Annotated in this window: 27 protein-coding genes, 2 pseudogenes and 1 other annotated feature (1 of these 30 running past the window's edge); of the genes and pseudogenes, 9 read left to right on the top strand and 20 right to left on the bottom strand. The window is 60.5% G+C overall.

The features are described from left to right. Positions 1 to 279, top strand: a 279-nt coding sequence (locus PXJ20_RS30360; RefSeq protein WP_421057467.1) for a DUF302 domain-containing protein, incomplete at its 5' end; no start/stop codon positions are given. A gap of 27 nt (positions 280 to 306) precedes the next feature. Continuing rightward, positions 307 to 888: a TetR/AcrR family transcriptional regulator gene (locus tag PXJ20_RS30355; protein ID WP_413212402.1), complete on the top strand. Its 582-nt coding sequence runs from the start codon at positions 307 to 309 to the stop codon at positions 886 to 888. A 432-nt stretch (positions 889 to 1,320) separates the two neighbouring features. On the opposite strand, the gene PXJ20_RS30350 is transcribed toward PXJ20_RS30355, so the two are convergent. Beyond that, on the bottom strand, positions 1,321 to 1,683 hold the full coding sequence (locus PXJ20_RS30350; protein ID WP_421031562.1) for a hypothetical protein: 363 nt from the start codon (positions 1,681 to 1,683) through the stop codon (positions 1,321 to 1,323). Between the two features lie 98 nt (positions 1,684 to 1,781). Between PXJ20_RS30350 and tnpA the strand changes: the two genes are divergently transcribed. From tnpA to tnpC, 3 genes are all read left to right on the top strand, one after another. Beyond that, the gene (gene tnpA / locus PXJ20_RS30345) at positions 1,782 to 2,165 is read left to right on the top strand and encodes an IS66-like element accessory protein TnpA (RefSeq protein WP_152778060.1); all 384 of its coding nucleotides are present in this window, start codon (positions 1,782 to 1,784) and stop codon (positions 2,163 to 2,165) included. Beyond that, the gene (tnpB, locus tag PXJ20_RS30340; RefSeq protein ID WP_421031561.1) at positions 2,153 to 2,407 is read left to right on the top strand and encodes an IS66 family insertion sequence element accessory protein TnpB; all 255 of its coding nucleotides are present in this window, start codon (positions 2,153 to 2,155) and stop codon (positions 2,405 to 2,407) included. Before tnpA ends, tnpB begins: the two co-directional genes overlap by 13 nt. 156 nt (positions 2,408 to 2,563) lie before the next feature. Beyond that, the gene (gene tnpC / locus PXJ20_RS30335) at positions 2,564 to 4,138 is read left to right on the top strand and encodes an IS66 family transposase (protein ID WP_421031560.1); all 1,575 of its coding nucleotides are present in this window, start codon (positions 2,564 to 2,566) and stop codon (positions 4,136 to 4,138) included. Positions 4,139 to 4,667: 529 nt separating this feature from the next. Here tnpC and PXJ20_RS30330 read toward each other — a convergent pair. The 4 genes from PXJ20_RS30330 to PXJ20_RS30315 all read right to left on the bottom strand — a co-directional run bounded on the left by PXJ20_RS30330 (position 4,668) and on the right by PXJ20_RS30315 (position 7,037). After that, complete coding sequence (locus PXJ20_RS30330) at positions 4,668 to 5,018, bottom strand: VOC family protein (RefSeq protein ID WP_042271375.1); 351 nt, start codon at positions 5,016 to 5,018, stop codon at positions 4,668 to 4,670. Positions 5,019 to 5,264: 246 nt separating this feature from the next. Further along, entirely contained in the window at positions 5,265 to 5,654 is a 390-nt protein-coding gene (locus PXJ20_RS30325; protein ID WP_421031559.1) for a VOC family protein, read from the bottom strand. A 176-nt stretch (positions 5,655 to 5,830) separates the two neighbouring features. Further along, positions 5,831 to 6,352 (bottom strand): GNAT family N-acetyltransferase, encoded by a 522-nt coding sequence (locus tag PXJ20_RS30320; protein ID WP_421031558.1) that lies wholly within the window; start codon positions 6,350 to 6,352, stop codon positions 5,831 to 5,833. A 202-nt stretch (positions 6,353 to 6,554) separates the two neighbouring features. Beyond that, complete coding sequence (locus tag PXJ20_RS30315; RefSeq protein ID WP_421031557.1) at positions 6,555 to 7,037, bottom strand: GNAT family N-acetyltransferase; 483 nt, start codon at positions 7,035 to 7,037, stop codon at positions 6,555 to 6,557. Between the two features lie 355 nt (positions 7,038 to 7,392). Between PXJ20_RS30315 and PXJ20_RS30310 the strand changes: the two genes are divergently transcribed. Both PXJ20_RS30310 and PXJ20_RS30305 read left to right on the top strand, forming a co-directional pair. Next, on the top strand, positions 7,393 to 7,767 hold the full coding sequence (locus tag PXJ20_RS30310; RefSeq protein ID WP_421031556.1) for a BlaI/MecI/CopY family transcriptional regulator: 375 nt from the start codon (positions 7,393 to 7,395) through the stop codon (positions 7,765 to 7,767). A 23-nt stretch (positions 7,768 to 7,790) separates the two neighbouring features. Beyond that, positions 7,791 to 9,335 (top strand): M56 family metallopeptidase, encoded by a 1,545-nt coding sequence (locus PXJ20_RS30305; RefSeq protein WP_421031555.1) that lies wholly within the window; start codon positions 7,791 to 7,793, stop codon positions 9,333 to 9,335. 217 nt (positions 9,336 to 9,552) lie between these two features. Here PXJ20_RS30305 and PXJ20_RS30300 read toward each other — a convergent pair whose 3' ends face one another. The 10 genes from PXJ20_RS30300 to PXJ20_RS30255 all read right to left on the bottom strand — a co-directional run bounded on the left by PXJ20_RS30300 (position 9,553) and on the right by PXJ20_RS30255 (position 35,119). Next, the gene (locus PXJ20_RS30300; protein WP_421031554.1) at positions 9,553 to 10,104 is read right to left on the bottom strand and encodes a GNAT family N-acetyltransferase; all 552 of its coding nucleotides are present in this window, start codon (positions 10,102 to 10,104) and stop codon (positions 9,553 to 9,555) included. Positions 10,105 to 10,465: 361 nt separating this feature from the next. After that, positions 10,466 to 11,680 (bottom strand): MFS transporter, encoded by a 1,215-nt coding sequence (locus PXJ20_RS30295; protein ID WP_421031553.1) that lies wholly within the window; start codon positions 11,678 to 11,680, stop codon positions 10,466 to 10,468. A 65-nt stretch (positions 11,681 to 11,745) separates the two neighbouring features. Continuing rightward, the gene (locus tag PXJ20_RS30290) at positions 11,746 to 12,525 is read right to left on the bottom strand and encodes a thioesterase II family protein (protein WP_421031552.1); all 780 of its coding nucleotides are present in this window, start codon (positions 12,523 to 12,525) and stop codon (positions 11,746 to 11,748) included. A 76-nt stretch (positions 12,526 to 12,601) separates the two neighbouring features. Beyond that, positions 12,602 to 13,561, bottom strand: coding sequence for a TauD/TfdA family dioxygenase (locus PXJ20_RS30285; RefSeq protein ID WP_421031551.1), 960 nt, complete (start codon positions 13,559 to 13,561; stop codon positions 12,602 to 12,604). 24 nt (positions 13,562 to 13,585) lie between these two features. Beyond that, complete coding sequence (locus tag PXJ20_RS30280) at positions 13,586 to 17,119, bottom strand: thioester reductase domain-containing protein (protein WP_421031550.1); 3,534 nt, start codon at positions 17,117 to 17,119, stop codon at positions 13,586 to 13,588. A gap of 27 nt (positions 17,120 to 17,146) precedes the next feature. After that, positions 17,147 to 18,394, bottom strand: a complete 1,248-nt coding sequence (locus PXJ20_RS30275) for an ACP S-malonyltransferase (protein ID WP_421031549.1) — start codon at positions 18,392 to 18,394, stop codon at positions 17,147 to 17,149. 43 nt (positions 18,395 to 18,437) lie between these two features. Beyond that, positions 18,438 to 24,392 (bottom strand): amino acid adenylation domain-containing protein, encoded by a 5,955-nt coding sequence (locus tag PXJ20_RS30270; protein WP_421031548.1) that lies wholly within the window; start codon positions 24,390 to 24,392, stop codon positions 18,438 to 18,440. A 41-nt stretch (positions 24,393 to 24,433) separates the two neighbouring features. After that, entirely contained in the window at positions 24,434 to 27,535 is a 3,102-nt protein-coding gene (locus PXJ20_RS30265; protein WP_421031547.1) for a beta-ketoacyl synthase N-terminal-like domain-containing protein, read from the bottom strand. Further along, positions 27,532 to 34,287: an amino acid adenylation domain-containing protein gene (locus tag PXJ20_RS30260; protein WP_421031546.1), complete on the bottom strand. Its 6,756-nt coding sequence runs from the start codon at positions 34,285 to 34,287 to the stop codon at positions 27,532 to 27,534. The genes PXJ20_RS30265 and PXJ20_RS30260 overlap by 4 nt, the downstream gene beginning before the upstream one ends. 451 nt (positions 34,288 to 34,738) lie before the next feature. Further along, on the bottom strand, positions 34,739 to 35,119 hold the full coding sequence (locus tag PXJ20_RS30255) for an IS66 family transposase (protein WP_421032620.1): 381 nt from the start codon (positions 35,117 to 35,119) through the stop codon (positions 34,739 to 34,741). Between PXJ20_RS30255 and PXJ20_RS30250 the strand changes: the two genes are divergently transcribed. Then, a protein-coding gene (locus PXJ20_RS30250; RefSeq protein ID WP_421031545.1) for an IS3 family transposase occupies positions 35,030 to 36,270 on the top strand; the annotation gives its coding sequence in 2 pieces (ribosomal slippage) (positions 35,030 to 35,336 and positions 35,336 to 36,270; 1,242 coding nt in all). The two genes, PXJ20_RS30255 and PXJ20_RS30250, sit on opposite strands and share 90 nt — an antisense overlap. Beyond that, positions 35,332 to 35,448: a sequence feature (AL1L pseudoknot), on the top strand. (Overlaps the previous gene by 117 nt.) A 310-nt stretch (positions 36,271 to 36,580) precedes the next feature. On the opposite strand, the pseudogene PXJ20_RS30245 reads toward PXJ20_RS30250, so the two are convergent. Together PXJ20_RS30245 and PXJ20_RS30240 are read right to left on the bottom strand one after the other, a co-directional pair. After that, a pseudogene (locus PXJ20_RS30245) lies at positions 36,581 to 36,715 on the bottom strand (IS5/IS1182 family transposase); the annotation flags it as partial. A gap of 381 nt (positions 36,716 to 37,096) precedes the next feature. Further along, the gene (locus PXJ20_RS30240) at positions 37,097 to 37,876 is read right to left on the bottom strand and encodes a 4'-phosphopantetheinyl transferase family protein (protein WP_421031544.1); all 780 of its coding nucleotides are present in this window, start codon (positions 37,874 to 37,876) and stop codon (positions 37,097 to 37,099) included. Positions 37,877 to 38,010: 134 nt separating this feature from the next. On the opposite strand from PXJ20_RS30240, the pseudogene PXJ20_RS30235 reads away from it, so the two are divergent. Beyond that, a pseudogene (locus tag PXJ20_RS30235) lies at positions 38,011 to 38,746 on the top strand (IS6 family transposase). Between the two features lie 337 nt (positions 38,747 to 39,083). On the opposite strand, the gene PXJ20_RS30230 reads toward PXJ20_RS30235, so the two are convergent. The 3 genes from PXJ20_RS30230 to PXJ20_RS30220 form a co-directional block, all read right to left on the bottom strand. Continuing rightward, the gene (locus tag PXJ20_RS30230) at positions 39,084 to 39,530 is read right to left on the bottom strand and encodes a TIGR02594 family protein (RefSeq protein ID WP_421031543.1); all 447 of its coding nucleotides are present in this window, start codon (positions 39,528 to 39,530) and stop codon (positions 39,084 to 39,086) included. 12 nt (positions 39,531 to 39,542) lie between these two features. After that, on the bottom strand, positions 39,543 to 40,208 hold the full coding sequence (locus PXJ20_RS30225; RefSeq protein WP_421031542.1) for a M15 family metallopeptidase: 666 nt from the start codon (positions 40,206 to 40,208) through the stop codon (positions 39,543 to 39,545). A 614-nt stretch (positions 40,209 to 40,822) separates the two neighbouring features. Further along, positions 40,823 to 40,870, bottom strand: the 3' portion of a protein-coding gene (locus tag PXJ20_RS30220; RefSeq protein ID WP_421057466.1) for an immunity protein Imm33 domain-containing protein. The gene runs 366 nt beyond the window's last position; only the last 48 of its 414 coding nucleotides appear in the window; its start codon lies off the right edge, out of view; it ends in the stop codon at positions 40,823 to 40,825.

Raw genomic sequence — 40,870 nt, 5'->3', positions numbered from 1 at the left:
CACGGGGCGCTGCTGGCTATTGCTGGGCTGACGCGCCGATCCATCCAGTACGATATCGGCAATCCGCTCACCGCATCGAAGATGACCCGCCATCAACTGTCGGCGGGACTCTATGCACCCATCCGTGTGCTGCTGCGCGAGGATGGCGATGGTGGTGTCGGGTTCGAATATGATCGACCAGCCTCCGTTTTCGGCCAGTTCGGCAGCGACGAGGTCAATCCCGTGGCTCAGCAGCTTGATCGCGACCTCCAAACCTTGTTGGAGGCGGCTGCAAACTGACAGCTGCGGGACACTAGTGGAGAGAAAATGCGTTTCGAAAAAGGTCACAAAGCTGTGACTCGGCAGCATATCCTTGAGGTCGCCTCGAAATGCTTCCGTCGGGAAGGGGTCTCGGCAGCGGGCATCAGTGGGATCATGGGAGAGGCCGGCCTAACCAACGGCGCGTTTTATCTCCACTTTGAGTCCAAGGAGGCGCTTGTCCGAGAGGCGGTTGGGAGCGCGCTAGCGGAGCGGCAACAGAACCTCGAAGAGAAAGTTCAGGCAGGTGTTGACCTCGAGGGAGTAATTCGAAGCTATCTCAATCAGGCGCATCGCGAAGACCCAGCATGCGGATGTCCATCAGCGGCCTTGCTTCCGGAAATCGCTCGGCAATCTGTGCCAACACGGCAAACCTATGAGGATGGGCTGCAAAGCTTCGTTTCGACGTTAGCCGCATTGCTCCCAGATGCCGATTCCGCTGCAGCCGGTCGTCGGGCGACAGCCATCTTCGCTCTCATGGTGGGAACTCTTCAATTCGCGCGCGCCGTGCCAGACGTTGCACGCGCGGAGCAAATTCTGGAAGGCGGCGTCGAGGCGGCGCTCCTCCTTACCCGAGCGTCGCCCGTCTGAAGATTCCGTGGCGCGCACCCCAGCCTCCTCAGGCTGAGCCAGCTCAGTGCCGAGATCCAAGGTGACTGCGGATGGACCGCCGACTGCCACCGGCGTGAAGCAGCCGTTCGAGCATCCGCCCTGTGACTCCATTGATCGGCAGAAACTGGCCGATAGTGTTGAAAAACTCGTGGAGCGCCGTTTTCGGACCGCTCGCAAGAATTTCGGCCTCTCAGATCGGTCTACAAACCGCTTGCGTGCATCGGCTAAGGGTAAGACGACCCCTCAAAACATCGCGAGATCGCCCATCACCGAGTTTTTCGACACTATCGGCCGACCAGAGTCCGACGACCAAGCGCGACGATCGTCTCTGCCATGCACTCGATGCAAAAGGCATCAAGCGACCCGAAGCGGTCAGCTGATGCGTCCGATAACGGACATTCGGGATGTTGACTACTTCAACGCCCAATGCCAATTGCCCGCGTAGTCTCGCTCCACCGTCTCCTGTGACTGGAACGTGAATGTGAGACCCTGAACGATTTCATCAGTGCACTCACGCGCCCGAAACACAGCCTTGAATTCCTTCAGGAGCGCCTCGTTTCCTGCAAGCAGATCGCGCTCCGCATCTGTTTTTGTTTTGACCAAGAACCAAGACTGGGTTGGTTCAAGGGCGAGCGCCGTTACGGCGCAATCTGCTACGTAACGCCGGGTAAGCGATCGCATTTCGGCTTCGGCGTGTATCGCTATGAGATGAAAACTGGCTGTCATTGATATTTGGCTTTGTCGGTAGGCGGAGCCTGCTCTGGAGTATTCCATGCCGATGCGCCGAAGTTGTGTACGCGGCCGGGCAACCCGTCTTGAGTTGGGGTAAAGCTCTTGGGAGTATCGTGTCCACCTAACGAATAAGCGGACACGTGAACACTATCGAATCGGAAGCACTCCCCGAGCGTCGTCGCCGGCAACGGTACAGCGAGGAGTTCAAGGCGCAGGTGGTAGCTGCGTGCCAGGGAATCGGCGTATCGGTTGCTGCGGTCGCGCTGGAACACCGGCTCAACGCGAATCTGCTGCGGCGCTGGATCGATCAGGCGGAGGGGCGACTTCCCAAGAGACCGCTGGGTCGTCCACCGGCCACGCCACCGTCGCTGCCAGCCTTTGTGTCGGTGCCATTGGGAGCGCCGAGTCCGCACTCGGCAGAGATCCGCATCGAGGTGCGCCGGGGCGATCAGTCGATCACGGTCAGTTGGCCGGTGTCCGAAGCCGCCCAGTGTGCCGCCTGGCTGCGCGAGTGGATGCGGTGATCCGCGTCGACGAGATCTGGCTGGCGACCGATCCGCTGGACATGCGTGCCGGTTTCGACACGGCCTTGGCGCGCGTGGTCAAGGTATTCGGTGCCGCGCACCCGCACCATGCTTATCTGTTCGCCAATCGCCGCGCCAACCGCATGAAGGTCCTGATCCACGACGGGATCGGCATTTGGTTGGCAGCACGACGTCTGAATCAGGGGCAATTTGCCTGGCCGCACGCCGGCAGCGAACCGTAGCAGCATGGACTGACGCACGAACAACTGGCCGGCCTGGTGCTGGGCCTGCCGTGGCAACGCATTGGCGAGAGTGGCGTGATCCGTGTCGTCTGAGTCCGACGGAGGCGTAAACAGTTTAGCTTCCACCGCCTACAGCGTTCTGGCAGACTGGCCTGCATGAATCCCGCTGACCTCGACGCACTCACCCCGGAACAGTTGCGCGCCCTGACTGCGCAACTGATTGCAGAGGTCCAGTCGAAGGACCAGGCGATCCACGAGAAGGAGCGGGAAGCCAGTGAACGAGATCGGGAACTCCGCTACAAGCAGACCCGCATCGACCAGCTTACCCATGAGATCTCGATCCTCAAGCGCCAGCAGTTCGGCCGGCGTAGCGAACAGCTCAACAGCGAGCAGATGAACCTGCTCGACGAGGCGATCGATGGCGACTTGGTTGCCATCGAGATGGAGCTTGAGCAACTCGAGCCTACGCGAGCTGAACGGCAACGCGAGCAGCCGAAACGGGCACCACTGCCGCCGCAACTGCCACGCACCGACGTCCATCACGAACCGGACAGCACAACATGCCAGTGCGGTTGCGAACGCATACGGATCGGCGAGGACGTGAGCGAGAAGCTGGACTACACGCCGGGCGTGTTTACGGTGGAACGGCACATCCGCGGCAAGTGGGTGTGCAAAGCGTGCGAGACGCTGATCCAAGCGCCGGTTCCACCGCATGTGATCGACAAGGGCATGCCCACCGCCGGGTTGCTCGCGCAGGTGCTGGTCGCCAAGTACGGCGACCACCTGCCCCTGTATCGCCAGGAACAGATCTTTGGTCGTGCGGGACTGGCCATCCCGAGATCCACGCTGGGTGCCTGGGTGGGCCGGTGTGGCGTGCAGTTGCAGCCGTTGGTCGACACGCTCGGCCAGGCCATCCGGCAACAGGCGGTGTTGCACGCCGACGAGACGCCGGTGCAAATGCTCAGTCCCGGCAAGGGCAAAACGCACCGGGCATACCTGTGGGCGTATACGTCGACTCAGTTCAGCGAACTGCGCGCGGTGGTCTACGACTTCGCCGAGAGCCGCGCCGGTGCGCACGCTCGCACGTTCCTGACGGGCTGGCACGGCAAACTGGTATGCGACGACTACAGCGGGTACAAGGCCTCGTTCCAGCACGGCATCACCGAGATCGGATGCGCGGCCCATGCTCGACGCAAGTTCTTTGAATTGCATGCCAACCACAGCAGCCATGTTGCGGGGCAGGCCCTGCCGTTCTTTACCGCGCTCTACGACATCGAACGCGAGGCCGCAGCACTGGATGTCGACGAACGGCAGCGGCTTCGACAGCGTCGGGCCAAGCCGGTGTGCGACGCCCTCTATGAATGGTTGATGGCGCAGCGCAAACTCGTTGCGGACGGCTCGGCGATTGCGAAGGCGCTGGACTACAGCCTGAAACGATGGGAAGCACTCACGCGCTATCTCGATGACGGCAATGTGCCGATCGACAACAACTGGGTCGAAAACCAGATCCGACCGTGGGCAGTCGGCCGGTCCAATTGGTTGTTCGCCGGATCACTGCGTGCGGGTCAGCGCGCGGCCGCCATCATGAGCTTGATTCGATCGGCGCAACTGAACGGGCTCGATCCGCTCGCCTATCTGAAGGACGTCCTCACACGCTTGCCGACCCACAAGGCCAACGACATCGACGCGCTACTGCCGCATCGTTGGCAACCTCTCTCGACTGCCGCCTAGACTCGCTCGTCAAGACGGGTTGGCTGGTCGCTTACGGTTGAATCCGCAGCCGAGCAGCGCCTTTCAACATTGCACGCGCGCGTAGCCAACCATTTCTGCCACGATCCTCATCAGATCGCTGAGAAGCAGACTCGCAAGAGGGGCGCCGATCGAGCTTACGCGAGCCTTGATTTGCCGGATCACCGTCTTCCCCTGTTGAGTTCGATGATGCTACCTCACCATTTTTCTCGCCGTGCAGTTGCTCGTCTCCAGCGGCCAACGTTTTACCGGCGGACGCCACACGCGGCCGGTTTACGGCTGGTGACGCTTCGGGCAGCGACTTTCGGCAATTCACGGGGGTAAGTCGACTGGCCCTTCATGGCAGACCAGCGCACCACGATCGAGCGTAGCGATCTTCCTTGGGCATGCATCCAAGGCAAAAGGCATAGACCGAACCGGAAGTGCCATTCCACGTGACTCGTGAAACGACCTGTCGCCGACGCGAGGCAGTCGTTCGTAAGGAAATGCGAGAAGCAGCAGGGCCGCGAGTTTAGTTACGGCACGTGCAAAGCTCGAATTCGTGTCCGTCGGGGCTGCTCAGTACGATGCTTTTCATCGACTCGATTTTTAATCCGTCCATCACGACCGAAGCTCCGTTTTCTATTGCTCGCTTCAAAAATTCGTGAAGCGCATTTTCTTCGAACTCAAAGACAGGGACTGAACCGCTACCCTTTATCTCGTCTCCGAAGTCGTTTAGCAACAGGCCCAGCCGGTTAGTGCCGATCATGAACTCAGTCCACTTCCCGGACCGCTTAAGCGGTTCATATCCGAGGAGTCTCGCCCAAAACGAAGTGGATGTCTCCATCTCATTCACCTTCAAATACACGGTCCGAAGCTTCATGACGAGTCCCCCAATGGATACGAACCGAATGTATCAGACGCCAATATAGTCCGCTCACGACAGCGTCCGGCCAGGCGCCATCGAGCGATTGGAGCTTGAGACCCATGCAATGGGCATAAACGTTCCCCTCAGTGGACGTACGATTGATACGCCGGAACCTCTCTTCGTGGCCAGGGTTGCCTTTCGCGCGACCATACGAGTTGCTGCAAAGCGATCAGGCTTACGCCTAATGACATTACGTACGCGTCATGAGGGCCACGCCGAGTTTTGCAAAACGATGCGGTAGCCGTCGTGATCCTCAAATGTTCTGCCTGACACGTCCCAATAAGGATTAAGCGACGTCACGCGAACAAATCCGCTTTCGGCGACGCGCTCGCAAGTGGACTTCCACTCAACGTGATCCGGGACGTAAAACACCAGCAGATCCTCACGCGTTGGTGTTGGCATTACCGGATGTTCGCAGCACTGTGTGAACTCGAAGTGATAATCCATGCCGGGACGTCCCAGCATCACTCCGTCGAACCCCTGGTGGTCTTGGAAATTTGCCAGGACAACGAGGCCGAGTGCTGCGCAATACATGCTTTCTGCCCGCGAAAGGTCGCTGACAGGTCTGGCGATTCTAAGATGTGCTTGCATCGGATTTTGCTATCGGAATCGTGGCCAAGGGTGTCGGAAATCGATCGCTAAGGATACGCCGAACTAAATTGTCTCCAATTCTCGTTGTCTTGCCGAGTGACCGGTTGAATTCGCCGCAGAGTGATGTTGACGACAAACAGAGGCGACGTATGCAACCTGTTGGGGCAAGATCTGCCTTAGGCAGGTATTGCGGCCGCTAGAGCGCGCTCCATTACGATTGCCTGCCCGTCGAAATCCATCGCAGGCTTGCGAAGCAACTCAATGAAGCCTTCGCGTTTCCAGAATTCTAACGCTCTCGAATTTGTGTCGATGACGGCAATGCGTAATGCGCGACATTGCCACCCCATCCCGATCGCTTCGGCGAGGCGTAGAACCTGCGGACCCAAGCCCCGTCCCTGCGAGCTTTCCCGGAACAACAACAAGCCGATGAAAGCGATATCGACCTCAGGATAGCCCCGCACCATCTCGATACACCCAACCGCCTCGACATCGTGGGAGATTTCAAAGACGAACTTGTCCGAGTGGCTTTTGCCGGGCGGCAGCGCATCAAGTAACTCGATCGCGGCGTTCGGCGCGGGCAGCTTGCCTTCCACTGCAAGGCTATAACCCGGCGCGCCTTCGAGCACAGCTTGCAGACGTTCTATGTCATCCGATGATCGACGGTCGATTCGACGTAGCGTGGGTGTGTACAGGGTCATAGCGATTCAGGCGGCAATGTGCGATGCCGATTGTGAACGATCTGGCCGTCGAAGTCGGAGGACCGCTTTTGGCCGACCGCTGCCCAATGCCAGCGGGGTAAGCCGACCCTGAACGCTCAATCAACCGTCCCGAAAGCGGCCGCTCGGGCGCGCGAGTGCGCCCCTTCTTGCGACCATCAAGCGTACGACTAGTAACTGCGAACTACTCGGGCCGGGATGCGGTGGCAGCAGCGCGTCGAGCAGCTGGCTTCGCGATTAATTCATCCACTGTAATGAAGAACTCGAAGCCCTTGTCGTTCTCACGCGTCACCTGGAATCCAAGCTTGCGGTGGAAAGCGACAGACAATCGGTTGGTCCTGTAGACATGGCTTCGGAACTCACCAATCCCTCGTTCGTTCGCAAGAGCAGCTATCTTTGCGAGCAGCTCGCTTATAACGCCGTACGTTCGGTACGAAGGATGCGTACCAAATGCGCCAACGAACCAGCACGCTTCTACGTCAGGTCGAAGCATCGCATAGGCTACGAGTCTGCCTTCCCGCCGCACCGAGCACACTTCATTGACTCTCAAGGCTTTTTGCAAATTCACCCGGTGTTCGTCTATGTCGAAGGCGTCGCCAGCCTCTTCTGTGTGGGCTCGTAACGTGAGCGAGTCAAGCGCGAGGAGTTCGTCAACAGACGGCAGCATATCAGGGGGCTGAGACGATAAAGAGTCATTCCGCAAGCGTACTTCGAATCAAATTTGTCGCGAAAGTATTTCTGCTCGTTGGCTGTCCTCTCATGGCCGGTCGGATTCGTATGCAATTGGCATGCACCGCTTGCGTTTCGCAGTGTCACAACCGGCAGCACGCGGACCCGATGCGTTCTCTCGTCTTCTTCGATAACGGACGATCGGTGCAACCAATTTCCGTGTTCGGACAGAATGGGTGGGCATTTGGCCTGATCCATAACATAACAACCCGACCTAATTACTATAATTATAGTTGACATTGCGGATACGTCTGCTAGAGTTATCTACTAGATAACTAGTAGATGGGGGGCTCGTGCAAATCACGTTAACGGACCGAGAGGCGGACGTCATGCAGATCCTATGGGCACGGGGTCCCTCTATTGTGTCTGAGGTTCGCGCTGGCCTCAGCGATGACCTTGCTTATACGACTGTACTGACGATCCTGAGAACGCTCGAGACGAAAGGCTACGTCTCACACGTTGAAGAGGGTCGTGTGCACCGATATGTAGCCAAAGTCCAGCAACAGGCCGCGCGTAAGAGCGCGTTGCGTCATTTGACTAGCAAGCTATTTCAGGGATCGGCCGAATTACTGTTTGCGCAACTTGTGTCCGACCGCAACCTCACACCTGAGCAGATTCGCCGTATGCGCGAATTGTTGGAGCATACGTCCGGCGGGGGAAAGTCCTGATGGTCACATGGATAATCTATGCGATGTCAGTTTCCTTGGCCTTGGGCGTCGCAGCGCTACTCGCAGAGCGCGCCGCGCGGCAGCGACGTGTGGCAACTCGATGGTTTTGGATTTCCGCAATCGTCGCCTCTCTGGTCATCCCGATCGCGATGGCATCGGTATCTATCCAGATACCTGAGTTCGTCAGTCCATCAGTCACGCAAAAGGTGGTCGCATTGCGCGAGGTGACGGCATCACAGCTTTCCCCGGCGAACTGGATTCCAGGTCAGGAAATACCTTCCTCGGAGCTTGTCAACGTAGATTCGCTGATTAAACGCGGGTGGCAGGCCATGTCGTTCGTAATGGCGATTCTGATATTCGCGAGTGGCGTGCACCTGCATTTGCGCAAGCGTCAATGGGGCCGCGGCTCGCTCGCTGGCGAGTCCGTTTATATCTCAGAGAACATCGGCCCTGCAGTAGTTGGATTAATCCGCCCTAGCATTGTCGTGCCGATATGGTTGACACGCGCACCAGTCGGACATCAGGAAGCCGCAATCTCTCATGAGAAATCACACATTGACGCGCGCGATCCTCAATTGTTAACGATCGCGCTTTGCTTGCTAATTTTCATGCCGTGGAATGCCCCGCTTTGGTGGCACCTGCGCCGCCTCAGATATGCGATCGAAGTTGATTGCGATGCGCGCGTCCTCGATGCCGGGCAGGACGTTGTCCTATACGGCGAAACACTAATTACTGTTGGAGAGAGGCAATCGAGATACATCGGGTCGGTCGCTGGGATGTCGGAATCGAGATCATTTCTCGAAAAAAGACTGCGCATTATGCTAGCGAGGCCGGCTAAACGGAGACTTCTCAACGTTGCACTTCTTGGATGCATGTCAACCGCGCTCATTGCTTTTGCGGCGCAACTGAGGCCACCTACCATGAACGAACCTTCAAAAGAACACCAGCAAGTGCATGTCGAATCCAGCGTAATGGATAAGTACGTTGGCGCGTACCGCACAAATGAATACGTCATTATGACGGTGAAACGCGATGGCGATCATCTTGTCATGCAAATGACCGGACAGGGGCCGGTGCCGCATTTTCCGCAAAGCGATACGGAGTACTTTGCAAAAATCATCGATGCGACGATCTCTTTCGTATTGAACGCCCAAGGCCATACAACTGCGCTTGTCTTGCACCAAGGTGGGCGAGATCGGACAATGCCGCGAATCGACGCGTCCACGGCAGAAAAAATAGAAGCGATGACAGAAGCGAAGGTGCGCAACCAGACGCCGACCCCAGGTAGCGATGCAGCGCTCAAGCGCCTGATTGCTGGCCTAGAATCCGGTAATCCGAACTACTCAGAAATGAGCCCTGAATTGGCCGAGGCCACACGGGACCAACTTCCGCGATTGCATGCAGGATTGACACGTATGGGTGGCGTGCAGTCGTTGCAGTTCCTTGGGGTCGGAAATCAGGGTTGGGATACATATAGTGTGCGGTACGAGCGCGGATCGTCAATCTGGAGAATTTCATTGACCAGCGACGGTCAGATCTACGGTGCCCTCGTTACCTCTGGGCCATAAGTAATTTCGCTTCAAACGGCGTACCCCCGCATATTGTCAACGATCCAAGAGCTGGTGGCGAATGACCGAAACTGGCCGGCCACCGCCCCATGCCCGAGTGCGGCGATCCGCACGGGCGCCGCCCCTCATGCAAAAGGCATAATTCGACCCGTTACGGTCATCCGATTTGCTCCAAAGCGGCCGCTCACTGTCGGACTTGCGGCCAGTGAGCGGTTCGCTAGATGCCACGCCGGAATTCTTCACGTAACAATGAGAACTGTAGGAGATCGTGATACGAGCCACGCCAGTACCCGGCCTGACGCTGGTATCCTTCACGGAGGAAGCCCAGCGTCTCCAGCGTGTGTATCGAGGATGCGTTTTGAGCGTGAACCTGGGCTTCGACGCGGTTTATCTGCATAGTTTCAAAACCGTAATCGATCGCAGCAGAAAGCGCTTCCTTCATATATCCGTTGCCACGCGCAAACGGGGCCAGTTCATAGCCGACGACGCAGCTTCGCCAACTTCGATTCCATCGGAAGAGACCGCACGTCCCGAGGAAAAGACCATCTGTAAGCCTCTCGATGGCCCAGCGGACGCCGGAGTTACTGTGCCGCCAGTCTGCGAATACCTGAATCAGTTTTTCGGCCTCCCCGATATCGGTCATTGGATCGGTACCGAACCAGCGCATGCCTTCGGCATCGCCATGGACAGCAAACACCGATGGCGCGTCGCTGGGCAAAAGCTCCCGCAATGACAGCCGCGAAGTTGACAGGGTTGGAAACGTGGTCATGGGACTTGGATTAGGGGTGGGGAGCTAATGATCGCATGCCATAAATCAGCAACTGTGCCGATGGGCACCGCAGCGGAACGGGCTCGCCTTGTTTCATGGCCTGCGGCCGATTACGGACGTTGTCCCCGGCTTGAGCGATCTGCAAGCCACTTTCGCGATTGACCAGAACGGGCCGCGCCCGATGCGGCCGCCCGAAGCCCGACATTGTAATGCTCGCATCAGGGTGTCCACGCCGCATTTTGCAAAACAACTCGGTAGCCGTCAGCTGGGACTGGCAGACATGGTTTTTACGGCGCGCTTTGCGCGGCTAGCCGACGTTGTGTCGAAGCATCGCCACGATGCACGCGCCGTATATGCTGTTTCATTCGGCGGCAGGATGGTTGTCCTCGGCTAACGCATGCCTTGTACCCTGCGCGGCACGCCGGCTCCAAATGTGCAAGGCGATGGCAAAAGCACCCGATGCTATCGTCGCACTCCACAGGACCCCGTTCCCGCCGATTCGCGGCGCGCCTACAGAGACTAATAGTCCGGACAGTGGCAGCGGGAGCGACAGGAGAGCAATCATTACCCCCAAGACTTTGCCGAAATCAGTGGCGTTGATAATCCTCGCTCGTTCGGTTCGCATATGAATGACAAATACGGACCGCAGTACGATGAAGGTCAGGTAGAGCGCGCAGTAAGCGAGGAAAGCGCCGGCCACAGGCAATACCAGTGCAATTGCGGCCATTCCAGAGAGCAGCATAACGCCGATCCAGTGCGACAAATGCACCTGCTTACGGCTGGACAACAACAAAAGTACACCGATCGATACGGCGGCTGTCACGCTGAAGAAGGCGCCTATCGCGCCTTCGCCGCGATGATACTGTGTGAGGAAGATCATGGGCGCAAGCGCAAGAATGATGCCTTCGACAAGATTGCTTGCCATCGATACCCCGATCAGCCATGCTAATTGAGGGCGCCCTACGATAATCTTTACAGCTTGAAGCACATCGCGATGCGGCCGCTGATGGCCCTTTTCGCTTGGACGGTCTTCGGGACGAAAGCACAGGGTGACGAGCGTGCAACTGATTGCGAACGCGACCATCGACGCCGCCGCAATGCCGCGCAGCCCGCTCCATTGCAGCACCACGCCGGCGCATGCTGGGCCCAGCACACGAGCAAGCTGCTCCAACATTTGCAGACGCGCTTGCAGCCTGCCGCGGTCGGCATCGGTTGAGATCGCGGCTACCGTCTTTTCGAGAACGACGAAAGCGTGACCGTTCAGTAGCGTAAGCATACCCGCGAGCGCTATCACGATGCCGGGCGTGCGGGGGAGCAGAAAGATCAACGCAGCGACGAAGATGCGGCTCAGGTCGACGCTCATGTACTGAGGGCGCAGCCTAAATCGATCCGCCAGCGAAGCAACGAGCGGCATGAACACGATCCGCGTGAGCGTCAGACCGACCAGCGATAGACCCGACCAGCGGATTTCGCCCGTGGCGGCGTACAGTGCGACGGGTAGCGCGAAAATGAACATTTCATCCGCAACGAGCCCTAGTGCGCGCCCCGCCAGGAATGACTTGAAGCCACGATGCATGGCTGTCCTCGATAGATGTATTGAAGGTGTCAGAAGTGAAGTGGCTGCGGACGGGACTGATCGGGTCAATAGGCCTGAACGATCAGGTAGCGCATCGCCACTTGCGTCAGACATGCGGCGATGGCCTGCGCGTGCGAATCGAAGTAGTAGTGGCTGCCTGGCAAAATCCTATGTGAGATCTCGCCGGTGACATAGCTTGACCAACCGCTCATTGTGTCCGCGGGAACGACGTCGTCATCCTCTCCGCACAGCGTCGTCAGTGGCAGCGGAAGTGGGGGGGCCGCAACTGGCACGTAGTCACGAAGTATCGCGAACTCGGCTCGCATGGAAGGCATCAGCGGCAGAAAGGCATCCCGATGGGCGATCAGATCGGCGGGTACCCCGCCGCGCTCCGCCATGTAGTCAAATAACTCGCCGTCGCTGCTCGATGCCTGTTGAATCCACTGTTCACGACGCGCCGAGACCGCTTCGGGCGGGAAACTGCCGGATATCGTGAGATGACACGGCAGCGGTAGCCCTCGCTGGTGGAGCCGGCGTGCGGCTTCGAACGCCAACATGCCGCCGAAACTGTGCCCCAGAAAAATGCAAGGGGCGGCAGTTGCCGACACTAGCGGCGCCTCGAGTTCGTCAAGCATCGCTGTGAGCGATGCCGCCGGCGGCTCTCCGAACCGGCAACCGCGCGCGGGTGCTTGGTATGCCACGACGTGCACATCCGAGGGCAGATGCTTCGCCAACGCGTGGTAGGTTGCCGGGTTGCCGCCTGCGTGCGGGAAGCAAACCAACGTAAGCGCCGTCGTTTTGCTAGGGTTGCCCGCACTGGGGGCCGCCGGAAGGATTCTGGACATTGCGAGTACCGAGTGAGTAAACAGGGCAAGGGATTCAGACTATCGTGCGATCAGGGGCGGTTGGTATATCGCGCATTCACACCATCGAGACCAAGACACGCCGGGGGCCAACGAAGGGTTGTCGGCCATGCATGACGAGCATGTTGTCGATCATCAAGAGGTCGTTACGATGCCAGTCGAACAATAAGTGCAGATCTGTCTGTATGTGTCGAATCAGACGGAGATCCTCCTCGTCGATCGGAGCGCCGTCCTCAAAGCGGCAATCGTGAGGGAACGCGTCATCGCCGAGCGCTGCCGCGAGTAGCTCGCGAAGGCTCGGCGCGAGTGACGACGGGTGCCACTGCTCGGCTTGGTTGAACCAGACGCGCTCGCCGGTGCGGGGATGAACCTTGACGGCGTCGCAAGTGGTGCTGACCTGCAGGCACCCATCTGCGCGCCAGGTGAATTGCGAACCGGCGGCTCGAATTCGCGTCTCGACTTCAATACGGTCGTGTGTGCCGTACGTGTCTTGCCACGAGCGGCCCAGTGCGCCAGTTGCGTGGAAGGCGCGCAAGTAACGCAAACGTCGGGCCGCGAACCGATCGACTAGCTCCGGCGGTAAACTGGATAGCAGATCACGCCCATCGACGAGCGTTGTTTGACCGCCGTGCGCCGCGGGTTGCTCACAGTAAAAAAATAGAAGGCGGGGCCAGTCATTCGCGTAGGACATCTCGTTGTGAATGCTGATTTCGGCTTCGGCGGCGTATTCGGTCGACGTATAAATGCCCTCGCCAAGCGCAGTGCGAGGCGAGTTGCCGCCGGTATAGTCGCCGGCCGTGCTGCTGCCGAATTCGCCAACGCAGGCGCGAAACGTCTCGAGGCTGTCGATCGCAAAACCTCGGCATAGCAGCGCACCGTGTCGAAGCAGCAATGCTTCGACACTATCGCGTTCATCGTGCAGCCAGGAGCGCAATGCGGCCGCGCTCGATTCGGAGGAATTGGACGGTCGCACCACTGCAGCGTGATGCTCCGCGCTAAATAACGGATCTATTTGCATGATGGGGATCGGGGCGATGCTTGCTCAGGCCGGCACGACCGGGCGCGTTAGAGAGGTCGGTTCGGGCAGAAAGCCGCTAGTGAGTGCTGCATCGACCATGGTGCCCAGTTCGATAGGACCAAGACCGCGCCAGCGAAAGCCGGCAGCCGCGAGGCGGTCGTTCGTTAGTCCATTCTCGTGGCGCCAGAGAGTCGTGCGCGGTTGCGAGGGATCGAATTGAAGATAGCCCAGATGAAAGAGCAGACGGGAAACGGGAGCCGTATGCTGTCCCGCGGCACGCAACCGTTCGAGCTGCAGTAAAAATTCGATCATCGGAACGCGGCGCATCGTGTAGCCCGCACTGGCCAGTGCACCGCCGAGCGTGTCGATGCTCACGCGCTCGTTGTTATACAGATGAAATGTGCCGTTCTCGAGCCCTGGCATCGCAACTAATGCTAGAAACGCCGAGGTCATATCATCGACGCAACCGAAGTCGATCTCCGGGCGAGGTGATGCGGGCCACATGCCAAGCGTGGCGAACGCATGCAGCATGGCGTAGATGCTATTGTCTTCGGCGTTGCGCTGAAAACGGCCGTCTGATGCGCGGAACATCACGTTGCCGAGCCGGTAGATCGCCGTGGCGACGCCCTCGGCCCGCGCGGTGCGTAATAAACGTTCAGCCGCAATTTTACTGCGGCTATAGGGGTTCCCGACGAGACCTCCTGTTTCATCGTCGAACTCCGTGAATAGCCGGACCTGCGTTGCGTCGTCGATATGACCATGGCCAACCGCCATCGAAGACGCGAAATGCAATCGCTTGGCTCGGCCTTGACGGCACAATGCAATCACGTGCTCGACGGCCTCGACATTGTCGCTGTGAAACTGTGCCTCGTGGCCCGCGTGGCGGACCCGCGCGGCTAGGTGGATAACGTGGTCGACCCGTCTAGCCAGGTCAAGCCAATCGCTGTCGGACAGGCCGAGACGCGGCTGCGTGGCGTCGCCACAGCGCAGCTCGACTCGATCGGCCAACTGCGCCTCGGTAAGCTCGGTGCCGTGGTAAAAGCGTTGCACTTCCTGCAGGCGAGCGATGCCGTCAGCCCGCGATGCCGCGCGCACGAGGACGATAAGACGCGCGGTGCTGGTCTCTAGTAGGCGCTGGAGCAGATGATTGCCGAGGAACCCAGTCGCGCCAGTCAACAGTAACGTGCCTTGGAGGGGCCCCGGGGCGGAGCTGGCGGGAAACGCAGCCAGTGATTCACCCCGGCGTTGTACGTAACGTGCGTGGGCGGCGGCAATCTGGGTCTCGTCCGTCAGTAATGCGTCGATCCGCGCAACGTGACGCGTAAACTGCACTGCTTTGGCATTAGGCTCAGTTGCGCCGCGTCGACGCAGCATTTCCTCCGCGAGCGCGCGTGGGGTAGGGTAGCGGTACACATCGGTCACTGCGAGGTTCGCGTATCTGGATAGCGAAGACGCGACTTGGATGGCCGCCATCGAGTTGACGCCGAGGTCCGCCAACGTGCAGTCAGGGTCGATGCGATCGACACCAAGCCTACGGGCTAACGTCGTGGCGACGATCGAGAGCATGTGGGCCGCATCGGATACCTCGCTGCCAGCTTCGGGAGCAAGCGCTTCACCGGCAGCTAGCAATGCCCTCAATTCGGCGAGGCGGTGGCCAGCTTCGGGGCTGTTCGCCTGTGCGAGCCAGTGCTCCATGTCGCGCGCCCACTGGACGAGGTTTTGCCCCGATGACACTCTTTGAGCGTACCGCTCGAAGAGTGTCGGGCTCGAGCCGTCGATCCAATGGCGCGTGAGCGCTAGCGGCGGCGAGGGCAAATGGACGCGTGCAAACCGAGGCGCTCCCGCTAGTCTAGGCGGCAGGTCGGTTCCGCACACATAAGCGTAAGCGTCATCGTGCAGCTTCGATAGCTTGTCGCCGGGTGCGGTGCGGTGCACGAGATCCGGTGTCGCGATGCCGGCCAGATAGCAATCAAGCGCGGCACTTGCATGTTGAGCGTCGGCTGCGACCAAGGCGATCCGATGCGCATGGCGCTCGCGACCGTGCGCGAGCGTGCCCGCGACATCGGCGAGTACCACTTCGGGGTGAGCCGCGAGCCAATCGCGCAGGGCGCGCGCGTGCCGTTGCAGCAGTTCAGGCGTGCGGCCTGACAACGCGAGCATGGTTTGCCCGGCTGACGCAGCGCCCCGGGTGCTTGCCGCGCCCGCTGCGGGTGACGCAGCTTCCACCACGAGATGACAGTTCGTGCCGCTCATACCGAAGGAGCTCACGCTAGCCAACCGGCGCGTGTTCGCGGGCCAGTCGCGCAGGCGATCGTTCAGATGAAACGGGGAGTCCGTAAAATCGATTGCTGGGTTCGGTGCCGTGAAATGCAGGCTCGGGAACAGGCGGCCATGCTTTACGCTCATGACGGCGCGAAGGAGGCCGGCTAGGCCCGCGCAATTCATCAGATGACCAATATAGCTTTTGAAGCTGCCAGCCGCGATTCTCTGATTCCCGGCGCTGTGGCGCCGAAACGCGAGGCTCAGGCCCTGCCACTCGATAGGATCACCAATGGCGGTGGCGGTGCCGTGAGCCTCCACGTAGCCCAATTGCTCGGGACGGATGCCGGCTTGGCGCCACGCCGCCTCGATCACTTCGGCTTGAGCCGCTGGAGTCGGTGCGGTCAGGCCAATCGCGTGGCCGCCGTGATTGACGGCACTGCCCCGGATGACGGCGTGGATAGCATCGCCGTCATGTAGTGCGTCGCGATGGCGCTTGAGCACTAGGGCAATCGCGCCTTCCCCAAAGCCAGTGCCCGAGGCGGAAGCGGAAAAGCTCCGGTTGAACCCGTCTCTCGACTCGATGCCGACACGCAGCCCGGTGTCGAGCGGCAGGAAATTGAGTTCGCTACTGCCGACCACCGCATAGTCGTACTCACCTCGTGCCAGGCCTTGGCATGCGGCGTGGACGCCCACCAACGATGAGCAACAGCCCGTGTCGATGACCGAGGCCGGCCCGTGCAGGTCCATCAGATAAGACAGTCGGCCCGGCGTAAACGAAGCGATATTGCCTGTTAGCGAGAGCGGCAGTACGTCGAAGGCCTGCTCGGTGACGAGCTGAAGATAGCTAATGCCCTTCTTGCTGTCGCCGCAAGCGACAACTGCCGTACGGCTGCCTTTGAGTGCGTCGCCGCCATAGCCGGCGTTGTTGATCGCTTGCCAACTGGCTTGGAGGAAGAGGCGCTGGTGCGGGTCGCATAGATTCGCCTCCGCTTCGGTCATGCGGAACTGTTCGCGATCAAACAGATCGACCCGATCGAGCCAGGCACCGCGGAAGAAGCGCGCGCCATCGCGCTTTCCTGCGTAGTAATCGACGAAGCGCCCCACATCGTCGGCACGCCGGCGCGGGAAGTCGCGCATACGGTCACGACCTTCGCTGAGCATGGCGACGAGAGAGGCTTCGTCTTCTGCACCGGGCAGCATGACTGCGAGCCCGATGATTGCGATATTGTGGTCCTCGGTCGCAGTGAGAGGGGCAGCCGCGGACGATGCCGCACCGAACAACATTTTCTTGGACATGAGATTTTCCTGTAACACTGGCGCCAATCAGGCACAGGCAGCAGCAACGAGGCCTTGGCGATCTAACCAAGCAAGCTCGTGCCAGCGTTCGGCGCGCTCGGCGGCGTTGACCCGCTTGTGTTCCATTACGCCGCGCAACATTTCGATCGCGAGTTTCATGTCGTCCGGCGAGATGACGCGGGGGTCTTCGCTGCCTGCTTGATAGCGTCGCATCACGGCTTGATAAGGCTGGCGGCATTCGCGTTCGAAGGTTGTGGGCGCCGCGTCGCCTGCTTCGTTCCGGGTGGCTGCCGCATGCGCCAAAGCACGGCCGATAAATGCCAAGCGCAGTCGCTCGCCGGGCACTTCCGCGAGGAATGCGCCGAGCCCGTCGACATCGGTGGCCTTGCAAACAGCAGTGCTCCGGAGCGCGGGAAGGATCGAGCTGGCAAGCCGGCTAAGCACTGGCGCGGGTCCGACTTCGAGAATATGGGTAACCCCTTGCATACAGAGGAAGCGAACGGTTTGCAGCCAGCGCACGGGCGAACAAAGTTGGCGCTCGAGTAGCGGGGGGCAAGTGGACATATCGCGCGGGTAGGGCTTTGCAGTCGCATTCGCGACGACGGGGTAACTCAGCGATTGCCAACTTACCGTGTTGAGCGCTTCTGAAAAGGGGCCCACGCAGGGAGCCATCCAGCGGGAGTGGAATGCGCCCTCCACGCTCAGTTGGACTATCCGCGCGCCGTGCGCCTCCAGCACCGGTCCCACCGCGGTGAATGCCGCGACATCACCTGCTAGCACGGCTTGCTCGGGGCCATTGAAGCAGGCGACGTCCAAAATCGCACCGTGCGCACGCTGCTCGTCGACGCAGGCCTCGATCTCGTCAACGGAGAGTTCGGTCACCGCAAGCAGCCCGTGCCCTTGCTGGCTGGCCTCGGACATGAGGGTCGCGCGGCGCTCGACTAGCCGCAGTGCAGCCTCGAACGAAAGCGCTCCAGCGGAAACGAGGGCGCTGAATTCGCCTAGGCTATGGCCGGCTGCAAATGCCACGGGGAGCGCAAATTCTGATTTCAATCCCTCTAGCATCGCGATTTCAGTCACAAACAGGGCGGCCTGAGTGTGACGCGTCCGCGCCAGCGTGTCCGGCGGTCCGTCAAAACACAGCGAACTCACATGCCAGTCGAGCGTGGCGTCTGCCCGATCAAAAATTTCGCGAGCGGCCGGATAACGATCGTAGAAGTCACGCCCCATACCGACGCGCTGCGCGCCTTGTCCTGGAAACACCAATGCCAACATACTTATTGTCCTTTCTAGCCGTCATTTACGGCTTAACGTTTGGTTACTGGAAGTCGTTAAGGAGCCGATGAACGCGTTCGGCGAGCGCTGCCATTTGAGAGGCGATAGCGGGCTGCGCGGCGTACGCCCGGCAGTGCAAGCCGTTCTGCGTGATCTGTACCGCAAGTGAGCTGTCGACACCGGCGATCGGCGCCTCGTCGTCGATTGCGACGACCCAGCGCAGGTCCGCCGTCGAGTCGGGGGCGCGCGTGGACGTCCACTGCGCTTCAATGTCATTGAATAGCGCTCGAGAATCATCATAGCGGCAAAAGTCGAGGGCGATTGTTCGATCGCTGCCCTGGTGGCGTACGCGCAGCGTGACAGCATCGCCGTCGTGATCCTCATAAACCGCTTGTGCAATCAGGGCCGTCAGCACGCACGGCAAGCCAACTCGTTGTGTATTTGCGAAACGCGTAACCGGCCGAGCGTTCACTAGAAATTCAGCGCACACCGGCATCGCCGACGCTGACCGCGCGTCGAGCCGCACAGCGAGCGAGCGCAGCGTCGACGCGAACACCTCCGGCAGCGTCGCAAAGTCGCCGTGTGTGCGACGCAGTTCGCCGAAGAAACGCAGAATTTGCAGCGAACTTCCTCCAACGGAGATCAGTGGTGCATCTGCCGACACCGCTTCGAGCCCGGTTTGGCGCTCCCATAGCTCGCGCAGTAGCCGTACCGATGCCGGCTCGTCAAAGGGTTCGGTGGAAGGCGTGTGGGGCGTTGCGCCGCGTTCTGCGTGTAAGCGCGCCAGTACCTGAACGTCGACCTTGCCGTTGGAATTCAACGGTATTTCGTCTACGCAGTACACGTATGTCGGTTGCAAGAAAGCTGGAACGGCCGCGGTCAGACCCGCCTGCACATCGTCGAGGCTGGCGTCGGTCGCAACGAATAACGCGAGTTCGAGATCCTCGACGGGGTTGCGAACGGCGAGCGCCGCCGCACGACGGACACCAGGAAGCGCCTCCGCGCTGCACTCGAGTTCGGCAAGTTCGATTCGATAGCCGCGAATTTTGACCTGGCGGTCGGCGCGCCCTGCTAGCACGATGCGATCTTCGTCGTCCCAGTACGCTAGGTCGCCAGTGCGATACATCGGTGCGTTGATCGTCGCTGGCGCGGGACGGAATCGGGAACGCTGAGCGGGATCGGCATGTAAATAGCCGGGGCTGACGCCAGCTCCAGCGACGCATAGCTCGCCGACAAGGCCAGGCGGCAACGGGCGCCCCTGCGCATCCAACACGAGCGCACGCATGCCGTCGATTGGCCGCCCGATCGGCAGGACTGCCCGTTCCAGCATCGCTTGGTCGACAACAGTGGCAATGCAACCGACAGTCGCCTCAGTGGGACCGTAGTGGTTCACCATTCGGAGATTCGGCAGCGCTTCAGCTATGCGGCGGAGGTCGTGCACGCGCGGGAACTCGCCGCCGGTGACCAAGATCCGCATGGACGTCGGGGGGCGGTCGATCCATGGCTCGACGAGTAGGTTGAGCAGAGAGGGCGTCACCTTGACGAGCGTGACCCGATGTTCGGCAATGAAATCCGCTATCGCCTGCGGTCCCGTTTGCGAGATCGGCGGGGCGATATGCACTGAGCCGCCAGCAAGAAGCACGGGCCAGACCGATGTATAGGCAAGATCGAACGACAGTGAACTCAGCACTGCGCCACGCACTTCAGCGCCAAGCGCGCAAAACGCACGCAAGCCGTGCGCGTAGTGCGCGAGATTGCCATGCGTGATCGGCACGCCTTTGGGCAGGCCAGTCGAACCGGACGTAAAGATGACGTAGGCAATGTCGTCCGCCGCAGGTGGCAGGAAGGCGGGGAGGGTAGTCTCGCTGCCGGTGTCCAACTCGGCCATCGCGATGAGTTCCGCATCTGTCGGTGGTCTCGGATTTTCCGCGTTATCGACGACGATGGCCTTGATTGAAGCCAGCCCCGCTTGGCGGGCGATGCGGGATGTATCCCAATCGATATCGAGCGAAAGGTAGGCCGCACCGATTCGCCAACAGCCGAGCATTGCAACAACAGTATCGACCGTTCTACGCATGTAGAGGCCGACCACGTCGCCGCGGTGAACACCAGCGGCGACAAGCCTCGCAGCAAGCGCTTCACTGCGGCGCGCTAGCTCTGCCCAGTTCAAGCGAGAGGAGCTGTCCGCCAGCACCTCGCGCTCAGGGTGCTCGCGCATGTGGCGGGCAAGGATCGAAGGCAAATCCTCGCGGACAGGCATGGACTGCGGCGCGAGGAGTTTGGCTAGACACTGTTGCTCGCGCTGCGTGAGACCTTCGAGTTGGCATAAAGCCGCATCTGGCGACTCTGTCATTCGGGCGAGCAACTCGACATAGCGTTCCAGGAACCGGCTGGCTTCCGCCGCGTTCATTAGCGAGCAGCGGTACTCAAGGCCTAGAGCGAGGGCGGGCCCCGTTTCTTGCACGCGCAGGGCTAGGTCGTATTTGGCTGCTGGAACGTCCACTGGCATGTAGCTGGCCGTCACGCCGCTTCCGAAGTCGGGCGACATTTCGCCGAGCGTCTGCATGCTGAAGAGCACATTGAACAACCGTTCGCTCGCGCGGCCCATCGCGTGCGCGACTGCCTCATAGTCGGCACACTCGTGGGCTAAAGCGTCGCGTAGCGTCGCATCCACTGCATGCAGAAACGCGCTCAAGGGCGTATCAGGCTCGAATCGCTGACGCAGGACGATGGTCCCCGCGAACATGCCGATCGTACGCGAGTGCGCGTGCCGCCCGCGACCCGACACCGGGGAGCCGAGGCAAAGGTCAGGTTCGCCGCCGTACTGCCAGAGCAGCAGATACAGCGCCCCCATCATCATGACCGTGGGCGTGAAGCCGCGTGCGCGACAGGTCGCCGACACGCTCTGTTGCAAGGCGGGATCGATCGCGCGTCGCGCCATCGCGGCGCGATTCGAATCCCCGCGTACAGCCGGCGCAAGCGAGAGGCGCACCGCTCCGACGCTGCCTTCGAGCGAGGCGGCAAGGCGTGCGACGTCCTCGGCACTACCTCGTGCTTGCTCGTACGACCACTGCAGCGCTTGGACGTAATCGAGTGCGTCGGATGGCGGCGATTCGGCACGGTAACGACTCGCGACTTCGCTGACGAGGCACTGGAGGGAGACACCATCCACGGCGACATGGTGGCAGACAAGCAGCAAATGCTGTGATGCGTGCTCGCTGCGAAAGAGCACGAGGCGCACCGGCGTGGGACGTGTAAGGTCGAACGGCCGCGCGACTTCCTCGGCAATCGCTCCGTCAAGCGTATCCGATGCGATGTATCGAACGCTTAGCGGGGCCTCCGAACGATCATGTCGCCGCTGAACGACCTCATCGCCCTCCGAATGGAAACTCATCTGCAAGGCAGCGTGTGCGTCGAGCGTGGCGGACCACGCGTCGGCCAGTCGCTCGACATCGAGATTACCGTCCAGCCGCATCAGCAGCGGGATGTGGAACGCTGCGGATGCGGGCGATCGTTGCTGATAGAGGAAGATCTGTCGCTGTGTTGGCAGGACCGGGAGCCTTTCGCCGGCAGCAGATCCAGATTGCGTCGGTGTCGGTGTCGGCGCGCCGCTGCCGGCACGATGCGCGAGCACCGCGTCGGACAGCGCTGCGACCGTGGTGAGTGAAACGAGTTCGCGTAATAGAAACTCAACGCCGAGAACCTGGTGCAAGCGTTTGGCCAACTCGAGGAGAAGCATCGAGTGTCCGCCGAGTGCGGCCCACTGGTCGTGAATGCCGATTTCGTCCACATGCAGCAATTCGCGCCAGCACCCGATGATGCTGCGATCGACCTCATGACGGGGGCCGGCCTTGTCCCCGCCGTGATAGCTGTGCTCGGCCGCCGAGCGTACTAACGATGCTCGGTCGATCTTGCCGTTTGGCGTGATCGGAAACTGTAGGAGAGGGACTATGCGTGCCGGCACCATGTACGGCGGGAGATGGGCCGTTAAGTGCTCACGTACTTGAGTAAGATCGAGGGGCCCCTCGCAACACAAGTATGCTTCGAGCGACTGATAGCCGCCCTCGACGGGCTCAGTCGGCAAGACCTCGGCTTGGCCAACGCCCGGAATGCTAAGCAGGGCCGCCCGGACCTCGTCGAGTTCGACACGATAGCCCCGTACTTTGACCTGATAGTCGCGCCGCCCCAGGAAGTCGATCGTCCCGTTGGGCAGCCAGCGAGCAAGATCCCCTGTGAGATACGCTGTGCAGCAGGCGTCATCGCCCAGGGCGTCCTCGACAGTCACAAAGCGAGCCGCCGTGAGTTCTGGCCGGTTCAAATAGCCGCTTGCGATGCCTGCGCCCCCCACAAGCAACTCGCCTCGTGCGCCGATCGGCAATGGGCGCAGATTGGCGTCAACGACCCACGCCGTTGAGTTGGAGATCGGCCGGCCGATAGGCAAACGCTCGCCAAGGGGGAGCGCGAGGGGATGCCAGGTCGAGAAAGTTGTGTTTTCAGTCGGGCCGTATACGTGATGCACGTGCAGCGCTGGGTTGGCTTCCATGACTCGGCACAGCAGCGCAGGTGCGCAGGTATCCCCACCGGTCAGTAGCACGCGCAGCGGGGAAAATGTGTTGGGATCGCGACTCGCGTGGTAATTGAACAGTGCCGTTGAGACGAAGGCGAGTGTGACCCGAGTGGCGGCTAGCCGGTTACGCAATCGAAGCGGATCAAGGAAGACTTCCTGGGGCACCACGACGAGGCTGAGGCCCTGAGCCAACGCACCCCAGATTTCGAAGGTGGCAGCGTCGAACGCGGGGGCGGCTGCGAATGCGATCCGATCGCTCGCTTGCCAGTCGACATACGAGGTCGTGTCAACGAGGCGAAGCACATTGCGATCGCGCACGCAGACGCCCTTCGGCTGACCTGTCGAACCCGATGTGTAGATGATGTACAGCAGGTCGTCCGGATCGCGCTTGAGCGCGGGCGGGCGTGGCTGCGAAGGCAGTCGCAGGGACTCGACATCGACACACGCGGCGCGCAAACCGTCCGGTACCTGGCCAATGGATAGCGTAAGCACCGCGCGCGCATCGTCGAGAATAAAGCTGAGCCGCTCGACCGGATATTCCGGTGACAGCGGCAGGTAGGTCGCGCCGGCCATCGCGATGGCGAGGAAAGTCGGCACGCACAGTTCATGACGGTCGGCGATGACCGCGACGACTCGGCCACGAACTTGGTATTCGTCCTCCAGCCACATAGCCAGCCGCGCGGCATAGTCACGCAATTCCGCCCAACTAAAATCGCGCGCAACGCCGCAGATAGCAAGATCGCCCGGTCTACCTTGTGCGTGCGCGAGAAATCGCTCGACTAAGCCATCCGTCGGGCGGTAGTCGTGCCCTGTGCGGTTCATTGCTTCGAAGAGCGCCCGCTGGTCCTGCGGCAGTAGGTCGAGTGCGCGTAGGGGGCGCGTTGGCTCGGCGGCGGTTGCCGAGGCGAGGTGCACGAGACCGGCCCAATACCATGCCGTCCAGCCGTGTAACGCTTCGGCACGCGTTCCGCCCAGCGACACAAAAAGCCGATCGTCGCCTCCCTTCGGTCCAATGCACAGTACGAGAGGCAGCGTGCTCATTGCATCCGGCGGTTCGGAACAACCAACACATAATCCGACTTGGACGTTCTCTGCAGGCATCGCTCTGCCGCGCAACGCCGCATTGATCGTTGTGCCGACAGCGACGGCCCTTGCCTGGAAACCCTGTGCTTCATCGTGCTCGTAGGCGAGCAGCCCCATCGCCTCGCCTTCGGCTACGAAAACGTGGAATGCGCGCAAAGAAGAAAAGTTTGCAAAGTTCACGCAGACGAGCGTTGCCCATAACGCGAGTTCGGCCCGACGCTCGCCGCGCGAGACCCGGGCAATCCAGGCGGCGAGTTCAGCCGGGACGGCGAAGGGCGCATCGGGTATATCGCTCGCGAAGGACGGCGGCGGCAGAATGGAGGATTGCGCTGAGTCGTTATGATTCATGGTCGTATATCAAGCAGCGCCGCGGAGGGCGGCGTCTGCCGTCAGAAATCGAAGGTGAGCGCTGTATCGGCAGTCGTATCTACTATCCCGAGGCAGCCACCAACGCACAGTTGTCGATCGGCGGTTATTACGGTGAGCAGCGCTCGCACGGTCGCAGCTAAGCGTTCTAGGTCCGTCGCTTCGATGGCGTCGCGACGTGCTTCGAAGCTCAGAACCAGACGTTCGTCGACAGTCATGGCGAACAACGACAAATCGAATTTGGCGACCTGCCAAGGCAGTTCGTAGAAAGGGATTGGGCGGGCACATACCCCGCTTCCCAGTTCCGCGGCGCCGAGTGACATGTTTTGAAGCGCGAAAACGACGTTGAATTGCGCCTGTGGATCGCCGGCTTTTCTCGCGTCGAGCGGGGCGTCCTGGTACTCGAACATGTCGGCCAGTTGAGACCCAGCGGCTCCCGTGAGAGCGAGCACCGGTTCCTCATCGCGCAGACGCATGCCGATCGGGTAAAGGTTCACGAACATGCCGAGCACATTCTCGGTACCGGCCTGCACGCGGCCAGCCAATGGTGTACCGATATTGAACGCGGGCTGGCCCCACAGTTGACGCACGCCGATCGCATACGCTGTAATCAGGGTGGCGAACAGGCCGGCGCCAGATTCCGCCGCGAACCGGTGGATCGCCGCGGATGCCTCGAAGGAAAGGGTAAGCGTATAGCGTAGGGCGTCGATGCGTTTGCTCGCGCGTATGGCACGAACACGGCCATCGGGCAGGCTTTTCAGTCGTTGGCACCAGAATTGTGCATGAGCGTCGTAGCGACCTTCGTTCGCGCGGCGTTCGCGCCAAACAGCGTAGTCGAGCGCATGCAAGGCCGGCGATGCGGCAACCTCGCCGCGCCAGGCCCGCTCGATTCGGCGCCAGAGGATGCTCACGGACACACCATCCATCACTAGATGATGAAAATCCATGAGCAAGACGTTTTGCTCAGGCGCGAGCCGTAGCAGCGCGAAGCGAGCGAGCGGACCTGTTTCGACATCGAACGGTTGGATGAAGCGCGACGCCGCGGCAGCAATAGCAGGCGTAACCGCATCGTTCGCGTCGGCAGCGAGGTGCTCGAACGAGCACGCCGGCCGCTCGCTCGCGCGCTGCATGACGTGTCCAGCGCTTTGGAAAAAGCGCACCGCGAGGCCTGCATCGGCGGCGCAAACGGCGGTCACCACAGCTTCGAGCCGTGCCGCGTCGAGCGGACCTTCCAAGCGCATCGCAAACGGAACGTTGTAAAGCACGTCGCGGTGGAGCGCAGCATGCAAGAAGACTGGCACCTGCGCCGGGGCAACCGGATAACAATGGCGTGGCCCCGCGCGCGGAACGACTTCGACCGCGGTGGCGGCTTGAGCCTGTAGCCACTTGCGCAGACCCGCCATCGAAGGGGTTCGCCACAGTTGCCCGGCTCCGATTGCGCGGCCAAGTGCCTGCGACAACCGAGAGGCTACGACGACGGCCTTCAACGAATCGCCGCCGACTGCAAAGAAATCGTCCTCCGGCGCGATGTCGCGCCCGAGCACGTCGCGCCAAACGATAGCGATCGCGGCATCAACGTCCGCGCCGTCCCGCGATGCAATGGGAGGACTGGCCGGAGGGCTTGGCCGCTGAGCGGGTGCCTCGGCGAACCAATATCGGGCGCGGTTGGCGAGCGGCCGCTGCTCACGGGCGGCAGCGTCCGGCGCAGCCGCCGGCGCTTGGCGCAGCACGACATGGCAGTTGGTCCCGTTCATACTGAACGCGCTGACCCCGGCGTGTCGCGTTTTATCATGCGGCCATGGACGTAGCCGGTCGTTCACGTAGAGTGCGGAACCGAGAAAATCGATGCCCTCGTTGGGTGTGCCGAAATTGAGCGACGGTAACAGCTCACCGTGGCGAACCATCAATGCAGCGCGAATCAAGCCCGTGATTCCGGCTGCACTGTCCAGGTGCCCAAACAGACTTTTGATCGAGCCGACCGCACAACGTTGCGTGGCCCCGCTCAATGCCCGAGCAAGGGCCTCGAACTCGATCGGATCTCCCAACCGCGTACCCGTGCCATGGGCCTCGATACAGTCGATGTTGGACGCACTGACACCCGCGGTCCGCCACGCGCGCTCGATGACTTCGCGCTGCGCATCAACACTCGGCACGGTGAGGCCTGCCGTGTAGCCGTCATGATTGCAAGCGCTGCCCGCGATCACGGCATGGATGCGATCGCCGTCGCGCAACGCGGCCGCAAGCGGCTTCAGTACGATTGCCGCGACACCTTCGCCGATGCCAGCACCTGGACTGCCGCCGGCGAATGTTCGTGTCATGCCGTCTGCAGACTCGATGCCTATCGCGTCTTGGGCCGCGGCGCGCGGCCACAAGATCAGCTTGACGCCCCCGGCGAGCGCGAGTTCGCAGTCGCCGTGGCGCAGCGCTTGACAAGCGTAGTGGACTGCAACGAGCGAAGAGGAACACGCTGTGTCGATAACCAGGCTCGGGCCGCGCAGGTTTAGCAAATGACTGATCCTGCCGGACAGCAACGGCGGCAGCGTGCCGGTAAGCGCAAGCGACGCGAGTTCTGGCCGGTGACGGCGAATCAAATCTTCGTAACTCGTGTCATCTGAACCGTTGCAGTAGCCAGCAAATACGCCGACTGAATGGCCCGCGAGTGCCAGTGGCTGGAGGCCGGCGTCCTCGAAGGCGCGCCACGCGATGTCGAGGAAAGCACGGTGACTCGGATCCATGAGTTCAGTTTCGCGTGCCGATAATCCGAACCGCGCTGGATCGAAGCCATCGATCTCGTCGAGGTATGAGCCCGGCGCAAGCGTGGCGGTGGCATCGACCCACGGCGCCATTCGGCGACGACGCGACGCTGGGAAAGGACGCACCTGGACTGACGCGTCCGCGGATAGACGCCACAACGCGTCGACGTCGGCGGCACCTGGCCAGCGTCCGGCCATCCCCACAATCGCGATCGGAGCATCCGCCATTTCGGCACGCGCTAACGCGCGAAGTAGGCGCGCCGCGGTCGCCGGCTTGAGTGCGGAACTCGTGACGCACTGGAGCAACTCGCGTTGCATCTGGTGCACGTCATCGTCAGCTACCGCATCGATAAGGCCGCGGTGGGACGTCATCGAGGCGCTCCCAACAGCCGGAGCGCTTGGTCGGTGTCGAGTTCCCCGTTGCGGACCTGGGATAGCAGCGTTTCGAGCGTTTCCTGACCAGGCGCATGTCGATTTGTCTCGCGCGAGTCCGCGGTTTGCCACTCCCGTATGCGAGCGGCTTGCGCGCGTACCGTCGCGAGCGCAAACAGATCGGGCACGCTCAAACGGCCTGGCCAACGCGCGTCCAAAAGCCCGTGCAGTCGTACGATCATTACCGAGTTGCCGCCGACCATTTGGAAGGCCGTATCGACCGGCACCTCATCGCAGCAAAGTACTTCACACCACAGTCGCTGGATTTCGCATTCAACATCGTCCGTTGGCTCCGCGTTGCCATTGGTACGGCAAGCGAGTTCAGTGATTCTGGGAAGCGCGCTGCGATCGAGCTTGCCATTGGACGTAACCGGAAACGTGTCAACAAACGAGAACCACGCTGGAACCATGTAGGCGGGTAGTCGTGCGGCGAGGTAGTTCGCAAGCACTTCGGGTGTGACGGTGGCGTTCGCGATCACGTGCGCAACCAGCGCTAGCGTGCCTGCCGCATCCGGCTGCGGAAGCACGACCGCGTCACGAACCGCGGGGTGGCGTAAAAGCCAGTACGTTATCTCGCCAAGTTCGATGCGATAGCCGCGAATCTTGACCTGGTGATCGTCGCGACCGAGGAATTGCATTTGTCCGTCCGCGCGCCAGCGAGCGATGTCCCCGGTGTCATACATAACAGCATCAGGTCGATCGACGAAGGGATCGCGAATGAAACGCGAAGCGGTCAACTCGGGCGCGCCTGCGTATCCGGCGGCGAGGCATTCGCCTCCAATGAACAGCCTGCCTGGCAAGCCAACCGGGCAGGGGTGGCCCTGCGGGTCCAGCACGTAGTACCGCGCATTTTGGATCGGGCGACCGTAGGGAATGCTAACCCAGTGACGCGTGTCACCGGGAACCTCGAAATAATTCGACCAGATCGTCGCCTCGGTTGCCCCGCCGAGCGCGATCAGTCGCGCAGCCGGAAAACGGCTTACGAGCCGCGCGGGCAGGGAGACAGAGATCCAATCCCCGCTCAGAAAAACCAGCCGTAGGTCAGAAGAGATCAGCTCGTCTGATGTGACTTGCAACAGCTGGTCAAAGGCGGCCGGCGCCGAATCCCAGAAGGTGATGTTTTCGCGGCGTAGGATCTCGAGCACGCGGTGCGGATCGTGGGCCTCCTCGCGTGTGGCCACGCGTATCGCGGCACCCGCCGCGAGCGTTCCAAAAATGTCATAGACAGACAAGTCGAAGCTCAACGAGGTGACGAACAGTAGACGATCCCCGGCGTTCACACGGTAGCGGCCGTTAACCCATTCGATGAGATTAATCACGGAGCGATGCCTGACCTCGACGCCCTTTGGCTCGCCGGTGGATCCAGAAGTGAAAATGACGTACGCCGTGTCTTCCGCGCATGTCGTCGGTGCGGGTGCACGCGTGGCCGGACAAGCCGCGAGCGCTCGCGGGCCCAACCAGCGCGCCGCGTGATCGATGGCTGAGATCGGGCGTTCCGCGTCGATGCAAATCGCCGACGACATGCGCAATCCGTCTGCCCAAAGACCGGCACGTAGCGCAAGCGCGGACGCGTTGGTCACCAGATGCTCGATGCTCAGCCGAACGGCGATGGCCCGTACGCGCTCGGTCGGCAACTCGGGTTCCACCGGCACGTAATATCCACCGGCTTTTAGCACCCCCATCACTGCGACGATCATGTCGGGGGTTCGGTCCATCATAATCAGCACGGGGACACGGGGGCCAACACCTTCTTGCGCCAGCAGATAGGCGAGACGATTGGCGCGATCCTCCAATTGGGCATAGGTGAATGACGTCGCCCCCTGGATGACCGCGACGGCCTGCCCGTTGCGGTCGGCGCTCCGTTCGAACAGACGATGAATGAGTCCCGCTCGGTCGTATGGGGTTGCCGTATCGTTCAACGCATGGAGAACGTGGAGCCGTTCGGTCTCGGTGATGAACGACAAGCTTTTGACCGGGTCGTCGGCCGTCACTCGCGCCAGTAGATTCTCCAAATGGCTGAGCAGGCGTTCCGCGGTATCGTGGGCGAACAGATCGACCGCGTACTCGAGCGCCAGGCGCGACGCGTTGCCATCTTCGTGCACAAAGAAAGTCAAATCGAACTTTGCGCTGGGGTAACGCCATTCCTCGCGGTGCAAACAGATATCGTCGCCAAGCGCTGGCAGCGTGTCGAATGCAACCATCGAGAACATCACGTTGAATAGACGCGGCCGGTTTCCGCCACCGGCTTGGGCCAGTGCAGCGAGCAAGTCGGCTAGCGAAACGTGCTGGTGCTCGATCGCATCAATGACTCGGTCCTGGACTTGGGCCACGAGCATGCGGAAGGCCGATGCATCATCCACCTCGAAGTGGACAGGCAGCGTGTGCACCTGCATTCCGGCGATATCTTCGCTGCCAGGCTCTTGTCGACCGTTGCTGACGATGCCGACCGTTAGCGCCGATTGCCGCGACCAGGCGCGCAACAGCAAAAGCAGCGTGGCCAAATAGATGGTGTACGGCGTAACCCGCATTTGGGCGGCCATGCGGCGGACACGTTCACGCAACGTGCTCTGCAGTGGCCGCGAGATCGTTTCTCCGGCGAAGGTCGCCTCCGCTTGACGTACGTGGTCTGCAGGAAGCTGGACCTCGAGCGGGGCATCGGCCAAGTGTTCGACCCACCAGCGGCGCGTCGACTCGCGCGCTTCGCCGCGGTACTCGCGCGCTGCCCACAACTCGGAAACGGACAGCGCGGGCGGGCGCAGCGGCTCGTTCCTATAGGCTCGAGCGATATCCGCGAGGATGAGTTCGATCGCCGCGCCGTCGAACGCGACATGGTGGAACACCAACGCGAGCCAGTGGCGCCCATGCGCTGAGCGGAACAACGTTGCTCGCGCGACGTCGCCTTGCTCTAGTGAGCATGGACGCAACATGACGCTCAGCGCGTTATCGAGTGACTGGTGATCGATTTCCTCCACGGCCAGCAGTGGCCCGCCAGTCTGCGCGATATCGATCCACGTCTCGTAGCCGCTCGTCGAAAAGCGGCTGCGCAAAAAGGCGTGGCGGCGGCATACCGCGGACCACGCGAGCTGCAAACGGGACGCGTCGAGCGAGCCATCGACACGAAGCAACACCGGAATTAGATAAGGGGCGCGCCCTTCCGTGACGCGATCTAGTGCGAAGAGGCGGGCCTGTGCTTCGCTGGCAAGAAATCGGGCCTCAGGTTCAGCGGGCGGCTCCGTCGGCGAATGTGGCGCGGCAGTTGAGCGCGGTGCGTCCAGTCGAGATGCGAACGCCGCTGCCTGCGCACGGACGGTCGATTGCCGAAACAGCGCGACCATCGAAGGACGTTCGCCGATGAGAACAGCGAGGCGGCTTGCCAACGTCTGTACGGTGAATGAGTCGCCGCCAAGCGCAAAGAAAGAATCGTCGAGTCCGACGCTATCGCAGCCGAGAATCTCGCACCAAAGCGAAGCGATCGCACGCTGTGACGGTGTCAGCGGCAGTTCGGCCGCAGGGGCCGCCGATATGGCGCTCCAGCGGCTAAGGGGAGCAGTAAGGTGCTCGCGCGCAACTTTGCCGTTGACGTTTAGAGGGAGTGCGTCGACTTCGGCAATGAGCGTCGGGACCATATGGTCCGGCAGACGATTTCGCAGGACACCCAGCACGGCTGCGGCATCGAAGTCATCCTTGTCGGCGACGATCCATGCCGCTAGTCCGTCCAGAGAGCCGTCACGGACATAACCTACGTACGCGTCAGAAACGCCGGCGCATGCGCGTATTGCATCGCGCACCTCCCCGGGTTCGACGCGATAACCTCGAACTTTGACCTGCGCGTCGACGCGGCCGCGCAGGTGAATGATTCCTTCTCTGTCCCAGTAAGCGAGGTCGCCGGTGCGGTACAGGCGTTCGCTGCGACCGAAGGGCCAGCGGTGCTCGTAGAATTTCGCCGAGGTTGTCGCGGGGTCTCCGAGGTAGCCGAAAGCGACGCCCTCGCCGCCGACGTGCAATTCCCCGACGGCGAAAGGCGGCAGCAGGTTACCCCCCTCGTCAAGGACATAGCCTGTCGAGCGAGCGATGGGGCGCCCTACGGGAATCGGCGTGGCGATGCCCCGGGGAACCGCGTACAACGTCGAGTATGTTGTGTTCTCTGTCGGGCCGTAGGCGTTGACCACTGTGGTTTCGGGCGTCGCGCGCTGTACCGCTTGGACTGCGTCCAACGCAACGAAATCGCCGCCGGTAATAAGATATTCGACGCCTGCGAGCAAATCCGGCATCTGTTGCACGAGACGTGCGAAGAGCGGGGACGTTAAAAATAGAGCGGAGATGTGGAAACGTTCGATGGCGGCGCGCAGCAAGGACGCGTCGAGAAGCGTGGTCTTGTCGACCAGAGCGACGCTGCCCCCTGCGAGCAACGGGCCCCAGACTTCGAAAGTTGTTGCATCGAACGATGGGGAGCCCGTCAACAAGAGGCGAGTGTCTTCGTGAAGCGGCACAACGTTGCCGTCCTCCACCAGCCTAAGCACATTTCTATGCGTTACGCCAACGGCTTTGGGCAAACCCGTTGAACCCGATGTGAACATCACGTAGGCAATATCGTCGGTGTCGATGGCGTCGCGCGCGTTGGAGTTCGCGTGCATCGACGGCATGCCCGATGCCGATGATGCATCCACCAACAGGTGCGCCCAACTCAACGTTTCAACGGGCCACCCAGGATCGACAGCTTCAAGGCTTAATACAAAGCGACAGCCGGCACGCGTCGCCATCATCGATAGGCGCGCAGCGGGGTGGTCAGGATCAAGCGGCACATAGGCGGCGCCGCACTTCAGAATCGCAAGCTGCGCCACGACGTAATCGAGCCGCCGCTCGCTGAGCAGCGCGACCTTGTCGCCGCGAGCAAGACCGCGCAGGCGAAGGGCTTGCGCGACCCGATCCGTGACCTCGTCGAGTTCAGCGTACGACACGGTCCGGTCAACATCCAGCAGCGCGACTCGATCGGCATGCCGGCGTGCGACGGCGGCAAATCGCAACACGATGTTCTCGGTCAACGGCCGGACGGCGGGCAGGGGATTGAAGCGTGTGGCGAATGCGAGCGCGCGCTCGCGGGTCAACATCGAAAGCGAGGCAATCGGTGCGTTTGGCGAAGCGCAGGCCTGCTCGCAAAGGTGCAGGCAACTCGCGGCCATGTCGGCAACCGTGCCGTGGTCGAACCGCATCTCGTCGTATTCGATCGTTAGAGTGAAATCACCCTCGCACTCCGTCAATTCGAATAGCAACGGAAAGTGCGCGTGAGGATAGTGGAACGGTCTCCAATGCCCGAGCTGTTCGCAGTCGGCGCGGAAACGCTGGGTCGCCATGACGACTTCGAAAGCAGGCACCGCATCGGGCGAATCCAATTCACGCAGCGGGTAGAACTGATATTCCAACCGTTTTAGATGCTCCGCATGAACTTCGCTCAACAGGTCGAGGAAAGCGCGCTCAGGGGCAGCTCGGTGTTTGGAGGGTAGAGTGCGTACGAACAGTCCCACGACGTCGTCCGTGACTGCGCTGATGCGACCGCTCATCGGCACGCCAACGGTTGCTTCTGGTTCTCGCGTCAGCTTGGCCAGCAGTACGTGCAGGACCGTCAAAAAGACGCAATGAAGGGTCGTCCCTTGCTCGGACGCAAGCCGCTCGACGACTTGCATAAGGGAGGCGGCAACTGGCATATGGAAGATCGCCCCGCACGAGGCGGATTCCGAGGCATGTTCCGCGAGAGGGATGGACGGCAATGAGGGCGCGGGCCACCCCGCTGTCGCACGTTCGCGCCAGTAGGCTTGTGCTTCACGCCATTCGGAGGTGCCCCGCCGGGATGCATCTGCTTCGATTGCCGCTCGGTAGTTGTTTGCTGGATGCAGCACCTCGCCATCGAGAAGCGCCAGCAAATCGCGCAACAGCGTAGGGACTGAGGCGCCGTCCATGACCAAGTGATGGAAGTCCATTAGCAGCGTGGGATGCTCGCTGCCGTCGTCGAAGAGCGCGGCTCTCCATAGTGGGCCGGAATCCAGATCGAAGGGCGCGGCGAAGCGCTCCATTGCGGCTAGCCGATCTTCCGCAGGGACGGCTTGTACGGAGAATGGGACGGGGCCCGCTGCGCTCACCACTTGAAATACGACATCGTCGCGGATGCAAAAATGCAACCGCAATGCGTCGTGGCGTGCGGAAAGCGCACGCAGCGCACGGGCGAGCCGGCCCGGCTCCACGCGTCGCGAAAGTTCGACGGCGATAGGTGTGTTGTACAGCGTCGCGATTGGGGATCGCAGCGTTGCTAGGTAGATCGCCCGCTGGGCTTCGCTCGCGGGGAAGCTTGCCTCATCATTGCCCCGTGCGGAGAGCGGCTCCTTTGAGGTTGCTGTCTCTGTTTGGGCTTCGAGCGCCTCGAGCACGCATTTCGCGAGCTGTACCGCAGAGCCGCGTTGTACTACGTCAGCCACCCGCACTTGTATGCCATATCGCTGTTCCAGCCGCACTCGAAGCGCCATCGCTTGAAGCGAGTGTCCGCCGAGTTCAAGCAGCGTTAGATCGCGGGCGGGGGTCGGTATTGCCAGTAGATCAGCCAGCTCAGCAGCAATAGCTTCGACGATGGCGGGAAAGTTTCCGGCGCCCTGGATTGCGCCACCATTGTTTGTCGTCGGCAAAGGAAGATCGGTCGGTCTCATCGAATCGAACTGGCGATATGGTAAGAAACAATGGCACACCCGGGCGGGCGGTCAACTCGCGGAAGAGTTGACCGCCCGCCATATAAAGACGGGATAGCGGATTAGTGCAGCTGAAAAGAGCTGAAAATCTGCAATTGGACCGAGCGCTGCGCGCTAAAGCACGACCACTGCAGTCATCGCCGGAAAGAGCCCCAAACGCCAGACAGTGCCGCGAGCAATCGAGAACACCAAAGAAAGGCTATGTTCATAATCAATGTAGTCGTATTTCTTTGACTCACGTCATAAGCCACCACTCTCGCTGTGTGCTTATGGGTTTGAAATATAGACGACATAGCCATGCACTCCGCTTTTATCATCGGGGACCCATGTCGTATCGATTTATTCTTCGACAAGCGAAAACGTATCTCGACACAATCGCATCGTCAAACTTTATTTGATAAAAATTTTGTAACTATTCAGTCGGCATAGGCGAGAGCACGTTGCCGTCGAACGCGTGAGCCAAGGCTTCAAAGAGTGGTCTGGACTGCTTACGCAAAGTGGCCAGATAGGAGCGGATCGTGCAGAAGGCATCGAGGTCGTCCTGGCTGCGGAAACAGCCCGAGACTTTCTGCTTGAGCTTGGACATGCGGATGTCGCGCTCAGCCTGGTTATTCGTGAAGGGCACCCGATGATCAACAGTAAAGTGAACCGCCCCGGAAATGTAGGAGACTTTGGATCTTGGCTGTAACAGGAGATTTGAAGTATGGAAAACGAAAGCAAGGTAAGGAAGCCCACCGGGACGCGATATTCGGATGAAGTTCGGGAGCGGGCGATCCGGATGGTGTTTGAGCACCAGCACGAATATGAAACGCAGGGTGCGGCGCTGCGCTCTATCGCCTCGAAAATGGGGATGTCGCGCGAGACGCTTCGCAACTGGATCATTCAGGCTGAGCGCGACCGTGGCCAACGAGCTGGCGCGACAACTTCGGAGCTGGCGCGTCTGAAGGAACTGGAGCGCGAGAATCGTGAACTGCGCACGGCCAACGAGATACTGCGCAAGGCCTCCGCATATTTCGCGCAGGCGGAGCTCGACCGCCGATCGAAGCCATGATCGCGTTCATTGATGAGCATCGCGACGTCTACGGTATCGAGCCGATCTGCCGCCTGCTGCCGATCGCGCCGTCGACGTATTACCGGCACGCCGGGCGGCGCAGCGATCCGGAGCAATGGCCAGCGAGAGCGCGTCGCGACGCTGAACTGAAGGCCCTCATCCGGGCGGTCTGGGACGAGAACTTTGGCGTGTATGGCGTGCGCAAGGTCTGGCGCCAGTTACTGCGCGAGCGCGTGAAGGTTGCGCGCTGCACGGCTGCGCGCCTGATGAAGGCGATGGGCCTCGAAGGTGTGCGGCGTGGACGCCGGATCAAGACGACGCAGCGCGACGATGCGGTGCCGTGCCCGCTGAACCGGGTCAAACGTCAGTTCAGGGCCGAGCGGCCGAACGCGCTTTGGGTCGCGGATTTCACGTATTGCTGGACATGGTCGGGCTTCGTCTATGTGGCCTTCGTGACCGATGTGCTTGCGCGCCGTATTGTTGGTTGGCGCGTGTCGGCATCGATGAGGACTGACTTCGTGCTGGACGCGTTGAATCAGGCGTTACACGATCGCCAGCCACCGCCCGGGCTCATCCATCACAGCGATCACGGGTCGCAATATCTCAGTATTCTGTACACCGAACGTTTGGTGGAAGATGGCGTTGAACCATCAGTCGGAACTGTCGGCGACTCCTACGACAATGCTCTGGCCGAAACGATCAACGGCCTGTATAAGGCCGAAGTCGTACATCGGCGTTCATGGCGTACTCTCCAGGACGTCGAGCTCGCCACGCTCGAATGGGTTCACTGGTATAACCACCATCGGTTGCTCGGCCCGCTCGGGTACGTATCGCCTGTTGAAGCAGAGGAAGTCTACAATCGGAATCTGGTGCGCTCCGCTCGCGCGGCGTAGCGCCAAACTCGGCGGTCTCCGACAAACCCGGGGCGGTTCACACCCGCTTGAGAAGTGCATTGACCAACGGAATCAGTTCGATGATGAGAGCATCCTTCTGCTCGTGCGTCATCGACTTCAGATCGGGAATCTGCAACTCGGGGAGCTTCTTCGGCATCCCGAAACTATGCCAGGTTCAGCCAATGTTTACAACAGCCGCTGAATAGTTACAAAATTTTTCGCATTCCACTTGCGAATGCAGCGGTCGGATGTTTCAATATAACTAAAAAATAAATACAAATTCACTCCATCCAAGCTTGTTAGGTCCTGTTCACATTCTCACCAGCGGTCCAAAGGCGCAGGCAAGCGAAGCGAAGGCGAGATAGTTCCCTGCGAGCTTGTCGTAGCGAGTGGCGACACGACGAAAATGTTTGATACGACCGAAAAATCGTTCGACGATGTTCCGGGTCATCTTGTCCTGCTCGCGCAAAAGACAAGATGTAAACACATTTCATCGATATTTCGTCGAATGTAAACAGCCCCTAGCAACCCTGTGAATAACGGCTAGCGGCGTTTGCGAACACCAACATTTGGTCTGCGCGCTACTGCGCGCCGCCAGGTGGTTGCCATGAGAACCGTTCGGAATAGTCCGGGGCACGGCGTAAACCTGCAAGCCGAGCCGCGTCGAACCGTACGGCTATCTCGTCGCGCTGTTCAAGGCGTTGCCGCTCGCAAACAGCGGGGACGATTGAGAGGCTCTGATGCCGTGGCGTCTCATCACGTCCACGGACTGACGCACGGCGGCTCGCCTCGCGTACTCCAGGTGGTTTCCCGCTTACCCTTTGCTTCAAGCCGACTTCCGCAACACATCGAAAACCGTATTTTCTTCGCACACGAACGGCAGGACACGCCGGACCGTGATGTGACTCGCGACACCCGGCCGGTTTCCGACGCAAAGCGCCGCGATGTTGTGCGGGGACGGGCGCCATTGCCAGAACGTCCAATTGCGCGGCGCGTCATCGAAGCTCGCATCGAAATGCGCGTGCAACGGCCCGTCGCCGCTCAAATCGAAACCGAACAGGTCGAGCGGAAGCGAGAGCCCTTTGCCCCGTGCTTTGATGTAGCTTTCCTTCAGCGTCCAAAAGTCGAGGAAACGCAGCGGCTGCAAGTCCGGCGGCATCGCTCGCAGTTGCAGCACTTCGCTTGCAGAGAAGAAACTCTCCGCGACGTCGAGCGACGGGTTACGGCGCGTGTTTTCTACATCGATGCCGATGTCGCGGCCGCGCGTCACGCCGAGTACCACGATGTCATCCGAATGCGAGATGTTGAAGGTCATGCCTACCACCCCGGGGTGGGTATTGGCGACAACCGGGCGGCCGAAGGACGTCGCCTCGAAATGCCAATCGGCTGGCTTTATCGGTACATAGCGCGACAGGACATAGCGGGCGAGCAAGCGAGTGACAATGTAGCGGCGCCGGTCCTTCTCAAAGTGGAATTTCCCGCGCTTCATGCGTTCGTCTTCGGTCAAGTTCTGATCGAACTGAGCCCTGAGGACCGCATCGGGCATGTCCGCAATGATAGTTACCCAGACATCGATATTACCCGGGTGCAGGGGCAGTTGATCCATGAGGTACCGATCGTTCGTGTTATTCATAGCATGCCGAGGCGCGTGAGCCGAGCCGGCTCAGGTATCGGTACTGTCAGGTTGTTTGTCGAAGTCGGCGAATATAATGGGGCATGAAGAAGGCTTCCATCTCCATTCTGCCATCGGCCGAGGCGCCGGTTTCGTTCAAGGGCTATCGGTTTGCGCCGGAGATCACCAGCTACGCGGTCTGGCTGTACTACCGTTTTCCGTTGAGCCCGCGCATGGTCGAGGAGATGCTGGCTGTACAGGGCATCGAGCTCACGTACGAAACGGTGCGGTGCTGGGCGACGGAGTTCGGCCAGGCGATTGCCAAGCGGATCCATTCGGCGGCGCCGGGTCGCGGTGACAGGTGGCGCCTCGATGAGATGGTCGTGACGATCAACGGCAGGAAGCACTGGCTGTGGCGGGCTGTCGATCAGCACGGCGCGGTAGTCGATGGCGACAAGGCGGCGGCCAAACGGCTCATGCGCAAGCTGCTCAAGCGCCACGGCCGTCCACGCGTGATCGTGACGGACAGGCTGCGCAGCTATACGGCGGCAAACAACGAACTGGGGCTGAAGGTCGAGCATCGGCAGCACAAGGGGCTGAACAACCGGGCAGGGAATTCACCCGACCCGGGTGCATGAGAAAGTGATGCGGCGTTTCAAATCGGCGCGCCAGCTTCAACGATTCGCCTCGCTCCATGGACAGGTTTCCAATCTGTTCGTGGGCTGCCGCTACCACCACAAACGCGAGGCACGCGCCAGGCTTTCGCGGCTTGGGAAAGGGATTCGTGCGTCTGCATGGCGGCGTAAGCCGACTGATTTCCCATTCAATCCAATCGCCCGCTCGTCCGGCCACCGAACAACTTGACAGTACCAATCTGAGGTGTGGTTGCATTCGCTTATCGGGTTGTTGGCCCAGAATGTCAAAACATCAATCCACAGGATACGTTGAACGAAAATTGTCGCCAATTCTCGCCGCCTTGCCGACTGACCGTTTGTGGCCGATAGTGTTGAAAAACTCGGTGATGGGCGATCTCGCGAGGTTTTGAGGGGTCGTCTTACCCTTAGCCGATGCACGCGAGCGGTTTGTAGACCGATCTGAGAGGCCGAAATTTTTGCGAGCGGTCCGAAAATGGCGCTCCACGAGTTTTTCAACACTATCGGCCGATAACGGCAAGGCCACCTCGTTGAAGAAGACCGTCGCTCTACGGCCAGCGGTAGCCGAGTACGCGATCAAGAGGATATGCTAGTTCCCTGACCTCTCCCAGTTGGTTGCCTCCGAACAGGTAGACGTTGTGGGCGTCGAGTTGAAGAAAAAATCCAACGTGTCCCTTCCAATCGACTGCGTCATCGGCAGTGAGAACTGCAACGCATCCAAAACGGGGCTCTGTAAGCGATTGCCCCCATGTCAGCCACGACCTGGCCAGAGCAGAGCCAGTTCCGCGAATGCCCGATTGTTTCATGCACCAGTTCATGAACGACGAGCACCATGCGATTTTGTCGTCGTAACCGGCAAGTTGTGTGCAGTCGTTGTATTCGGAGATTCGGGGATTAGTCTTTCCCGCAGGGTAGCGCTTGACGCCTCGTTCATTGAGCGCGACGCTCATCCACAAAGGCATGTCAGGGTTCGCTGCCAGTGCAGCATGGCTCATGCGTACGGCTCCTCAGAGATCGTCTTCCTCAACCGGTCCGTAAAGCGCATGTTGTGCTCCACAAATCACCGCCCAATACCGATCCCCGTACGACCAATGCCACCACTCCGACGGATAATTGATGAAGCCGGCACTTTGCATCGCCTCCTTCAACACCTGCCGGTTATCTCGTGCGTGGCGGCTGATGAACTGACATTCGGTGTAGCACGCACCGGAAGATTCCTCATCGGTTGCATTCAAAACGCTTCCCATGTCCAGTTCGACGCCTTCAACGGTCGCGAGTGTTAGATCCACGGCCGCGCCGGTAGGATGTGCAGCGACCTCCGGCGGAGCGGCGTAGCGACTTGCTAGCTCGAACAAACGATTTTCCGACGCCGACGGATATTCGTCCCGCAGCTTCACGAGGCGACGATCAAAGTATGCGCGTTGAAGGGAAAGCGGTCGGTATCCCTCTTTGACGAGCAAACGCAATCCTCGATTCGAGAGCGTCTCAGACGCGGCAGCCAGGCGAGCAGCAACGCCCTTCCTAACCTTCAGGAAATGCCTGCTCTGGTTAGATACAACCTTGCGGGTGCGATCCACTAGGACAAGATCGCCGAAGTCACCGAGATCGACGAAATCTTCAGCCGTATCTACGAGTCTGGCGGCTCTAACGCGCGGATCGGAAAGTGAAATCACGAGAAGAACGCAAATTAGCGAAAAGGTGACCGTCAAGAACCGAAAGTGTCAACGATCCTTCCGCTACTGTCGAGTGGCCGGTTTTGGCCGGCTCGCGCCCGACGACAAGGCGCGACGAAATCGTCGCGGGTGCGGCCTCTCACGCACAAGGCATAAAGCAATCCGAAGCGGTCACCGAAGGTACGCGAAAGCGGGCACTCAGGTAGTTGAACACGCGTGCACAAGCGACACGTATGTACCGGAGTTCAAGGTTTAGCAGGGTACAGTTCACCGTCATCGCCCTGAACCTTCGCTCGTATCGCCCGAGCGATATCTTCAAGTTTGTGAACAGCTTCGTCCGTTGGGTCCTTTGTATAGAGCTCGCCGAGCTCCGCGTTGTACCAAAGCGGAAAAGTCGTGCCTCTGACCGTTACGAGAAAATCCGTTGGTCCGTTCGCAGGATCGCTCGCCACTTGCGGGTCGGACTGGACGAACGCCTTCCACTGATCGAGTGTGATCCTGGCGCCCGACGTATCCGCCCAGAAAGCCTTCCGGGTGATGTGAACGTCGTAGCCGGCCTAGGCAAGGCTGCTGGCCAGGAACGCAAGCAGTGCAACGATAACGCGCATTTTCCTCTACCTATCTGTGACGGCCTTTAGCAGTTCACCATCGAACCAGACATC

Origin of the sequence: Paraburkholderia sp. A1RI_3L, assembly GCF_048957895.1 — a bacterium.
GTDB lineage: Bacteria > Pseudomonadota > Gammaproteobacteria > Burkholderiales > Burkholderiaceae > Paraburkholderia > Paraburkholderia kururiensis.
This window is presented reverse-complemented; position numbering and strand designations above follow the sequence as displayed.

What these genes read in the sequence shown, in the direction of transcription:
- PXJ20_RS30230 (WP_421031543.1), bottom strand. Translation starts at nt 39,530, where the DNA reads ATGAGCCATGCTGCACTGGCAGCGAACCCTGACATGCCTTTGTGGATG.
- PXJ20_RS30285 (WP_421031551.1), bottom strand. Translation starts at nt 13,561, where the DNA reads ATGCAAATAGATCCGTTATTTAGCGCGGAGCATCACGCTGCAGTGGTG.
- PXJ20_RS30290 (WP_421031552.1), bottom strand. Translation starts at nt 12,525, where the DNA reads ATGTCCAGAATCCTTCCGGCGGCCCCCAGTGCGGGCAACCCTAGCAAA.
- PXJ20_RS30240 (WP_421031544.1), bottom strand. Translation starts at nt 37,876, where the DNA reads ATGGATCAACTGCCCCTGCACCCGGGTAATATCGATGTCTGGGTAACT.
- PXJ20_RS30330 (WP_042271375.1), bottom strand. Translation starts at nt 5,018, where the DNA reads ATGAAGCTTCGGACCGTGTATTTGAAGGTGAATGAGATGGAGACATCC.
- PXJ20_RS30305 (WP_421031555.1), top strand. Translation starts at nt 7,791, where the DNA reads ATGTCAGTTTCCTTGGCCTTGGGCGTCGCAGCGCTACTCGCAGAGCGC.
- PXJ20_RS30355 (WP_413212402.1), top strand. Translation starts at nt 307, where the DNA reads ATGCGTTTCGAAAAAGGTCACAAAGCTGTGACTCGGCAGCATATCCTT.
- PXJ20_RS30300 (WP_421031554.1), bottom strand. Translation starts at nt 10,104, where the DNA reads ATGACCACGTTTCCAACCCTGTCAACTTCGCGGCTGTCATTGCGGGAG.
- tnpC (WP_421031560.1), top strand. Translation starts at nt 2,564, where the DNA reads ATGAATCCCGCTGACCTCGACGCACTCACCCCGGAACAGTTGCGCGCC.
- PXJ20_RS30350 (WP_421031562.1), bottom strand. Translation starts at nt 1,683, where the DNA reads ATGGAATACTCCAGAGCAGGCTCCGCCTACCGACAAAGCCAAATATCA.
- PXJ20_RS30325 (WP_421031559.1), bottom strand. Translation starts at nt 5,654, where the DNA reads ATGCAAGCACATCTTAGAATCGCCAGACCTGTCAGCGACCTTTCGCGG.
- PXJ20_RS30265 (WP_421031547.1), bottom strand. Translation starts at nt 27,535, where the DNA reads ATGACGTCCCACCGCGGCCTTATCGATGCGGTAGCTGACGATGACGTG.
- PXJ20_RS30260 (WP_421031546.1), bottom strand. Translation starts at nt 34,287, where the DNA reads ATGAGACCGACCGATCTTCCTTTGCCGACGACAAACAATGGTGGCGCA.
- PXJ20_RS30280 (WP_421031550.1), bottom strand. Translation starts at nt 17,119, where the DNA reads ATGTCCAAGAAAATGTTGTTCGGTGCGGCATCGTCCGCGGCTGCCCCT.
- PXJ20_RS30295 (WP_421031553.1), bottom strand. Translation starts at nt 11,680, where the DNA reads ATGCATCGTGGCTTCAAGTCATTCCTGGCGGGGCGCGCACTAGGGCTC.
- PXJ20_RS30315 (WP_421031557.1), bottom strand. Translation starts at nt 7,037, where the DNA reads ATGCTGCCGTCTGTTGACGAACTCCTCGCGCTTGACTCGCTCACGTTA.
- PXJ20_RS30275 (WP_421031549.1), bottom strand. Translation starts at nt 18,394, where the DNA reads ATGTTGGCATTGGTGTTTCCAGGACAAGGCGCGCAGCGCGTCGGTATG.
- PXJ20_RS30320 (WP_421031558.1), bottom strand. Translation starts at nt 6,352, where the DNA reads ATGACCCTGTACACACCCACGCTACGTCGAATCGACCGTCGATCATCG.
- PXJ20_RS30270 (WP_421031548.1), bottom strand. Translation starts at nt 24,392, where the DNA reads ATGAATCATAACGACTCAGCGCAATCCTCCATTCTGCCGCCGCCGTCC.